General features: G+C 66.6%; 49 protein-coding genes and 3 tRNA genes. 28 read left to right on the top strand and 24 right to left on the bottom strand.

What is annotated here, in order from left to right:
• Positions 1-17 precede the first annotated feature (17 nt).
• Both C8K14_RS20345 and C8K14_RS20340 read left to right on the top strand, forming a co-directional pair.
• A tRNA-Met gene (locus tag C8K14_RS20345) sits at positions 18-94 on the top strand.
• A gap of 385 nt (positions 95-479) precedes the next feature.
• Positions 480-5,951, top strand: coding sequence for a hypothetical protein (locus C8K14_RS20340; protein WP_133726898.1), 5,472 nt, complete (start codon positions 480-482; stop codon positions 5,949-5,951).
• 10 nt (positions 5,952-5,961) lie between these two features.
• Here C8K14_RS20340 and gltX read toward each other — a convergent pair whose 3' ends face one another.
• From gltX to C8K14_RS20315, 5 genes are read right to left on the bottom strand one after another with little or no spacing between them, the layout of a single operon-like run.
• A complete protein-coding gene (gene gltX, locus C8K14_RS20335) occupies positions 5,962-7,284 on the bottom strand; it encodes a glutamate--tRNA ligase (RefSeq protein WP_107718755.1) in 1,323 nt (440 codons plus the stop codon).
• 44 nt (positions 7,285-7,328) lie between these two features.
• Positions 7,329-8,153 carry an arylamine N-acetyltransferase gene (locus tag C8K14_RS20330; RefSeq protein WP_199223787.1) on the bottom strand — a complete coding sequence of 275 codons (825 nt, stop codon included), beginning with the start codon at positions 8,151-8,153 and terminating at the stop codon, positions 7,329-7,331.
• A gap of 24 nt (positions 8,154-8,177) precedes the next feature.
• Positions 8,178-9,269, bottom strand: coding sequence for an alpha-hydroxy acid oxidase (locus C8K14_RS20325; protein WP_107718753.1), 1,092 nt, complete (start codon positions 9,267-9,269; stop codon positions 8,178-8,180).
• The gene (locus C8K14_RS20320) at positions 9,266-9,946 is read right to left on the bottom strand and encodes a Fe2+-dependent dioxygenase (protein ID WP_107718751.1); all 681 of its coding nucleotides are present in this window, start codon (positions 9,944-9,946) and stop codon (positions 9,266-9,268) included. The genes C8K14_RS20325 and C8K14_RS20320 overlap by 4 nt, the downstream gene beginning before the upstream one ends.
• Before the next feature lie 11 nt (positions 9,947-9,957).
• Positions 9,958-10,734: an energy transducer TonB gene (locus tag C8K14_RS20315; protein WP_107718749.1), complete on the bottom strand. Its 777-nt coding sequence runs from the start codon at positions 10,732-10,734 to the stop codon at positions 9,958-9,960.
• Between the two features lie 382 nt (positions 10,735-11,116).
• Here C8K14_RS20315 and C8K14_RS20310 point away from each other — a divergent pair, with 382 nt between their 5' ends.
• Positions 11,117-13,519: a TonB-dependent siderophore receptor gene (locus C8K14_RS20310; protein ID WP_233251164.1), complete on the top strand. Its 2,403-nt coding sequence runs from the start codon at positions 11,117-11,119 to the stop codon at positions 13,517-13,519.
• A gap of 85 nt (positions 13,520-13,604) precedes the next feature.
• Here the strand turns inward: C8K14_RS20310 and C8K14_RS20305 are convergent, their stop codons facing one another.
• The 4 genes from C8K14_RS20305 to C8K14_RS20290 are packed head-to-tail and all read right to left on the bottom strand — an operon-like array spanning position 13,605 to position 16,749.
• The gene (locus tag C8K14_RS20305) at positions 13,605-14,561 is read right to left on the bottom strand and encodes an FAD:protein FMN transferase (protein ID WP_369974071.1); all 957 of its coding nucleotides are present in this window, start codon (positions 14,559-14,561) and stop codon (positions 13,605-13,607) included.
• Positions 14,562-14,584: 23 nt separating this feature from the next.
• A complete protein-coding gene (locus C8K14_RS20300; protein WP_107718746.1) occupies positions 14,585-15,565 on the bottom strand; it encodes a DUF4198 domain-containing protein in 981 nt (326 codons plus the stop codon).
• 14 nt (positions 15,566-15,579) lie between these two features.
• Positions 15,580-16,086: a DUF2271 domain-containing protein gene (locus C8K14_RS20295; protein WP_107718744.1), complete on the bottom strand. Its 507-nt coding sequence runs from the start codon at positions 16,084-16,086 to the stop codon at positions 15,580-15,582.
• 21 nt (positions 16,087-16,107) lie between these two features.
• Positions 16,108-16,749: a PepSY-associated TM helix domain-containing protein gene (locus C8K14_RS20290; protein WP_107718765.1), complete on the bottom strand. Its 642-nt coding sequence runs from the start codon at positions 16,747-16,749 to the stop codon at positions 16,108-16,110.
• A gap of 270 nt (positions 16,750-17,019) precedes the next feature.
• Here C8K14_RS20290 and C8K14_RS20285 point away from each other — a divergent pair, with 270 nt between their 5' ends.
• Both C8K14_RS20285 and C8K14_RS20275 read left to right on the top strand, forming a co-directional pair.
• A complete protein-coding gene (locus C8K14_RS20285) occupies positions 17,020-18,822 on the top strand; it encodes a methyl-accepting chemotaxis protein (protein WP_107718742.1) in 1,803 nt (600 codons plus the stop codon).
• A 294-nt stretch (positions 18,823-19,116) separates the two neighbouring features.
• Positions 19,117-19,644 (top strand): hypothetical protein, encoded by a 528-nt coding sequence (locus C8K14_RS20275; protein WP_158272951.1) that lies wholly within the window; start codon positions 19,117-19,119, stop codon positions 19,642-19,644.
• 83 nt (positions 19,645-19,727) lie between these two features.
• Here C8K14_RS20275 and C8K14_RS20270 read toward each other — a convergent pair whose 3' ends face one another.
• Entirely contained in the window at positions 19,728-21,050 is a 1,323-nt protein-coding gene (locus tag C8K14_RS20270; RefSeq protein ID WP_107718738.1) for a homoserine dehydrogenase, read from the bottom strand.
• An 80-nt stretch (positions 21,051-21,130) separates the two neighbouring features.
• Positions 21,131-21,901: a hypothetical protein gene (locus tag C8K14_RS20265; RefSeq protein WP_107718762.1), complete on the bottom strand. Its 771-nt coding sequence runs from the start codon at positions 21,899-21,901 to the stop codon at positions 21,131-21,133.
• Positions 21,902-22,351: 450 nt separating this feature from the next.
• Between C8K14_RS20265 and C8K14_RS20260 the strand changes: the two genes are divergently transcribed.
• The 4 genes from C8K14_RS20260 (at position 22,352) to C8K14_RS20245 (ending at position 25,026) form a co-directional block, all read left to right on the top strand.
• Positions 22,352-23,014, top strand: coding sequence for an energy transducer TonB (locus C8K14_RS20260; protein WP_022675740.1), 663 nt, complete (start codon positions 22,352-22,354; stop codon positions 23,012-23,014).
• 84 nt (positions 23,015-23,098) lie between these two features.
• Positions 23,099-23,860, top strand: a complete 762-nt coding sequence (locus C8K14_RS20255; RefSeq protein WP_022675739.1) for a MotA/TolQ/ExbB proton channel family protein — start codon at positions 23,099-23,101, stop codon at positions 23,858-23,860.
• A 130-nt stretch (positions 23,861-23,990) separates the two neighbouring features.
• Entirely contained in the window at positions 23,991-24,521 is a 531-nt protein-coding gene (locus C8K14_RS20250; RefSeq protein ID WP_082209053.1) for a biopolymer transporter ExbD, read from the top strand.
• Positions 24,522-24,585: 64 nt separating this feature from the next.
• Positions 24,586-25,026, top strand: a complete 441-nt coding sequence (locus tag C8K14_RS20245) for a biopolymer transporter ExbD (RefSeq protein ID WP_028657722.1) — start codon at positions 24,586-24,588, stop codon at positions 25,024-25,026.
• A gap of 114 nt (positions 25,027-25,140) precedes the next feature.
• Here the strand turns inward: C8K14_RS20245 and arsC are convergent, their stop codons facing one another.
• Genes arsC through panC form a run of 4 tightly spaced genes read right to left on the bottom strand, consistent with a single transcriptional unit; the run spans position 25,141 to position 28,305 of the window.
• On the bottom strand, positions 25,141-25,482 hold the full coding sequence (arsC, locus tag C8K14_RS20240) for an arsenate reductase (glutaredoxin) (RefSeq protein WP_107718736.1): 342 nt from the start codon (positions 25,480-25,482) through the stop codon (positions 25,141-25,143).
• A 26-nt stretch (positions 25,483-25,508) separates the two neighbouring features.
• Positions 25,509-26,018, bottom strand: a complete 510-nt coding sequence (locus C8K14_RS20235) for a (2Fe-2S)-binding protein (protein WP_028657721.1) — start codon at positions 26,016-26,018, stop codon at positions 25,509-25,511.
• 32 nt (positions 26,019-26,050) lie between these two features.
• The gene (gene dacB, locus C8K14_RS20230; protein WP_107718734.1) at positions 26,051-27,451 is read right to left on the bottom strand and encodes a D-alanyl-D-alanine carboxypeptidase/D-alanyl-D-alanine-endopeptidase; all 1,401 of its coding nucleotides are present in this window, start codon (positions 27,449-27,451) and stop codon (positions 26,051-26,053) included.
• The gene (gene panC / locus C8K14_RS20225; protein ID WP_107718732.1) at positions 27,451-28,305 is read right to left on the bottom strand and encodes a pantoate--beta-alanine ligase; all 855 of its coding nucleotides are present in this window, start codon (positions 28,303-28,305) and stop codon (positions 27,451-27,453) included. The genes dacB and panC overlap by 1 nt, the downstream gene beginning before the upstream one ends.
• Positions 28,306-28,425: 120 nt before the next feature.
• Here panC and C8K14_RS20220 point away from each other — a divergent pair, with 120 nt between their 5' ends.
• The 6 genes from C8K14_RS20220 to C8K14_RS20195 all read left to right on the top strand — a co-directional run bounded on the left by C8K14_RS20220 (position 28,426) and on the right by C8K14_RS20195 (position 37,419).
• Positions 28,426-29,253 (top strand): division plane positioning ATPase MipZ, encoded by an 828-nt coding sequence (locus tag C8K14_RS20220; protein WP_062788184.1) that lies wholly within the window; start codon positions 28,426-28,428, stop codon positions 29,251-29,253.
• On the top strand, positions 29,250-29,534 hold the full coding sequence (locus tag C8K14_RS20215) for a molecular chaperone DnaJ (RefSeq protein WP_107718730.1): 285 nt from the start codon (positions 29,250-29,252) through the stop codon (positions 29,532-29,534). Before C8K14_RS20220 ends, C8K14_RS20215 begins: the two co-directional genes overlap by 4 nt.
• 42 nt (positions 29,535-29,576) lie before the next feature.
• Positions 29,577-30,980: a phosphoglucomutase/phosphomannomutase PgmG gene (gene pgmG / locus C8K14_RS20210; RefSeq protein WP_107718728.1), complete on the top strand. Its 1,404-nt coding sequence runs from the start codon at positions 29,577-29,579 to the stop codon at positions 30,978-30,980.
• Between the two features lie 133 nt (positions 30,981-31,113).
• Positions 31,114-32,820: an Hsp70 family protein gene (locus tag C8K14_RS20205; RefSeq protein WP_107718726.1), complete on the top strand. Its 1,707-nt coding sequence runs from the start codon at positions 31,114-31,116 to the stop codon at positions 32,818-32,820.
• A complete protein-coding gene (locus C8K14_RS20200; RefSeq protein WP_107718724.1) occupies positions 32,817-34,940 on the top strand; it encodes a hypothetical protein in 2,124 nt (707 codons plus the stop codon). Before C8K14_RS20205 ends, C8K14_RS20200 begins: the two co-directional genes overlap by 4 nt.
• 43 nt (positions 34,941-34,983) lie before the next feature.
• Positions 34,984-37,419 (top strand): ligase-associated DNA damage response DEXH box helicase, encoded by a 2,436-nt coding sequence (locus C8K14_RS20195; RefSeq protein WP_107718722.1) that lies wholly within the window; start codon positions 34,984-34,986, stop codon positions 37,417-37,419.
• A gap of 191 nt (positions 37,420-37,610) precedes the next feature.
• Here the strand turns inward: C8K14_RS20195 and sucD are convergent, their stop codons facing one another.
• Positions 37,611-38,495 (bottom strand): succinate--CoA ligase subunit alpha, encoded by an 885-nt coding sequence (gene sucD / locus C8K14_RS20190; RefSeq protein ID WP_054132605.1) that lies wholly within the window; start codon positions 38,493-38,495, stop codon positions 37,611-37,613.
• A gap of 3 nt (positions 38,496-38,498) precedes the next feature.
• Positions 38,499-39,698: an ADP-forming succinate--CoA ligase subunit beta gene (sucC, locus tag C8K14_RS20185; protein WP_022675717.1), complete on the bottom strand. Its 1,200-nt coding sequence runs from the start codon at positions 39,696-39,698 to the stop codon at positions 38,499-38,501.
• Between the two features lie 206 nt (positions 39,699-39,904).
• Between sucC and C8K14_RS20180 the strand changes: the two genes are divergently transcribed.
• Positions 39,905-40,687: an inositol monophosphatase family protein gene (locus C8K14_RS20180; protein ID WP_107718720.1), complete on the top strand. Its 783-nt coding sequence runs from the start codon at positions 39,905-39,907 to the stop codon at positions 40,685-40,687.
• Between the two features lie 7 nt (positions 40,688-40,694).
• On the opposite strand, the gene C8K14_RS20175 is transcribed toward C8K14_RS20180, so the two are convergent.
• Complete coding sequence (locus C8K14_RS20175; protein ID WP_107718718.1) at positions 40,695-41,705, bottom strand: aldo/keto reductase; 1,011 nt, start codon at positions 41,703-41,705, stop codon at positions 40,695-40,697.
• Between the two features lie 133 nt (positions 41,706-41,838).
• Positions 41,839-42,528, bottom strand: coding sequence for an OmpA family protein (locus C8K14_RS20170; protein ID WP_107718716.1), 690 nt, complete (start codon positions 42,526-42,528; stop codon positions 41,839-41,841).
• Positions 42,529-42,711: 183 nt separating this feature from the next.
• On the opposite strand from C8K14_RS20170, the gene C8K14_RS20165 reads away from it, so the two are divergent.
• Positions 42,712-44,037: a hemolysin family protein gene (locus C8K14_RS20165; protein WP_022675721.1), complete on the top strand. Its 1,326-nt coding sequence runs from the start codon at positions 42,712-42,714 to the stop codon at positions 44,035-44,037.
• Positions 44,038-44,228: 191 nt separating this feature from the next.
• Here the strand turns inward: C8K14_RS20165 and C8K14_RS20160 are convergent, their stop codons facing one another.
• Complete coding sequence (locus tag C8K14_RS20160; protein WP_107718714.1) at positions 44,229-44,867, bottom strand: HAD family phosphatase; 639 nt, start codon at positions 44,865-44,867, stop codon at positions 44,229-44,231.
• Between the two features lie 182 nt (positions 44,868-45,049).
• On the bottom strand, positions 45,050-45,175 hold the full coding sequence (gene ykgO, locus C8K14_RS20155; RefSeq protein WP_008069451.1) for a type B 50S ribosomal protein L36: 126 nt from the start codon (positions 45,173-45,175) through the stop codon (positions 45,050-45,052).
• Between the two features lie 222 nt (positions 45,176-45,397).
• On the opposite strand from ykgO, the gene C8K14_RS20150 reads away from it, so the two are divergent.
• The 4 genes from C8K14_RS20150 to C8K14_RS22735 all read left to right on the top strand — a co-directional run bounded on the left by C8K14_RS20150 (position 45,398) and on the right by C8K14_RS22735 (position 48,330).
• Positions 45,398-46,210, top strand: a complete 813-nt coding sequence (locus C8K14_RS20150) for a DUF4136 domain-containing protein (protein WP_199223786.1) — start codon at positions 45,398-45,400, stop codon at positions 46,208-46,210.
• Between the two features lie 109 nt (positions 46,211-46,319).
• Complete coding sequence (locus tag C8K14_RS20145; protein ID WP_022675724.1) at positions 46,320-46,910, top strand: DUF4136 domain-containing protein; 591 nt, start codon at positions 46,320-46,322, stop codon at positions 46,908-46,910.
• Entirely contained in the window at positions 46,907-48,067 is a 1,161-nt protein-coding gene (locus C8K14_RS20140; RefSeq protein ID WP_107718712.1) for a M14-type cytosolic carboxypeptidase, read from the top strand. Before C8K14_RS20145 ends, C8K14_RS20140 begins: the two co-directional genes overlap by 4 nt.
• A gap of 113 nt (positions 48,068-48,180) precedes the next feature.
• Positions 48,181-48,330, top strand: coding sequence for a hypothetical protein (locus C8K14_RS22735; RefSeq protein ID WP_158272950.1), 150 nt, complete (start codon positions 48,181-48,183; stop codon positions 48,328-48,330).
• Between the two features lie 49 nt (positions 48,331-48,379).
• Here the strand turns inward: C8K14_RS22735 and C8K14_RS20130 are convergent, their stop codons facing one another.
• Both C8K14_RS20130 and C8K14_RS20125 read right to left on the bottom strand, forming a co-directional pair.
• Positions 48,380-50,350, bottom strand: coding sequence for a bifunctional diguanylate cyclase/phosphodiesterase (locus C8K14_RS20130; protein WP_158271979.1), 1,971 nt, complete (start codon positions 50,348-50,350; stop codon positions 48,380-48,382).
• A gap of 217 nt (positions 50,351-50,567) precedes the next feature.
• A tRNA-Gln gene (locus C8K14_RS20125) sits at positions 50,568-50,641 on the bottom strand.
• 229 nt (positions 50,642-50,870) lie between these two features.
• Between C8K14_RS20125 and C8K14_RS20120 the strand changes: the two genes are divergently transcribed.
• The 7 genes from C8K14_RS20120 (at position 50,871) to C8K14_RS20090 (ending at position 55,712) form a co-directional block, all read left to right on the top strand.
• A complete protein-coding gene (locus C8K14_RS20120) occupies positions 50,871-52,340 on the top strand; it encodes a Ppx/GppA family phosphatase (RefSeq protein ID WP_369974070.1) in 1,470 nt (489 codons plus the stop codon).
• On the top strand, positions 52,337-53,047 hold the full coding sequence (locus C8K14_RS20115; protein WP_022676557.1) for an RlmE family RNA methyltransferase: 711 nt from the start codon (positions 52,337-52,339) through the stop codon (positions 53,045-53,047). Before C8K14_RS20120 ends, C8K14_RS20115 begins: the two co-directional genes overlap by 4 nt.
• A 125-nt stretch (positions 53,048-53,172) precedes the next feature.
• Positions 53,173-53,246: transfer RNA gene (locus C8K14_RS20110), tRNA-Cys, on the top strand.
• A 192-nt stretch (positions 53,247-53,438) separates the two neighbouring features.
• Entirely contained in the window at positions 53,439-54,122 is a 684-nt protein-coding gene (locus C8K14_RS20105) for a hypothetical protein (RefSeq protein ID WP_107718710.1), read from the top strand.
• The gene (locus C8K14_RS20100; RefSeq protein ID WP_107718708.1) at positions 54,119-54,514 is read left to right on the top strand and encodes a hypothetical protein; all 396 of its coding nucleotides are present in this window, start codon (positions 54,119-54,121) and stop codon (positions 54,512-54,514) included. The genes C8K14_RS20105 and C8K14_RS20100 overlap by 4 nt, the downstream gene beginning before the upstream one ends.
• A 165-nt stretch (positions 54,515-54,679) precedes the next feature.
• Entirely contained in the window at positions 54,680-55,363 is a 684-nt protein-coding gene (locus C8K14_RS20095) for a heavy metal-binding domain-containing protein (RefSeq protein ID WP_158271978.1), read from the top strand.
• Positions 55,364-55,484: 121 nt separating this feature from the next.
• On the top strand, positions 55,485-55,712 hold the full coding sequence (locus C8K14_RS20090) for a hypothetical protein (protein ID WP_107718704.1): 228 nt from the start codon (positions 55,485-55,487) through the stop codon (positions 55,710-55,712).
• Positions 55,713-55,823: 111 nt separating this feature from the next.
• On the opposite strand, the gene C8K14_RS20085 is transcribed toward C8K14_RS20090, so the two are convergent.
• The coding region (locus tag C8K14_RS20085) for a hypothetical protein (protein ID WP_208110666.1) at positions 55,824-56,364 on the bottom strand (541 nt) is incomplete at its 5' end.

The following is a 56,364-nucleotide window of genomic DNA, read 5'->3' as shown; positions in this document are numbered from 1 at the left end:
ACGGGGCCGCAGCGCATCGCGGGGTGGAGCAGCCCGGTAGCTCGTCAGGCTCATAACCTGAAGGTCGCAGGTTCAAATCCTGCCCCCGCAACCATCTCTCAACACAGCCCAACACACAACAGCCCCGGCCAAACATGGCACGGGGCTTTTCTGCGTTCAGGATCCCGCTAATCGGCGGCAAAACGCCACCAGGCGGCATCGCCCGTGCTGGCCAGCCTGGCTGAATCCGAGCGCGAGCCGCAAGCGCAGGTCCATTGCGGAACCTTTTTGCGCTGCAGCAAATATCAAAATGCTTTGGTCCTTTTCAAATTGCTTCATACACAAGGCCGGTGTCTATCCGTTTAGATACCGTGATTTAGGGGCAATCGTTGGACCATCATCAACCTGTTCGTCGCCCGTCGCGGGCGAACTTTCTGCGCGCGCAAGCCAGCCTGGCTGCCATGGCGGTCGTCTTGCCAGCCCATGCTTGGGCGCAATGCGTGGAAACGGCGGACACTGCGGTGACCTGTACCGGCACTTCCAGCGATGGTTATGTCATCACGCGTTCGGGTACGGCCCTGACGGTTGACGAGGGCGCCAGCCTGAACACCAACGGCCCGGCGGCGATCACGGTAGCGATGCCGGCCACGGCGTCGTTTCAGTCGCGCTATGCCACGATCACGGTCAATGGTGCTGTGTCGAATACGGGGACTGCGGGCATTGCCGTGCTATCCGGGCCAGCCGATTCCAGCGGCACCGATTTTGCCGGCTCCAGCGTCAATCTTAGCGTTGGCGAGAACGGCACGGTCGCGGGCGCGTACGGCATCACCTTGGCGGGAAGCCCTGGCAATCCCTATGGCAGCACCTGGCTGTCGATCGCCAATGCCGGCACCATTACCGGCACGAGCGGCGTGGCGATCTACGACACAAACCCCAATTTCAGCTTCAACACGATCTACAACAACGCCAGCGGGTTTATCGGCGCGATCCAGGCCAATGCCGCAATTCGCAACATCGGCACGATCGACGGCGGGGCGCTGAGCGCGATCGCGCCATCGCTGGGCAATAGCGCATATTATCGCACGGTATGGAACGAAGGCACGATCACGTCTGGCAGTGCCAGCCCCACCATCGTGCTCAGCTATGGCACGGTGACCAACAGCGGGACGATCAGCAGCACCGGCAGCGGGGCTGCGATCGGTGGTGCGTCATACCTGATGCTGACCAACCTTGCGGGCGGCACGATCAGCGCCAGTGGCGCCAGCGTGATCGACGGAACGCCGGTCCGGGCGGACATTACCAACAGCGGCGTGATCAGCAACACCGGCGATGGCACGATCATTGCCGCTGGCAGCGGCACGCTCAATGTCACCAACGCTGCCGGCGGCGTGATCTCGGTCAAGCCCGGCAATACCGCGTTGAGCACGCAAGGCAGCTTCAACCTGGTGAACCAGGGCACAATCGTCGGCAATGTCCTCACCGGGTCTGGCAACAGCGCGATCGATTCATCTCAAGGGTCGATCGCCGGCAATGTCGTGTTCGGATCGGGCGATGACGTGCTGGTGGGGACGCTCAACGGCGGGAACCTGGTAACCGGCATTTCCGGCGCAATCGATGGCGGCGCCGGGGTCAATACCTTGAAGCTGGTGACCAGCAGCGATGCGACACTGTCGGCAGCGCCGGTGCTGCCGACGCATTTCACCCAGCTCAGCCTGGCGCCCATCTTCGGCACGACGCTGACCGTGGCAAGCGACTATCCCACTGTATCGTCGCTCTACTTCGATGGTGCTGGAACGCTCTTGAACCAGGCCAGGATCAGCGGGACCGGAACGGTGGTGAGCAACACTTCGTTCTATCCAGCGGGCGGAACGTTCGTGAACGAGGGCACTATTACCAGCCAGACCGGCGGTGATGCTTATGCCGTCGACCTTGCCAATACCGTCATTGATAACAAGGCATCCATTTCCGCAAGCGGCAATGGCCTCAGGACAAACGGCGACAATTTCACCAATAGCGGCACGATCACCGCGGGCGGCACGGCTGCCTCGGTCTATACTGGCTCGGGCTTCAGCAACAGCGGCACGATCCGTTCGACCGGCGGAACTGCCCTGGAACTGACCTATACCTGTATCTGCACATCCGGCACCAACAGCGGCACGATTGCTGGAGCGACGACCGGGGTTCTGCTGGGTGACGGGATCCTGACCAATACCGGACAGATCAGCGCGTCTGGGACGGCCGTGGTGCTGGGAGCTTATGCCCAGATCGACAATCGCGCCGGGGGCATCATCACCGGCGGCAGTGCCGCCGTCGCGCCAAGCGAGTCCTGGGCATTTTACATCCGTGTCTATAACGCCGGCACGATCAATGGGGACGTCAAGATCGCCACTCGCACTGGCAACTCCTCCTATGGCGGGACGATGTACGTTGCGACCAGTGGTGGGATGCTCAACGGCAATCTGACCCTGGGGCGGGATGACGTGCTGATGACCACGCTGAGTGGGCCGGGAACCAGCGGCTTTGCCGGGATCAACGGCGTGGTTCAGGCGGATCATTCGGAATTGCGATATGACGTGACGGGCGACGCGAGCGCCACCCTGGCGCTGCCCAGTGGCTTTGCCCGCGTCGGCTATCAGGTTGCGAGCGGCACCACCCTGGCATTGCATGCCGATGGAACCTGGGGTTCCACGGTGAGCATCGCCGGCACCGGCAATGTCGTGCTGAGCGGTACGGTCGCCACGACCGACATGGTGGCCTTGGGCACGACGTCGGTGATTCCGACCCAGGCCACTGGATACAATGGCAGCGTCGCGAGCATACCTGCCACGATCACCAACAATGGCACGCTGTCAGCCACGCGCAGCGGTACGACCAATCCGGTGGGCACGGTCGTGCTGCCCACGGCATACTATTCCTATGAGACGGGCACGACGTTCATCAACAACGGGACTGTCCGCCTGACCGACAGCTCTTCGGGCGGCAATACTATTAACTATTATGGCGCCGTCACCGCGCAAGCCGTGGTGAATGCCGGCACGATCGTGGCCGATGGCAGTGTGGGCGTGACTGCCAGCACACTGACGAACACGGGCAGTATCACCGCGAGCCAAAGCGCGGTGCAAATGATCGGCACCACGGTGAACAACAGCGGCGCGCTTGTCAGCACGGGTGGCGCTGCGATCGCCATGTCGAGCTATGGCTATTACAGCGGGACAAACCAGGTGACCAACCTGGCTGGTGGCACGATCACCGGCGTTGGCGACGCGGTCGAGATGGGCGGCGGGTTGGTGCGCAACGCTGGCGTCATCAACGGGACGGTCGATCTGGGTTATTCCCAAGTCTATGACCGCGCTTACAACAGCGGCGTCTATATTGCCGATGGCGGCACGATCAACGGGAACCTGCTGTTCGGCGACAGCGATGATCAGCTGATCGAGACGGGAGCCGGTTTCGGCGTGACCGGCATGATCGATGGTGGAGCAGGCACCAACTCGGTGGGGCACCTGCGCAGCGGGACGGCAACCGTAACGCTGGGCGAGGCATTGCCCGCAGGTTTCACGCAGGAACTCACGATCGCCGACGGTGCCGACGCGCAGGTCACTCTCGCCGGCCCATCTGGTTATACCGGCAACATCTTGGTCGCTGGTACCGGCACAATCATCAACCAGCTGGCCACCACCGGCAGCGTAAGCACGCTCTCGGGCTATACCGTCCAACTGGTTCCTGGCGCGCAGGGCGACCTGGCGGGCTTCGTCAATCGCGCGGATATCGGCCGGGCTTGGGTGGCCACGGCGTTGTTCGACAACAGCGCCAGCATTGGTTCGCCGACCTTGACGGGATCTGCCGTTGCGGCGTGGAGCAGATCCAGCCTGACTTTCAACAACAGCGGCCGCATCGGGAACAATGGCGTGAGCCCGGCTGTCGACCTGGCGGCCAATACCTTCGCTGGCAGCAATGTGACCAACAGCGGCGTGATCAGTGGTGGCCTCAGCATCGTGGGCGGCGGTTACAGCTATCCACCGACAGCAGAAGCCGGCACCCTCACTATCGCCAACAGTGGCACGATCACGGGCTTCACGCCGCAGACCGATCCCGATTGGTACGGCTATGGGCAGCCCGTCGGCTATGCCGTTTCTGTCGCGGCTGACGCCAGCAACATGGTCTCGTTTGACAACAGTGGCCGTATCGTTGGGAACGTCTATCTGTTGAGCGGCAATGCCACGCTGATCAACAGCGGATCGATCACGGGCGACATCGTGACCCGCAGCGGTGACGACCGTCTGGTGATGAACGGCGCGTTTGCCGGATCGATCTATGCCGGCGGCGGCACCAATGTGCTGGAAATCAACGGTGGCAGCCAGGCTACGCCAGTGGCGCTGGACACGGTAATCGGGGTTTCGAGCCTGACCCAAAGCGGTGGATTTGCCACACTGGCAAACCAGGGCAGTTTTGGCAGCGTGGTGCTGACCGGTGGGCGGCTCGTCGGCCTGGCCGGCTCGGTGATGTACGCCGACAGCATTACCGTGGGGCGCGGCGCGGTGTTCGGTTCGGCAGGCACGGTCAACGGCAATCTTACCGTCAACGGCACGCTCAGCCCAGGTGCCTCGCCCGGGACGATGACGGTCAATGGCAACGTGCTGCTGGTCACCGGATCGACCACGGTGTTCGAAATCGCGCCCAACGCCCGTGACAAGCTGAACATCAACGGGACGCTGACGATCAATTCCGGGAGCACGTTGCAGATCGTGGCGACCACGCCGGTCAAGGTCGGTTCCACGCTGGACCTGATCAGTGCATCGGGCGGGGTGACCGGCCAGTTTGACACGGTAACGGGCCTGGCCGGTTCGCTGCGCACCCTGGCCAACGGTGACCTGGGCCTGCTGGTGCAGTTTGCCAATGCGCCCGGCTATGCGCCGCAGGTGCGCCGCGCGATCGGCTATATCAACACCGCCATGGCGGCGGCCAATGCCCCTGCGGCGCTGTTCCCCGCGCTCGACAGCTTGCAGGACAGCAACGGCGCACCGATCGTTGCAGCGTTCGCCCGCCTGACCCCAGAACCCTATGCCGACGCCTTGCAGATCGGCACGGAAACCGCGCTGGCCCTGGCCAGCACCAGCCGGACGATGGGCGAGGCCGAGGCGCGTGGCGACAGCCATGTCTTCGGGTTTGGTCAGATGGTGGGTGGCACGCGCCAGTTCAGTGCGAATGGGGCGCAAGGGGTGAGCGCGGCAACGCTCAATGGCTATGGCGGCCTGGTTGGTCTGGGTGTCGGCGGCGAAGGCTATGCCGTTGCTGCCTATGTCGGGTGGATGGACCGCCACCAGACGATTGCCAGCCTGGGCGCATCGACCAAGGCCAGCGGCGCGATCGGCGGCGTAACCGCTCGGTTTGGTGGAAAAACCCGCGTGACGCTGTCGGCCAGCTATGACGATGCCGATGCCTTTACCCGCCGCAGCGTGCCCGATGCCGGGGTGATCACGGCCAGCTATTCGCTGCCGAGCTGGTCTTTCGATGCCTCGCTCAGCCGCACGGTCCCGCTGGGATCGGGTTGGTTGTTGCGTCCGCAAGTGGGCACGACCTGGGTGCGGACCAGCCACGAGGCGATCCAGGAAGCGAGCGCCCATCCCTTTGCCCTCGATGTGGCGCGGGCGCGCCTGACCCAAGGCTTTGTCGACGCCGGGCTTGGCTTCGAGACCGCGCCGGATGCTGCCTCGCCGTGGCGTCGCTTTGTCACGCTGGGCATGCGCTATCGCGTGCAGGGGCGCCAGGCGCGGGCGTTTGCCAGCCTGGCGGGCTCGACCGACGAACTGGAGGCTGTGGGCGTGCGGCGCAACCGCTTGAGCGCCAGCCTGGCGGCCGGCGTTGAGTATCAGATGGCGCCGGGCGCCACGCTGTTCCTCACCGGTTCGGGCGAGCTGGGCGCGCCGAGCAATGGCGGCAGCGCCACGGCGGGGCTGCGCTTCCGGCTGTGATCCCCGGCGCTCAGGACAGGCGGCGAACCGCCTCGTCCTGGGCGATCAGGGGCAGCAGGGCGTTCATGTCCGGCCCGTGGTCCATGCCGGTCAGCGCCTGGCGCAGCGGCAGGAACAGGGCCTTGCCCTTGCGGCCGGTGCTGTCTTTCAGCGCGGCAGTAAGCGCGGGCCAGGGATTGGCCCAATCGAGCGCGGCGGCAACCTGCGCGGCTTGAGACAGGAAGGCGCGGGTCTCTTCATCGAACGCCGGCGAGGCGATCGGCCCCTGGATCACCTGCCACCAATCGGCCGCTTCGCCGATGTGGGCCAGGTTGGGGCGGATCGCTTCCCACGCCGCTGCGCCCATGCCGGCGGGCAGCAGGGCAGCGACGCGGTCATAGGGCAGGCGATGGACCACGGCGGCGTTGACGCGCTGTAGCTCGGCCTCGTCGAACCGGGCTGGGGCACGGCCGAAATGGGCGAGATTGAAACTGGCGGCGAGGTCTGCCGCGTCGAGCGCCGGATCGACCGGATCGGACGTGCCGAGGCGGGCGAGCAGGGCAACCAGGGCTTCGGGCTCGATTCCCGCCTCGCGCAAGTCGGCCACGCCGAGCGAGCCCAGGCGCTTGGACAGCTTGCCCTCGCTGCCGGTCAGCAGCGCTTCGTGGGCAAAGCGGGGGGGCTGGGCGTTGAGAGCCAGGAACATCTGCACTTGCGTGGCGGTGTTCGACACGTGGTCTTCGCCGCGCAGCACATCGGTTACGCCCATTTCAATATCGTCGATCGCGCTGGGCAGCATATAGAGCCACGAGCCATCGGCGCGGCGCACCACCGGATCGGACATCTGGCGCGGATCGAAATGCTGCGGCCCGCGAATGCCATCGTCCCAGGTGATCGGGGTGTCGTGATCCAGCATGAAGCGCCAGTGCGGCTTGTCACCGGCAGCGGCGCGGGCGGCGTGATCGGCCTCGGTCAGGGAAAGGGCCGCGCGGTCATAGATCGGCGGCAGTCCGCGCCCGAGCAGGATCTTGCGTTTCAGATCAAGTTCCTGCGCGGTCTCATAGCAGCGATAGAGCCGGCCTTGCGCGATCAGTCGCTCGAACGCGGCCTCGTAAATGGCAAAGCGCGCAGACTGGCGCTCTTCGCGCTCGGGATGGAGGCCAAGCCAGGCAAGATCGGCGCGGATCGCCGCGACATGCTCCTCGCGGCTGCGCGCCGCATCGGTATCGTCGATGCGCAGCAGGAAGCGCCCACCATGCTTTTGCGCCAGCAACCAGTTGTGCAGCGCGGTGCGGATGTTGCCGACATGCAGGCGGCCGGTGGGCGAGGGCGCAAAGCGGGTAACCACAGTCATGGCCCGCGCTATAGCGCGATTGGCGGCCAAGGCCAGCCGGGGACTTATCCGAACAGGCGCGGCGCCAGCTGGGCAACCTCGGCATCGGTCAGTTCGATGTGGAATACATCGGCGAGGGTGCGCTGCCAGGCGGCTGCATCGAGAAGTTCGCTGACGTCGCGCCCATGCGCGGTCTGCACTGTCATCTGGCGATCGAGCAGCGAGGCAAAGCCCTGCGGCTGCACGATCGAGACGATGCAGGCCTGGGTAAAGCGCGATTCCGGCCGGGTGGCAACCCAGTGGTTGGCCATGGCCAGGTCCAGCGCAGCCACTTCGGTGGTGTCGAAGCTGTATTGCGCCTCCCACGTGGCGCCGTCCTGGCTGCGTTCCACCTCCCATTCGCCGCGCAGCGAGCCGGGCGCGCGGGCGCGGCGCAGGCGGTGGCGATAGCCATCGGCAGCGAGCGCGCTGGCGCCGTCAGCCAGCGGCATGGGCGGCACATAGGACGAACCGAAACCGGCATCGGCCAGCCACTGTTCCCCCGCGAGCGTCACCAGGCTGAACGTGTGGGTGCGCGGTGGCACCACGCCGGGCAAGACGCGCAGCCACACCCGTGCCAGCAGCGGCCGCGTGGGCATGCCCATGGTGGCCAGCATCGCCCCGAACAGGCGATTGTGTTCAAAGCAATAGCCACCGCGCGGCCGATCGACCAGTTTGCCCCGGATATCGGCCGGTTCCAGGCCGATGCCCCTGCCCAGCATCACGTCGAGATTTTCAAAGCCGATTGCCTGGCGATGGGCGCGCTGCACCTGTTCCAGGCCATGGGGCGTGGCAGCGGGGGCGGTGGCAAGGCCGATGCGGGCGAGATAGCTGGGCAGATCGCAGATCATGCGCTGCCACTTAACGGCTATGGCCTACAAGGCAATCACCAGATCGCGGGTGATCTGGTCCACGCTGGTGCAGCCGCATTGCGCCATGGCCAGTTCGAACCCAGTGCGCAGGATATGCAGCATATGCGCCACGCCAGCCATGCCGCCCACTGCCAGGGCATGGTATTGCGGCGCGCCGACCAGCACCGCCCGCGCGCCCAGCGCCATGGCCTTGAGCACATCGGCGCCGCTGCGCACGCCACCGTCGAACAGCAGCGGATAGTCGGCGCCCAGCGCCGCATGCATCGCCGGCAGCAGCATGAGCGCGGGCGCCACGCCATCGAGCACGCGCCCGGCATGGTTGGAGACGATTACCCCGTCGGCCCCGGCATCGCGGGCGCGCAGCGCGTCATCGGGGTGAAGCAGGCCCTTGACCACCAAAGGCAACGTGGTTTCGCGGCGTAGCCAGGCCAGGGTGTCCCAGGTTGGAGCCTGCGCGGCGAGCGCGCTGCCGAATACCAGCTGGCCGCTGTGGGCATGGGTGTGATGACGCGGCGGCGCCTGCCCGGCAAGATTGGCTGCCTCCACGCCGGGCGGCAGCGTAAATTCGGCACGCTTGATGGCGGCATCCACCGTTACCACCAAGGCGCCATAGCCGGCTGCCTCGGCCCGGCGCACCAGGGCGAGCGTGTCTGCTGGATCGGGCTGGACATAGAGCTGGAACCAGGCCGGCGGCGGGGCGGGGCGCTGCAATTCCCTGGCCGCATCGTGCAGGGCCTGGATGATCGCTTTCAGCCCCACGCTCGACAAGGTGCTGGCCACCAGCGCGGTGTCGAGCGCGGCGGCGGCCTGGGCCGTGGCGATTTCTCCCTGGGCATGGGCCAGCCGCTGATAGGCCACCGGGGCGAGCAGGATCGGCGCAGCGTGGGCCTGGCCGAACAGCATGGTGCCGGTGCTGCCGCTGTCGAGCGGGCGCAGCATGCGCGGCACCAGGCCCCAGCGCGCCAGCGCTGCGCGGTTGGCGGCCGTGTTGCCCTGCTGGATATGTGCCCAGCTAGCCGGATCGATGAGTGCGGCGGCGTGCCGCTCATAATCATCGAGCGTGACGATATCGGCCGGCAGGGGCGCGCCGGTCATGGTTGCGACCAGCGGCGCAGCAGATTGTGATAGACGCCGGTGAGCGCCGCGATCGACGGGTGATCGGGCTGGTCGGCGGCAAGGGCCTGGATCGCCTGGTCCATCTCGAACAGGCTGCGGCGATCGGCTTCGGCCGGCACCAGGCTTTGCGTCCAGAAGAACGCGGCGAGGCGGGTGCCCCGCGTTACCGGGGTAACGTGGTGGTGGCTGGTGCCCGGATAGAGCACCATGTCACCCGCAGCGAGCTTTACCCGGTGCGCGCCATAGCTGTCTTCCACCACCAGTTCGCCGCCATCGTATTCGTGCGGATCGGACAGGAACAGCGTGCTGGAAATGTCGGTGCGCACATAGGTGTCGGTGCCGGGCAGGCGAAACAGGGCGTTGTCGATGTGGCTGCCATACGTGCCGCCGCCTTCATAGCGGTTGAAACGCGGCGGCAGCACGCGCAGCGGCAGCGCGGCGGCGATGAACAGCGGCGTCTGGCCGAGCCGTTCGAGAATGCGCTGGCCCAGCGCGGAGCCCACCGCGCTGTCGAGCGGCAATTGCAGGTTGGCCTTGGCGCGCGCGGCGAGATGGCCGGCGGTGGCGCGGCCGTCTTCCCATTCGGCCTGGGCCAGCGCGGCGCGGGCCTGCACCACGTCGTCCGGCGAAAGGACGCCGGGAATATGCAGCATCATGGCAGTGGCTTTCAGCCTTGCAGCACGAAGGGAATGGACACCAGGCCCTGGACCATCACGGTTTGCCCGTTCTGGCGGGTGGGTGTCCAGCGCCAATGGCGCACGGCGGCCAGCGCGGCACGATCAAGCCGGTCAAACCCGCTGGAGCGGGACAGGCCGATATCGGCGACACGGCCATCGAGCCCCACCGTGACATTGAGCACGACCGTGCCCTGCTCGCGCGCGCGGCGCGAATCGATCGGATAGCGCGGCGGGCTGGCATCTACCAGGTTGGCCGACAGATCGCGGCCCTTGGCAATCGCTGGCGCTGCCGGTGCGGCCGGGGCTGGCGCCGCCACCGGGGCTGGCGCAGCGGCCGGGGCGGGAGCGGGCACGACAACCGGCGCGGCGACGGGGGCGGTGGCGATCGTCGGCGCAGGCAAGGCCAGCGTAATCGGCGGCGGGGGCGCCACGATGGGCGAAGCAGGCTGCACCGGCGCGCGCGGTGGCTGCTGCGCGGCCTGGGGAGGCGGCGGCGGTGGTGGCGTGAGATCAGCCGAAAGGCGCACCGCCGTGAGCGTGTGATGGCGCGGCTTGGCCGCCACGATGCCCAGCGACAGGAAAGCCACGAGCAGTGCGCCAACGGCAGCGCCCGCCCCGATCATGGCCAGCCCGCGCGGTCGGCTCGGTTCATAGCGCGCAGGCTGCCAGGTGGCAGGCCGCAGCGGCACGACCTCTCCGCGCAGGCCGGACGATGCCGGGCGCGGCGCAAGGGTTGGCGTTGCGATCAAACTGGCCTGGCTGCTCACTATTCTGGCCCCCGTTGGCGGTTTGGCAGGTTATTGAGAGTCATTCGCATAGCCGCTTCTCCGGCGCGAGTCGAGAGAATAGATCGCAATAGCGCTCAGAGCGTTCGGCCAGATGGCTCTGACCGCGTGCATGGGGCCACATTGCGGACGTCTCACCGCCCGTGGCGATGGCGGATTTCTAGGTCGCTCGGTGTTTAGGAGCCTTGAGGTAGATCAAATTGGAGAATCATTATCAATAGCGTTGCGACTGATAGCAATTCGCATTAAAGCGCTCTGCGGCATCGGCGGGGCCGGATGCGCATGCCCGCCGGCACCAGGGATCGGCGCAAGCGCGCCGCAGCCTGCCGCAACGAATGATATGTTTCGCGCAAAGGATGAATGAGTGAGGGACAGTTTTGATCGTGCCGGTGCGGCGGGGGCTGCCGGTTTTCTCGCGCTGGGTTGCATCAGTCTGATCGCGGGTGCCGCACCCGCCCTGGCCCAGGATGCAACGGCCGCGCAAAACCCCGAGCCGCGCGTGCTGGGCGGCGTGACCGTCACCGATACCGCCATTACCGAGGGCAGCTACAAGACCGAACGGGCCGCATCGCCCAAGTACACCGCCCCGCTGCTCGATACGCCGCGCACGATCACGGTGATCCCCGCGCAGGTGCTGCAGGACAATGCCACGGCCAGCCTGGCCGATGCGCTGCGCTTCGTGCCGGGCATCACCCTGGGGGCCGGCGAAGGCGGCAATCCGCAGGGCGATCGGCCGTTCATTCGCGGTGCGGATGCGCAGAACAGCCTGTTCCTCGATGGCGTGCGCGATATCGGCGCGCAGTCTCGCGATGTTTTTGCCGTCGACCAGATCGAGGTGGTCAAGGGTTCGGATAGCACGATGAACGGGCGCGGCAGCGTGGGCGGGGCGATCAACCTCGTGTCCAAGCAGCCGACCGGCGAGCGCTTTGCCAATGTCTCGGCCGCCACCGGCACGGCGGAATATCGCCGGGTGACCGCCGATGTGAACCAGCCGATCGGCAATGTCGGCCTGCGCCTGGCCGCGATGTATCACGACCAGCACGTGGCCGGGCGCGATGCCGTGTGGCAGGATCGCTGGGGCGTGGCGCCCTCGGTCAAGTTCGGCCTGTCTGGCCCGACCAGCCTGACGCTGGATTACTATCACCTGGAAAGCCACGAACTGCCGGATTCGGGCATTCCCTATCTGCGCACCACTGCCAATGCGCCGGCCGGCTATAGCGAAACCACCGTGGCCGCGACGCCACGCACGGCGTTCTATGGCCTGGTTGATCGCGATTTCCGCCACACCCTGGTCAACACCGGCACGGCCCGCCTCGAACACCATTTCGCCAATGGGCTGACCTTGCGCAACACCACGCGCTATGGCGTGTCGAGCCAGGGCTATGTCCTGACCCAGCCCGACGATAGCCAGGGCAACGTGATCAACGGCAATGTCTGGCGCCGGGCCAACAGCCGCTACAGCCGCACCACCGGCTTCATCAACCAGACCGATTTCTACGGCACTTTCACGCTGGGCGGGATCAAGAACAGCTTTGCCCTGACCGGCGAGGTCAGCCGCGAAACCGCTGATGTCGGCAACTATGTGTCGAATGCGGCCACGGGAACGGCGATCGCCACCGGCATCAGCGCGGCGGGTGGCCGCTGCGGCGCCGCGTCGATTGCCGCCTTCAACTGCACCAGCCTGGCCAATCCCAATCCTTACGACCGCTGGGTCAGCTATACTGCCGATGGATCGGGCGTAACCGCGCCGATCACGCTTTCGGCCGAAAGGACCTGGACCAGGTCGCGCACCAATACCCAGGCGGTGTCGTTGTTCGATACGGTGAACTTTTCCGATGCGCTGCTGCTCAACCTGGGGCTGCGCTATGATCACTATGTCACGCGGGTGAGCCCTGGCCTGTTGCCGACCGCTGCGGATGAAAGCGGCCGCGCGTGGTACAGCCGGATCGACAACCTGTGGACCTGGCAGGCCGGTCTGACGTGGAAGCCCGCGCCCAACGGCAGCATCTATGCCTCCGCCTCCACCGCCGCCACGCCGCCGGGTTCCTATCTGGCCAATGGCAGCGACAGCAACGCGCTCAACACCACCAGCCAGGCGATCACCGATGCCCTCAAGGTGGAACGCACGCGCAGCTATGAAGTGGGCACCAAGTGGAACGTCTTCGGCGAAGGGCTGTCGCTAACCCTTGCCGCGTTCCAGACCGAAACCACCAATGCCCGCGCCACCGATGCCAACGGCACCGTGACCTTCATCGGCAACAAGCGGGTCAAGGGCATCGAGGTTTCGGCCAGCGGCAACATCACCGATCGCTGGAATGTCTTTGGTGGCTATACTTATATGGATTCCACCATCATCAATGGCGGCACCACCGCAGTTACCGCAGGGGGCGTCACCTATTACGTACCCTCGCCCAGCACCGGACAGCGCTTTCCCAACACGCCCGACCACAGCTTTACCGCCAACACCACCTACCGGGCGACCGACCGCCTCTCGCTGGGCGCCAACGCGCTCTACATGAGCAAGGTCTATGGCGGTTATGGCGCGGCGGTGAGCGGCGGTGTCGTCACCAAGACCCTGGCGCGCTATGTGCCCGGTTACTGGCGGTTCGACGCCAATGCCAGCTTCCAGGTTACGCCGCGCTTCTCGCTTCAGGCCAATATCAACAACCTGTTCGACAAGCGCTATTACGACAAGGCCTATAGCTCGCACTTTGCCAGCCAGGCTGCGGGCCGCACGGCGATCCTCACGGCCAATGTGAAGCTTTAACGGCTATCGCATTGCCAAGCAAAAGGCCGCCGGAGACCATCCGGCGGCCTTTCTTGTGGCTATCATGCTAGCAGTGTTAGCATGATTATTCCATCATCGCTGCCAATGCCGGGCTAAGCCACTCGCCACCCGACGGATCGACCAACCGCGTGGCGAGATTTTCGCGCACGGCCACAGCGTGGGCCTGGGCTGGCGCCATCACGATCAGCGCGCTGGCCCAGGCATCGGCCATTGCGCCATGGCGGTGCAGCACGGTTGCCGCCCCATGGCCCCGGCCAGGCTGGCCCGTGGCAGGGTCGATGGTGTGCAGGCCCAGATAGCTGCCCGAGGTCGCCGTGTTCAACTGGTGCAGCGCCACGCGCAGCGGCGCCAGGTTGGCGCCGGGCGGGCTTTCCACGTCTACCCACCACGGATCGCCATCGGGACGTAGCCCGCGCCCGGTGCATTCGCCGCCCACCTCGACCAGGGCGTGGCGCAGGCCCTGCGCGGCCAGCAGATCGGCCACGGCATCGGCCGCATATCCCTTGGCCACGCCCGACAGATCGAGCCACAGGCCGCCGGGCTGGCGCAACCAGGCGTGTTCCAAGATCAGGCGCTGCCAGCCTGAAGCCGTGCTGGCGGCGGCCAGTGTGGCGCTGTCGGGCGGGGCGGAGTGGCGGCGGGAGCCGAGGCTCCAGGCGTCGGTCAGGCGGCCGATGGCGGGATCGAACGCGCCATGGCTCGCCCGCGCCACGGCCAAAGCATGGTGCAGCACGCCGGCGAGGTCTTCATCCACATGCAGCCAGGTTCCCGGTGCCGCGCGGTTGAAGCGCATCAGCAGGCTGCCGGGCTGCCAGTGGCTGAGCGCCCGCTCCATCCGGTCGAGCCGCGCCTGGATGAGGGCATGCAACGCGGCGCGGTCCGCGCTGCCAGCCGGATGGGCCAGGCGCACCTGCCAGCGCGTGCCCATGGTCAGGCCCGACAGGATGACGATCGGCGCCGCCGGATCGAACCCGGCAAGGCTGTCCGGGTCGATCGCGGTGGGCACGGCAAGGCGCAACATCCGGTTTGCCTGGTCGGGCAGGGTCAGGGCGCCACGACTTCCAGCGTGGTGGTATAGCTGGTGCGGCGATGGGCGGCGCGCGGGTTGGCCGGGTGATCGTCCGTCAGGCTGGCGTTCAGCCAATAGAACCCGGGCACCGGCCATTTCACCGTGACCGTGCCATCGGCGGCAGTGGTCAGTTCCTGCGCGCCCTCGATATCGCGATAGCGTTTGGCGCCAGGGATCACCGTCACCTTGAGCTTGGCCGCCGGCTGCCCATCGATCAGGAAGCGGAACTTGCCCGGCTCGTCGCTCACCAGTTCATCGGGATGGGTGATGGGCACCATTTCCAGCCCCTTGCCGCTGGGGGCAAAGGCCTGCGTCGTGGGGGTGCCGGCGGTGACGAACACGAAGTTGCGGTTGAGCGTTTCGGTCAGGTTTACCTCGGTGGCATCGACGGGAATATCCGCCAGGCTGGCCACCATGTGATCGGGTGCGATCTGCGGGCGGGGGCCGCCTTCGCCACCACCCGGTCCGCCGGGGCCACCGGGACCAGCCGGGCCCCCCGGCATCATGCCGCGCGGCGGCGCACCCATTCCCGCTTGGCCGCCTGGGCCGCCCGTGCCGCCCGTGCCGCCGGGACCGCCTGGGCGGCGCATGCCCAGCCCCCACAGCTCGCCATTCACCTTGAACGTGCCAGAAAGATTGGCCATTTCCGTGCCGATCTTCCAGGTGCCGGGCTTGTCGATGGCCACGTCGAACACCGATCGCGTGCGCAGCCGCGCGGCGTTTTCGATCTTGCCCGGCGTGCCGTCGGGCGCCCAGACCTTCACCTGGTCAACCCCCAGCGGGAAGTGATCGGGATAGAACAGGTCGTTGGAAATGGCCGCATCGACAGTGACCGATTGGTTGGTATCGGCCAGCACGGTGATCGAGGGTAGCAGCCACATGCGATGCGCCTGGGCGGGCGCGCCAAGCGCCAGCGCCATGAGCGGCGCGGCGAGTGCCAGAGACTTGCGGTTCATCGGGGTCGGTCCTCTCAACGCAGGGAAACTGTCACTTGGCCCAGTTCGGCCCGGCCGCTGGCGCCAGCCGGAGCGGGCTTGGCTGGCACCGAGAACGGCACCTGCACCAGTTCGCGGCCGCCGGTTTCGCGCGCCGCTTCCACGAACAGGGTATAGGCCCCGGGCCGGAGCCCGGCGGGCAGCGGGATGCGATAGGCGCCCGGCGCGCGGGTCTGGCCGGAAAGGCCATCGGCTGGCAGGCCCAGCGAACGGCCGCCCTTGCGCCACCAGCTGCGCAGGTCACCCAGCCACTTGGTGCCCGGTTCGCGCCCCACCTTCTTGATATCGTACCACACCCACAGCGTGCGGGCCTGGCCGCCACCGGCCGGCTCGATCCATCCGGCCACATAGGGCCGGTGGTATTCGGCCACCGACAGGCGCGGGACGGTGACAGTGATCACGCCGGCGGGCGCGGCGGGGGCGGCCAGAGCCAAGTGCGGCGCGGCGAGCACGCCAGCAACAAGCGGAAGGGACTTGCGCATCGACAGGGGTTTCCCTTGCGGTCAGTGGATGAAGAACAGGGCGATACCCGCGGGGATCACCAGCCCCAGCGCCACCAGCGGCCAGGTGGCGGGGCGATGGCGGGCGTGCAGCTGCAACAGGATCAGCCCGGTCAGCGTGAAGACCACGCAGGCCAACGCGAAAACATCGATGAACCAGAACCACACCGTGCCAGTGTTGCGGCCCTTGTGCAGATCGTTGGCCCAGGAAATCCAGCCGCGATCGGTCTTTTCCGAAGTGATCGCGCCGCTGTGGCGGTTGACGCTGACCCAGCGGTCGGTGCCGGGGCCCGGCATGGCAACATAGACTTCATCGTCAGACCATTCGCCCGCGCGCCCCTGGGGATCGATGCCCACGGCGCGCGCCACCGCCTGGGCCACAGGCGCGGGCAGCGGCGCATCGCTGGCCGCTGGCGCGGCTGCGATCTGTGCCAGCAGCGGGGCGGGCAGGGCGGCGTTGCGATCGACCACCACCGGCTCGGCATTGATCTGCGCGGCATGGTTGAGCGTAATGCCGGTGATGGCGAACAGCATCATGCCAACCAGCGCCACCGCCGCGCTGATCCAGTGCCAGGTGTGCAGTTGCTTGAGCCAGAACTGCCTGGCCTTGCGCGCTTTCTTCGCCTGGTTGCGGTCTGGCGCCAGGGCCGCATCAGGGCGCGGCGCCGCGTGGGGCGGGGCAGCAGGCGGGCGCGGGCGGTCGATCTGGTCAAGCGTGGTCAAGGCGGGTCCGTCGCTGGCGGGCTGGAGTTGGTACTGCTCTTAACCTAATGCGAGTCATTTGCAAGTTTGTGGTTGTATCACGGCTGTTACGGGTTTGCCCTGCTCCGCAATTCCCCGGAACCCGTCTACCGCGCGGGATTAATCATCGCCACGCTAGGAAAAGCGCGAAATCCGCCCATGGAGTGTTCTTCGATGCTGAGCGTGCGCACGCGGCAAGCAACGCGGCTGGTCATCGGCCTGATCGTGGTCGCCATCACCCTGGCGGCGTTCGTGGTCGCGCAGATCCGCTTTGGCGGCCCGATGCATCACGAAAGCCTGCTGCAGGACGAACTCCTGGCCGATATCCTGCCGCCACCGTGCTTTGTGGTGGAACCCTATCTGCATACCACGCTGATGCTCGACGATCCCGCCCGCGCCAATGCCGAGATGAAGGCCCTGGCCGAGGAGGAAGCCCAGTTCAAGGAGCGCCAGGCCTATTGGCAGGCCGCGCCCGTGCCCGATGCAATGCGCGCGCCGGTGCAGGCCGTGCTCGATGCCGAAGTGGCGTTCTGGAAGACCGTGGACGAGCAGTTCCTGCCCGCGGCACGGCGGGGCGATCTGGCGGCGATGCGGGCAATCCACGCCGGGCCGCTGCGCCAGGCCTACGCCTTGCAGCACCAGCGCGTCGATGCGCTGGTCACGCTGTCCAACACCAACCGCGCCCGTCTGCTCGAAAGCGGCTATCGCCAGGTCACGGTCTCGCTGGTCGGCACCGGCCTGCTTGCCGCGCTGGTGCTGGTATTGGTCGTATATGTGGGGCACCTGCTGCGCCAGCGGGTGATCGCTCCGCTGGTCGATACCGCCGATGGCATTGTAGATATGGCGCAGGGCGCGCTGGATCGCCCGCTGGCAGGCGCCGAGCGGGTGGACGAGATCGGGCAGATCGTGCGGGCGATGGACGTGTTCCGCGCCGCGGCCCAAACGCGCGAGGCCGATCGGGCGGCGCAGGGCCGAGTGGTCGATGCCCTGGCCCATGGGCTGGACGTGATTGCCGGCAAGGATCTGGAGCAGCGGATCGATGTAACGTTCCCGCCCGGCTTCGAGGCGCTGCGCACCAACTATAACACTGCAATCGCCGCCATGGCCGAGGCGCTGCGCGGCGTGCGCGTGGGGGCCAACCGCGTGGCCCGCGCCATCGCCGAAATCCGCGCCGCATCCGAAGACCTGGCCCAGCGCAACGAGGAACAGGCGGCCAGCCTGGCCACGACGGCAGGCTCGCTCGACAGCGTGACCCGCAGCGTTGGCGAAACCGCGCAGCGCGCCGCCAGCGTGCAGAGCGCGATCGGCGCTGCCCAGGACGAGGCGGCTGCCGGTGGCGACGTAGTCACCCGCGCGGTGGCGGCGATGGCGGCGATCGAGGCATCGTCGGCGCGGATCGGCCAGATCATCAGCGTGATCGACGGCATCGCCTTTCAGACCAACCTGCTCGCGCTCAACGCGGGGGTGGAGGCAGCCCGCGCCGGAGACGCTGGCAAGGGCTTTGCCGTGGTTGCCTCCGAAGTGCGCGCGCTGGCGCAGCGCTCTGCCGATGCAGCCCGCGATATCAAGGCCCTGATCAGCGAAAGCACCGAGCAGGTGAGCCACGGCGTGACGCTGGTGGGCGAGACCGGCGCGCGGCTGGGCGGCATCGTCACGCGGGTGGAAGAGATCGGCGGCCTGGTTTCGGGCATTGCGCAAGCCGCGATCGACCAGGCCGACAAGCTGCGCGACGTAAACTGCGCGGTCAGCGACATGGACCGCATGACCCAGCAGAACGCGGCCATGGTCGAACAGTCATCGGCCGCCACCCGCAGCCTGGCCGAAGAGGCCGAAGCGCTGGCCCGGCTGGTATCCACCTTCCGCACCCGCGACGTGGCCAATCGCCCGGCTCATGTGGCCAGGCCCCAAGACCTGCGCCGCGCCTCGATGCGCGAGGATGCCCAGCCGGGTCCGCGCCTGGCACTGGCCGCGGGGTAGCCTGCATCCGCCGATGCCTTGGGAGTGCTCTGTATAAAGTTCGTTGAAGGCCGGGCACATGGCCTCTACAGCTATAGCGCCGGCAATGTTTTTGTCGCTGCGGCCGGTCAGGCGTAACGCACCGATCGCCGCAGCAGCGGTGACACGCGTCATCGCGCGCACGAGGACACGGCAGACACCAGCATTCGCGTGCTGGCTATGTCCGGCACATGTTTCGGGGCCGCCCCTGGACGGGAGAAAGCCGTGTTGTCGAGAGTGCCCTTTCCGGTCCGTTTTCACATTCCCGCCCCGATCATGGCCTTGGCTCTGGCCTGCGGCCTGGCCCTGGCGCCGGCCCCGGCCCTGGCCCAGGCAGAGCCCCAGACTCAGGATAGCCAGGCCCAGACCAGTCAGGCCACGCCGTCGGCCGATGCCACTGCCGCTCCCACGGTGGCCGTGCCGCAGGTTGCCGGGCCGGGGCTACCAACCTTGAGCAATGCCGATGGCAATCTTGCTCAGCGGCTGATCACCGGCAGCCAGGCCACCCGTTGCCGGCCCGGCCGCAGCGCCGATGGCGCGATCGTGGTCTGCGGCGGCGCCGAAGCGCGGGAGAAGGAGCGCCTGCCGCTGCGCGACCAGACCGATACCGCGCAATCGACCAACGATGGCCTGCCTCGCGCGCCCAATGTATTTGGCATGGCGCCGTGCAAGGGCAATGGCGCCTGCGTCGGCTTTGGCAGCGTGCCGCCGCCGATGTATTACTTCGATATCACCGCGCTGCCGCCGCCGCCGCCCGGATCGGATGCCGATCGCATCGCCAAGGGCGAGATCCGCGCACCCTGAGCAAGGCTGGTCGCTGGATATGAAAAGGGCCTGGAAAGCGATGCTTTCCGGGCCCTTTTCAGTTTGTCGGCGGCTTGCGGGCCCTACTCGTCGAGGATCGGCAGGACCACCGGCGGTTCGGTCAGGCAGGGGGAATCGCACAGCAGGGCCATGGCCCGGCCGATCGCGCTTTCCGGGCCATCGTGCGTCACCATATGCACCAGCACGGTATCGGCATCGCCGGCAGCGAGGCCTGGGGTGCCCTTCTGGATCAGGCTTTCGATCGAAACCCCGGCGTCACGCATCGCGGCGGTAATCTCGGCCAGGGCGCCGGGACGGTCTGCCACGTTGAAGCGGATATAGGCGCTGCCGATGCGATCGCCGGTTTCGGCCGGCGGGGCCTCGCCCAGTTCGGCCACGGGGATGGAGAACGGCGTGCCGATATCGCCACGCGCAATGTCGATCAGGTCGGCAACCACGGCGCTGGCGGTCGGGCCGTCGCCGGCCCCGGCACCCTGGAACAGCAGGCGACCGACAAAGTTGCCTTCGGCCACCACGGCGTTGGTGGCGCCATCGACATGGGCCAGCGGGTGGTCACGGTGCACCAGATGCGGCTGCACGCGCTGCACCAGACGGCGCTGGCCGCTGGCGTCCACTTCGGTATCGGCCATGCCGATCAGGCGGATGTAATAGCCCAGCACATCGGCCTGGGCGATATCGGCGGCAAGCAGGCGGCGGATGCCGCGCGTCGTCACGCTCTTGAAATCCATCCGCGTGCCGAACGCCACGCTCGACAGGATCGCCAGCTTGTGCGCGGCATCGATGCCGTCGATGTCGAACGTGGGATCGGCTTCGGCATAGCCCTTGGCCTGCGCTTCGGCGAGCACGTCGGCAAAGTCGCGGCCGGTATCCTCCATGGTGGAGAGGATATAGTTGCAGGTGCCGTTGAGGATGCCATAGACGCGCTTGATCTCGTTGGCGGCCATGCCTTCCTTGAGGCTCTTGATCACCGGGATGCCGCCGGCCACGGCCGCCTCGAACTTGAGCGCGGCATCTGCCTTTTCGGCCAGCGCGGCCAGTTCCAGGCCATGGTGGGCGATCATTGCCTTGTTGGCGGTGACCAGATCCTTGCCGGCGGCCAGGGTATTGCGCGCCAGGGTCAGCGCCGGGCCGTCAGACCCGCCGACGAGTTCGACCACCACGTCCACGTCGGGCCGGGCGGCCATCGCGGTCATGTCGTCTTCCCAGGCATAGCGGGACAGGTCCACGCCGCGGTCCTTGCTGCGATCGCGGGCGGCCACGGCCACGATCTCGATCCGCCGCTCGGCCCGGCGGGCGATGAGGTCGGCATTGGTTTCGATCAGCCGGATCACGCCACCGCCAACGGTGCCCAGGCCGGCGAGCGCGATGCGCAAGGGTTCGCTCATGGTCTTCCCACTCTCGTCTTGTTCTCTGGCCGGTGCCCTAGTTCAGCACCGGCCAAAAGGCCAGCATCAGTGCGCAGTTCTCAGTGCGGCGGGCGATTGCGCGTGCAGGGGCCCAGCTCGCGGATCACCTGGGCATAGTCCTCGCTGGCGATCTGGCGATCGTCGGCCGTGCCGCTGATCACGCTGCGGGGCGGCAGCTCGGGCGGCAGGGCGCAGGCCAGGCGATACCATGCCAGGGTTTCGGGCTGGGGCGGCTTGGCCGATTGGTCGACAATCTCGGAGAAGCTCACGCCCCAGGTGGTTCGTTCGCCGGGGCGGCGCAGGATCGAGAGCGAGGCAGGCTTGCCATCGGGGGTGGAGAGGAACACCTGTGTTTCGCCCTCGCCGGTCAGGTTGCCGGGCACGTGCATGGTCTCGCGCACCCCGGTGATCACCGGCGGCTGGCCGTGGTTGACCAGTTCGGTCAGGATCGGGCGCAGCCGCGCTTCCAACTCGGGCGTCCAGGGCAGCATCGCATCGGGCGACACCAGCTTGAGCTCGCCCGGACGGCCGTTGACCGGATCGGCTAGCAGCAGCACCGGCATCTTGCGCAGCTTGGGCACCTTGCCCCGCGCATCGAGCGGCACGTCGGCCAGGAAGCTGAGCGTATCGGCAATGTCGGGGCCGACCAGCAGGGCGGTGGTGCGCGCCTCTATATAGAGGCGCACCTTGCCCGGCGCGACATCGGCAGACAGCGCCGGATTGATCTTGGAAACCGCGGTGATTTCTGCCTTGGCCACGATGTGCGCGGGCAGGGCAAGGTCGACAAGATCGGCGTAGGTCAGCGCCGGAGCGTCAAGAGTGCGAATCATGGGCGGCGCCGATTGTGCGTGCAGGGGCGCCGAAATGCTTGCAAACACCAGCATGCCAGCGACAAAATTTCGCATCGGATGCGCGGATTTGGGCATATTCCTCCTTCCGTGCGGCGCAGCGCCGCAAAATTGCTAAGATTTCCTTGCGATTGCGGGACGCATCGCTGAATCATGGCTTAACCGATAAAGCATTTGCGCCCTTATAGGTTCGGCGTTAAAGCTCCCGATCGTTCGGGCAAACAAAAAACCAAGTCCGAACCATGCCGCCGCCGGGCCCTCTGCGTCCGATGTCGGCGGTCCGGGTTGTTCGGCAGGGTGGAATGAAATCGCTGGATTGTCTCGTCGGCCGGAACGGTGATTCCGGGCGTCGGTCCTTTTCGGGCGCGATTGGCGTTGTCCTGTGGGCGATGTGTCGGGCTTGGCTAGGACGTTCAGGAGTAATGGAGCTGAATGGCATACGCTGACCAACAGATGAGCGGTAACAAGATCACCGCGCTCATCATCGTTGCTGTTCTTCATGTCGTCGTGGGGTATGCGCTGGTCACCGGCCTTGCCTACTCGGCGTTCAAGAAGATCAAGGACGTGACCACCGCGGTCAAGATCGAAGAGGAAAAGCCGAAGGAGCCGCCACCGCCGCCCCCGAAGCAGCCTGATCAACCGCCGCCACCGATCGTTGCGCCGCCGCCGCCGATCAACCTGAATCTGGCTCCTCCGCCGATTCAGGCTGTGACGACGCCGCCGCCGGTCGCACCGCCGCCGACTCCGGTCGTGCTGCCTCCGGCTCCGCCGGCTCCCCCGGCCCCGCCGCCGCCGCCGCCGCCGGTTCCCGGCACGCCGCGTGGCAACCCGGGTGACTGGGTGACGTCGAACGACTACCCCTCGCGCGCACTGCGTGAAGGCGCCGAAGGGACGACCGGCTTCCGTCTGGAATATGACGCCAGCGGCCGGCCAACCAACTGCTCGGTTACGCGCTCTTCGGGCAACCAAGAGTTGGACGCTGCAACGTGCCAGAACCTGATGCGCCGTGCGCGCTTCAAGCCCGGCACCCAGAACGGCCAGCCGGTCGGCAGCACGTACAGCAGTTCGGTGCGTTGGCAGATTCCGAAGGATTGATGATCTCCATCACCCCTTCGGATATGCCATCGTCCATGCGCAGCCTTTTGCACTTGCTATCGAATTCTTGAGAGGAAGACCCGAATGTTTATCCAGACGCTTGCCGCTGCTGCGGCCAATGCCGCGCCGCAGAACAAGTTCGGCTTCGTTGAAGCCCTGCAGGCTGGCGGTTTCATTTCGTACGCCACGGTGACCATCCTGGGCATCATGTCGTTCGGCTCGTTCTTCATCCTGTTCACCAAGTACTTCGAACAGGCGAAGATCCTTGGCCAGTACAAGGCGCTCGCCAACTTCTGGCGCGCCCCCACCCTGCGCGAAGGCGCTGCCAAGCTGGACAAGAACAGCGCATGGCGCCAGCTCGTCGACGACGGCATCGCCGCTGAAGACCAGCACGCCAAGATGACCGACTCCCTGGAAGCCCATGACTGGCTGCACGGTTCGCTCGCTCGCTCGGAAGCTTCGATCAACGCTCGCCTCGCTGGCGGCCTGCCCTTCCTCGCCACCGTGGGCGCCACCGCGCCGTTCATCGGTCTGTTCGGTACCGTGGTCGGCATCTACCGCGCTCTGATCGCCATCGGCCTCGCCGGTTCGGCCTCGATCGACAAGGTCGCGGGTCCGGTCGGTGAAGCTCTGATCATGACCGCGCTGGGTCTGCTCGTCGCCGTGCCGGCCGTGCTTGCCTACAACTGGCTGCAGTCGCGCAACAAGAAGATCGCCGAGCTGCTCCAGGGCTTCTCGACCGACGTTCTTGCCAACATCACCTCGAAGGGCGCCGTGAAGCCCGCCGTTGGTCCGGCTCCGGCCGCCAAGCCGGCTGCCCCGGTTGCTGCTCCGGTCAAGAAGTAAGCTGTCACCCCAAGGCCGGCAGCAATCCTGTCGCCGGCCTTGTCCGCAGAACGCGGGTCATGGCCAGGGCGGCCCTTTCAAGCCCACACCCTGGCCCCTCCCGCGGCTTCAATCGGATAGGATGTAACCAATGGCAATGTCTGTAGGCGGCGCTGGCGGAGAAGAACGCCCGATGTCGGACATCAACACCACGCCGCTCGTGGACGTGATGCTGGTGCTGCTGATCATCTTCCTCATCGCGGTGCCGGTCGCGATCCAGACCATCGAAAAGCTCAAGGTTCCCGTCCTTGCCTCGGAAGAAACCCAGGACAAGGTGGAAAACCTGCTTCTCGCTGTTGTGGCGACCGACGCGAATGGCCGTAGCCCGCGCGAACCGGGCTATCAGGGCTCTTCTCGCAACGGCGAATGCCGCGTCTATTTCAACAACGTGACTCCGGTGGACAACACCGAGCTGTACAAGCAGGCTTTCGATCGTCTCGACGCGATCGTGAAGCGTGAAGGCGGCGCGGCCAACATGGACCCGGAAAAGATCCCCGAAGTGCACATCCGTGGCGACGTCAATGTTCCGTGGAAGTGTGTCGCCGGTGCGATCTACAACGTGCAGGCTGCGGGCTATCCCAAGGTCGGCTTCATCTCCACCCCGGTCGATCCCAACGGCTAACGCCTGACGGACACCGTCCGGGGCGTGTCCTTCGGGGCACGCACGGCGAACAGGAGTAAAACCCATGGCAATGAGCGGCGGCAAGGACGATGGCGCGCCGATGATGGAAATGAACACGACGCCGTTGATCGACGTCATGCTCGTGCTCCTCATCATGTTCATCATTACCATCCCCGTGGCCACGCACTCGGTCAACGTGAACCTGCCGCAGGCGACCCCGCCTACGAACATGCCTCACGTTGACCCGGTGAAGAACAAGCTGATCCTGACTCAGACCGGTCAGATCCTCTGGAATGGCTCGACCATTACCGAAGGCAACCTGATCTCGCTGCTGCAGGCGACCAAGGCGATGAATCCGGAACCGGAACTGCAGTTCCAGCCGGAAGCCTATGCCAGCTATGAAACGGCCAACCGGCTGCTGAAGGACATCACCGAATCTAAGGTGACCAAGTTCGGCTTCGTCGGGAACGAAAACTACGCCACCTTCGGCAAGGCGGCGCAGTAAGCCCTAACCGGCCCGTTTCCTCCGGCTGCCACGCCGGAAACCCGATCAAGGGGCGGAGTGATCCGCCCCTTTTTCTTTGCCTGCGCCCCAGGCACGGCGACCTTGTTTCGCCGGTCAGAGGATTTCGAACACTTTCTCCTTGGGCCGGCACAGGCGCACGCCCTTGTCGGTTTCCACCAGCGGGCGCTCGATCAGCTTGGGCTCTGCCACCATGGCGGCCAGCACGGTGGCGTCATCGGCCTGCGGCAGGCCGCGCTCGGCCGCATCGGTGCCCTTGAGGCGCAGGCCCTGTTGCGGGGTGACGCCGGCATCGCGATAGAGCTGCGTCAGCTTGTCCGCGCTCGGCGGGGTCTTGAGATATTCGATCACCGTCACCTGCGCGCCAGCCTCGTGAAGCAGGGCCAGCGTATTGCGGGAAGTGCCGCAGGCGGGATTGTGCCAGATCGTGGCACGCATGGTCGTTCTCCTTGAAACGGGAAGGGTCAGTAGCCGCCGGTGGTCGCCGTGCGCGGCGCCGGCAGGCGGATCGGGGGTTCCTGACCGCGCAGGATGCGCCCGGCGCGCTGCACCGCGCGGACCAGGCGGGGCTGTACGCCGCAGCGGCAGACATGGGGCAGCGCGGCGGCAATGTCGGCCTCGGCCGGATCGGCATTGTGCGCCAGCAGGGCGGCGGCGGCCATGACCAGGCCGGGTGTGCAGAAACCGCACTGGATCGCCTGTTCGGCGGCAAAGGCCTGCTGCACCGGGTGATTGCGATCGGGTGAGAGCCCTTCGATCGTGGTCACGCTGCGGCCCTCGGCCTCGCCCAGCGACAATGTGCAACTGGGCATTGCCTGACCATCGACCATGACCGTGCAGGCGCCACATTCCCCGGTGCCACAGCCGTATTTCGTGCCGGTGAGATTGGCGGCATCACGCAGCGCCCACAACAGCGGCGTGTCGTCGGGCAGGCGAATGTCGAGTGGCTGGGCATTGATAGTAAGGCTGGCCATGGCACCCGGTTATAGTGCCGGCGCGGCCAGGCTCAATGCTGCGCGGCAAGGGCCAGCAGCAAGGCATCGACCACCGGTGTCGCGCTGGTTCCATCGGGCAGATCGTTGACCAGCACGGCAAAGGTCAGTGTGTGGCCAGCGGCGGTCGGCAGGAAGCCGGCGAGGGCCTGCGTGCCCAGCAAGGTGCCGGTCTTGGCGCGTAGCTTGCCCTCCAGCGGAGTGCCCTTGAGCCGTGCCTTGAGCGTGCCGGTCTGCCCGGCGACGGGAAAGCCCGCGATCCAGTCTGAACCCCACGGCTGCGCCTGCCCCCAGCGCAGCAGCAGCGCCAGTGCGCGCGGGGTAACGCGGTTGTAGGTCGACATGCCCGAGCCATCATAGAGGCTGACACTGCCCGGCGGCAGGCCGGCCGCTTGCAGCGCCGCCATGCGCGCGGTGATGCCATCGGCCACCGTGCCAGGGGCGGCAAGGCGCCGCAGCAGCAGTTCGGCATGGAGGTTCTGGCTTTGCCGCAAAGTCAGCGCCACATCCTCGCGCAAGGGCGGGGGCACCAGCCGCGCCAGCACAGGCGGCTCGGCCGGCACGGGGCCATCGCGATGGCGGGCCAGGGTGCTGCCGCGCACCGTCACGCCGCGTGCCACCAGCATCCCGCGCAGCACCCATGCTGCCCGCGCCGCCGGATCGGCCAGGGCCAGGGGTATGCGCCAGGTCTTGCCGGCGGGAACCACGCCATCAATGCGCCAAGCGTCTGACCCCGGCAGGGTGCGGCGGGTGAGGGCAGGCTGATCGCCGGTGCCGATGCGCACGGTGCCGCTGATGGTGAGGCCCGCTGGCGGGGTTATCCGGGCGGGGCTGTCGGCTGTGCCAGCGGCTGCCGCGTCGATCGCGGCTACCGCGATATTGTCATCCAGCGCGAGCGCGGAAATCGCCGTGCCCGAGGGCGTGGCCATGTTGTCCCAGCTCATGCCCGAGGGCCAGCGTTCGTCCGCCAGGGCGCGATCATCGCCGATCACCGCGCCGACCTGATGGGTGTGCGCGGCCACGGCATCGGCCAGGGTGGCCAGGCAATCGACCGCGCAATCAGGAGCAGAAGACAGGCGCGCATCGCCATGCCCGCGCAGGACCACATCGGGCCGGTCGGCGCGGCCCTCCAGCGAGACGCTGGCACCGCCGGTGGTATCGGGCTGATCGGTGGCGGGCAGCAGCGCCAGGACCGCCGCGGTGGTAAACAGCTTGGTGGTAGAGGCTGGCACCATGCGGGCATCGACGTTGCGCGCGGCGACCACCGCCCCGGTTTCATCGATCGCGATCAGGCCGATGCGCGCCCCTGCGGGCAGCCCGGCCAGGATCGGCTCCAGGTCATCGCCGGCCTGGCCATGGGCCACCGGCGCCAAGCCCAGCAGCACCACGGCCAGGGCAGGGCGCCAGCCGCGCATCAGTTGGCCGGCCAGTTGTCGATCAGGCGAGCCTTGCCCAGGTGTGCAGCCACCAGCACGCGGGCCGGGCGGCTGCCCAGCGCATCGAGCAGGTCGAGCGTTTCAGCGTCGCGCAGTTCGGCATAGTCGACACGGGCAAACCCGCTGCGCAGCAGCGTGGTGCGCAGGGTTTCCAGGGCGGCATCGGCATCGCCCCCGGCACGGAGGCTGGTGATCGCAGTCTCGATCGCGCGGGGCAGGGCGGCGGCCTCGCTGCGTTCGGCGGGCGTGAGGTACTGGTTGCGGCTGCTCAGCGCCAGGCCATCGGCCTCGCGCACGGTGGGCACGCCGATGATCGCGTCGGCACGCGGCAAGGCCAGGTCAAGATCGCGCGCCATGCGGCGGATGATCGCCAGCTGCTGCCAGTCCTTTTCCCCGAACAGCGCGAAATCGGGCTGCACCTGGTTGAACAGCTTGCACACCACCGTGGCCACGCCATCGAAATGGCCGGGCCGCGCCGCGCCACACAGCGGCTCGTCAAGGCCGGCCACCGAAACGGTCGTGGCAAAGCCCTGGGGATAGACTTCGGTGGGCGTGGGGGCCCAGAGGATATCCACCCCTTCGGCCTCCAGCAGCGCGGCATCGGTTTCCAGCCGGCGGGGATAGGCATCGAAATCTTCGCCGGGGGCGAATTGGCGCGGATTGACGAAGATTGACACCGCCACGGCATCGGCCAGATCGCGCGCCCGGCGCACCAGCGTGAGGTGCCCTTCGTGCAGCGCGCCCATGGTTGGCACCAGGGCCAGGGTTTTTTCCCCTGTTTTGGATGCAGCGACGGCCGCGCGCAGGTCGTCCAGGCGATAGATGGTTTGCACGCCGGGTGCCTCTCCTTTAAGCCGGGGCAACAACCGGCCGCGCGGCGGGGTTTCCCCTAGCCGTGGTGGACCGGGTGTTCAAGCGTTCGGTTAACCGCCCCAGATCGAGAGAGAGCCCGCGTGTCGACAGGTCCCCATCGCATCGTTTTCGCCAACGAAAAGGGCGGCACCGGCAAATCGACCACCGCCGTCCACGTGGCCGTGGCCCTGGCCTATCAAGGGGCGCGGGTTGCCGCGATCGACCTCGACAATCGCCAGGCAACGCTCCACCGCTATCTGCAGAACCGCGACGAGACCGCGCGCCGCCGTCAGATCCCGCTGCCCAACGCCACCCACGTGGTGTTCAACGATACCACGCCCGAGGCGCTGGACGCGGTGGTGGCCGATCTTTCGCAGGATCATGATTTCCTGATCTTCGACACGCCGGGCCGCGATGACCCGCTGGCCCGCCACGTGGCCACCAGCGCCGATACCCTGGTGACCCCGCTCAACGACAGCTTCGTCGACTTTGACCTGATCGGCCAGGTCGACGCCGAAACCTTTCGCGTGCGGCGCCTGTCGTTCTATGCCGAGCTGATCTGGGAAGCGCGCAAGAAGCGCGCCATGGCCACGATCCGCGATGCCCGGCGCGAGATGGACTGGGTGGTGGTGCGCAACCGCACCCAGCATGTGGAAGCGCGCAACCAGAAGCGCATCGACCAGGCACTCAACGAGCTGTCCAAGCGCGTGGGCTTCCGCATTTCCAATGGCCTGTCGGAACGTGTGATCTATCGCGAGCTGTTTCCCAGCGGCCTCACGCTGCTCGACAAGGGGCACCTGGGCGAACTGGGCACCAGCCACCTCGTAGCGCGCCAGGAATTGCGCACCCTGGTGGCCGGGCTCAACCTGCCGCCGGCCAATCACCGCACCGCTTCTGGCCAGGCGACCCCGATGGTGGACGTCGCGTGACCAAGCTGCTGTTGCTGGCGGCGCTGGTCTGCGTGGCGGTCAAGGCGCTGACCCAGCGCTGGCCATGGGAACTGGGCCAGCGCGACACGCGTTCGATCGCTGAAACCCGGGCGCGCAATCTCCTGGGCGTGGGGAACGATGCGAGGCGCGAACAGATCATCGAGGCGCATCGCCGCCTTCTGGCCATGGTCCACCCCGATCGCGGCGGCAGCAACGAAGCGGTGCACGAAGCCAACGCCGCGCGCGACCTGCTGCTGGCCCGGCTGGTCGATCGGCGCTGAGCCGGCGCACGGCAGCGCTGCAACACGGCCGGAGGGCAGGCCATGAATCACAGCTTTGATCCCACGATCCTGCGCGAATACGATGTGCGCGGCGTATTCGGCGAAAGCCTGGGCGCCGACGATGCCCGTGCCATCGGGCGCTGCTTTGGCACGCAGGTGGTGCGCGCGGGCGGCGGCGCAGTGGTGGTGGGCATGGATGGCCGCGTCAGTTCGCCGATCCTGGAGCATGCCCTGGTCGAAGGCCTGAGCGCGAGCGGCGCCGATGTGGTGCGGATCGGCCTTGGCCCCACGCCGATGCTCTATTTCGCGGCGCTGACGCTGCCCGGTGTGGCTGCGGGCATCCAGATCACCGGCAGTCACAACCCCGCCCATCACAACGGTTTCAAGCTGGTGCGCGATGGCCAGCCTTTTTTCGGGGAGGCGATCCAGGATCTGGGTCGCCAGGCGCAGGTCGGTGATTGGGACAGCGGCACCGGCACGGTGCGCAGCGTCACCGTGCTCGATGCCTATGTCGATCGCCTGCTCAAGGGGCTGGATGGGATCGACCGCGCCAGTCTGGCCGGGCTGAGCATGGCGTGGGACGCGGGCAATGGCGCCGCTGGGCCAGTGCTGGAACGCCTGGTCGCCCGCCTGCCGGGGCAGCACCGGCTGCTGTTTACGGAGGTGGATGGCACCTTTCCCAACCATCATCCCGATCCCACGGTGGAGGAAAACCTCGCCGATCTGCGCCAGGCAGTTGTGCGGGACGGCTGCGATTTCGGCGTGGCGTTCGATGGCGACGCCGATCGCATCGGCGCGGTCGATGGGCTGGGCCGGGTGATCTGGGCCGACCAGATCGTGATGATCCTGGCGCAAGACCTGCTCGCCCGCCGTCCCGGCGCGCTGGTGCTGGGTGATATCAAGACCGGGCGGGCCCTGTTCGACCGGGTACGGGCGCTGGGCGGGCAGTCGCAGATGTGGAAATCGGGCCACTCGCACATGAAGACCCGCCTGCGCGAAAGCGGTGCCTTGCTGGCAGGCGAAATGAGCGGCCATGTGTTCTTGGCCGATGACTGGTATGGCTTTGACGATGGCATCTATGCCGCGATCCGCCTGATCGCGGCTGCGGCGCGGTTGGGCCAGTCGATCAACGACCTGCGCGGCGCGATGCCCGATACCATCGCCACGCCCGAATTGCGCTTTGCCGTGGATGAAGCGCGCAAGTTTACCGCGGTGGACGAGGTGAAAGCACGGCTTGACGCGCAAGGCGCCGATATGGTGGCGATCGATGGCGTGCGCGTGACCACGCCCGATGGCTGGTGGCTGCTGCGCGCCTCGCATACCCAGGCCGTTCTGGTGGCGCGGGCGGAAAGCGAGAGCGAGGCAGGGCTGGCTCGCCTGATGCAGCAGATCGACACGCAACTGGCGCTGTCGGGCCTGGCCCGTACCGCGCAAGTGCCGCATTGAAACGGACCCGTTCCGTTTATTGAAGCATCGCAGGTGCAAGCCAGATTGATCTGCACGTGATTGGAGCGGGTATCGTCTTGCCATCGTCGCCCTCGCCCGGCCATGATCGTCCGATGGCAACGGGTACGCGCGCATGATCATCGGGATTGACCTTGGCACCACCAATTCGGCCGTGGCGCTGTGGGATGGAGAGGCGGCGCAACTGGTGCCCAATGCGCTGGGGCAGATGCTGACGCCGTCGGCGGTGTCCGTCCTGCCCGATGGCACCACGCTGGTCGGCCAGGCCGCGCTGGAGCGGATGGCCGCCAAGGATGGCGTCACCCAGGTCAGCTTCAAGCGCTACATGGGCACCGACCACAAGCTCAAGCTGGGACGCAACACCTTCAGCGCCGAAGAGCTTTCGGCCCTGGTCCTCGCCAGCCTGCGCGATGATGTGGCCGCGCAGACCGGCACCGTGCCGACTGAGGCGGTGATCACTGTGCCGGCCTATTTCAACGACAAGCAGCGCAAGGCGACGCGCCGCGCCGGTGAGCTGGCCGGCCTATCGGTGCGCCGCCTGATCAACGAGCCGACGGCTGCGGCCTTGGCGTTTGGCCTTGCCAGCCGGGGCGAGCATGAGCCGTTCCTGGTGTTCGACCTGGGCGGGGGCACGTTCGACGTCTCGATCGTGGAGATGTTTGCCGGCATTGTGGAGGTGCGCGCCTCTGCCGGGGACAACCGCCTGGGGGGAGACGATTTCAACGCGGCGCTGGCCGGCGCAGTGCGGGCGCGGCTCGATCCCGATGGCCTGCTCGACCGGCTCAATCCCGAACACGCCCGCGCCCTGCTGCTCCAGGCAGCCGAACGCACGCGCCGCGCGTTGTCTGACACGGGCGAGGCGGAACTGGCGCTGACCGTGGCCGAGCAACGCTTGGCGACCCGCGTAAGCGCGGCCGATCTGGAAGCGGCGGCCGAACCCTTGCTGCGCCGGCTGCGCGATCCGGTGGTGCGCGCCCTGCGCGACAGCCAGATCGACACGGCCAGCCTTTCAGAAGTGGTGCTGGTGGGCGGGGCCACGCGCATGCCAGTGGTGCGCAAGGCGATCACCCGGCTGTTCGGGCGCTTTCCCAATTCCACCGTGCATCCCGATCATGCCGTGGCGCTGGGCGCGGCGATCCAGGGCGGGTTGATCGCGCGTGATGGCGGGCTGGACGAGGTGCGGATCACCGATGTCTGTCCGTTCACCCTGGGCGTGGACCGCAGCGAGCGCGATGGCCGTGGCGGCATTGTCAGCGGCCTTTTCACCCCGATCATCGAGCGCAATACCCCCGTGCCGGTCAGCCGGGTGCACTATTTCCAGACCATGGGCGACAACCAGCGGCGGGTGGAATTCGGCATCTACCAGGGCGAGGCGCGCGAGGTTTCGGGCAATGTGCGGCTGGGCGCGGTGGATATTGCCGTGCCGCCGCGTCCGGCGGGCGATGTGCAGGTGGACGTGCGCTTCAGCTATGACAGTTCGGGCCTGCTGGAGGTGGACGTGTCCATCCCGCTGACCGGGGAAAGCCGCAACGTGGTGTTCGTGGACGAGGAGGACCGCAAGGACGATGCGGAACTCGATCGCCGCCGCCGTGCCCTGGCCGCGCTGAAAGTTCACCCGCGCGAGGACGCCGGCAACCAGGCCCTGCTCGCCCGGGCAGAGCGCATGTGGGAGGATCACCTGGGCGATGTGCGCACGGTGATCGGCCAGTGGATCATCGCGTTCCAGTCTGCGCTGGAAAGCCAGGACCATCGCGCCATTGCCCAGGCCCATGCCGACCTTGCCGCCCGGCTCGACAGCCTGGACGCGGAGATGCCACTGTGATTGACGGCGCCTGGGGCCGCCTGGGCATCGCGCCAACACCCGATCAGGGCGCGATCCGCCGCGCCTATGCCGATGCGCTGCGGGCGATGGAGGTGGACGCCGATGTTGCCGGCTTTGCCGCGCTACGCCAGGCGCGCGATACGGCTTTGGCCTGGGCGCGCAGCCAGGCGGCGCAGGCCAGTGCGCCCGATGCGCCGGGCGATCCCGCCGCGCTGCCCGTGGCGGTGGAAGACGAGCGCGCAACAGCGGCAGAGGCGGCTGACGATACCCCGCCGGGCACCTGGCCCCACGCCGCGCCCCGGCTGGACGGGCATGCCGACACAGGCACCGTACGTGCCGGGCACGACCATGGCCACGATGCGCTGGTGCCGGCTTTGCCGTTTGCGCCGGCGCGCGGTCCGGCCGATGATCAGTTCGTGGTGCAGCGACCCACCTTGGCACCGATCGTTCTGGCCGGGGCAGCCGATGCGCCGGGGGTAAGCCTTGGGCGCCAACAACCCCAAACGCGCGCCGACCATGCCTTGCACGATCTGCTGCTCGCCGGGCCGGGCACCGAGTTTGGCCTGACCGCAGACGATCGCGCGGCCGCCCTGGCCCTGCTCGATCGGCTGATCGCCCAGGCCGATGCCGGCGGCGTGGACCTGTGGTCCCGCACCGAGGAATGGCTCGCCGAAACCCTGGCGCGCAGCTGGCCGCGCGCGGCGCCGCTGCTCGACCGCGCCGCGCAGACGTTCGGCTGGGCCGATCGGCCGGCAACCACCGGGGATTCGCCGGCTGTGGCGTTCCTGATCTCGCGCCTGGGCAGCCAGCCGCTGGTGCGCACGGCCTACCCGCCGCAAGATGCGTTGTTCGTCGCGCTGATGCCCGAGGATGGCGCCGAGGCGCCGCTCTACGGTGTGGAGGAAGCGGCGGCGCTTGCGCATCTGCAAACCCTGCTGGGCGAGGCGCACATGGCCCAGGTGGAACGATCGGAAGAGATCGAAACCTGGCTGGCTGATCTGCTCGCGCAATCTTGGCCGCGTTCTGCCCCGCTGCTGGAACCGGCGGCGCAGGCTCTTGGCTGGGAACGGGAACGCGGCACGCTGAACGAGCGGCCGGTGATCGCCTTCCTCAACGCGCGGCTGCGCGGCCTGCGCTTTGCCCGCAAGGTGCAGGACAAGGCCCACCCGCTGCACAGGGCCTGGGCCGAACTGACCCGGACGGGCACGCGCAAGGGCCTGTTCGTGTCGCGGCGCCAGGTGCGCCAGCTGATCGATGGCGTGCGCAGCAATTTTCCCGAGCTGGAACAGCACTTCAATCCTGTCCTCGTCGCCGCGTGGGAGCCGCAGGCCAGTGGCAGCGGCGGTATCGGCAGGAACTTTGGCTGGATCGCGATCGTGCTGATCGGGCTGGTGCGCATGGTCATTGCTATTGCCGATTACGGGCAGGACCACCCGGCGTCAGCGCCTCCGGCTGCCTACGAAGCCAGTGCTCCTGCCGCGCCGGGACAGGCGCCCAATGCCTCCTTTGATCCGGCGGCCGACACGCTGCTGGCCGATGTGGTCCACCAACTGTTCGGGCCAGACATGTCTTATGCCGATCTGCGCAAGGCCAATCCCAACTTCGCCGGCACGATCAATGCCAATCGGCATCTCACCGCCGACCCCGGCGAACTCGCACACCAGGGCCAGGTGGTGCTGACCCAGCGGTTGCTCTATGCGCGCGCCCACGCCGGGCCGGCACGGCTCGATGCCTTGGCGCGCTGGCGCCTCGACATGCTGATGGCGGCGAAAGCCGATGGAGCAGAGACCTGCCTCAAGGTCTACCACTGGGAGGATCTGCCCAAGGGTTCGGCCTTGACCGGAGCCGCGCTGGAACGGCAGCAGAAGTTGGCGCGGACACTGCTGGCATCGGGCGAAATCGATGCGCCCCAGCCCGATGGCTACACCCGTAGCTATAACATTCCGGGGCCGATCATCGCCCAGATCATCCAGACGACCGGTCTTCCCGAAGGCGCGGTGCGGCGCGCATTCAACGGGGAGGGATTGCCCGCTACGGTCTGTACGGTGCAGATCGCGTTGCTCAAGGCCGCGCTGAACTGGAAAGGCACCGAGCGCCAGCCGATTTTGCGCTTGCTGTGAAGGCGCTCTGCCTCTCGCAGCGGCGGGGCAGCCTACCTATCTTATGACGATGGCCATGATCCCGCCCGAAATCGAAAACTGGTTTGCCGGGCGTGGCTGGCGGGTGCGGCGGCACCAGGCCGACATGCTCGCCGCGGCTGACGCGGGGCAGCATGCGTTGCTGGTCGCTGATACCGGCGCGGGCAAGACGCTGGCTGGGTTCATGCCGACGCTGGCGGCGTTCTGCCCCTCGCGCCTGGGCGATGCGCCACCCCCTGACGGCCTGCACACGCTCTATATCTCGCCGCTGAAAGCGCTGGCGCACGATGTGCAGCGCAACCTGTTGACGCCGATCGCCGAAATGGGCCTCAACCTGCGGGTGGAAACGCGCAGTGGCGATACCCCGTCCGATCGCAAGGCGCGGCAGCGGGCCAAGCCACCGCAGGTCTTGCTGACCACGCCCGAATCGCTGTCACTGCTGCTCAGCTATCCCGAGGCGTCTGAAATCTTCGGCGGGCTGAAACGCGTGGTGATCGACGAGATCCATGCCTTTGCCACGGGCAAGCGCGGCGATCTGCTGGCCCTGGCGCTGGGGCGGTTGCAGGCGATCAGCCCCGATCTGCAACGCGCGGCGCTGTCGGCCACCGTGGCCGAGCCCGAAGGCTTTCGCGGCTGGCTGGCCCCGTGGGGCGAGATCGATACCGTTGCCCTGGTCGAGGGCGAAACCGGCGCGCCGCCCGAGGTTGAAATCCTGCTGCCGCAGGAAGAGCGCGTGCCGTGGGGCGGCCATGCCGCCGCCTGGGCGGTGCCGCAGCTGATCGAGATGATCCGCGCCAACCGCGTCACGCTGGTGTTCACCAATACGCGCTTTCTGGCCGAATATATCTTTCAGCTGTTGTGGGATGCCAACGAGGGCAACCTGCCGATCGGCATCCACCACGGCTCGCTGTCGGCCGAGGCGCGGCGCAAAGTGGAAGGGGCAATGGCGCGCGGCGAGCTGCGCGCGCTGGTCTGCACTGCCAGCCTCGATCTGGGGGTGGACTGGGGCGATATCGACCTGGTCGTGCAGATGGGCGCGCCCAAGGGTTCCTCGCGCCTGTTGCAGCGCATCGGCCGCGCCAACCACCGGCTGGACCAGCCGAGCCGCGCGGTGCTGGTGCCGGGCAACCGCTTTGAATACCTGGAAGCGATGGCCGCGCGCGATGCCGTGCACGAGGGCCAGCGCGACGGCGAGGATTTCCGCCCCGGCGGGCTCGACGTTCTGGCCCAGCATGTGATGGGCTGCGCCTGTGCCGGCCCGTTCGAAGAGGCGGCGCTGTTGCAGGAAGTGCGCGCCTGCCTGCCCTATGCCTGGGTGGACGAGGCCGTGTTTGCCCGCGTGCTCGATTTCGTGGCGACCGGCGGCTATTCGCTGCGCGCCTATGACCGCTTTGCCCGCATCGTGCGCGACAAGAGCGGCACCTGGCGGCTGACGCACCCGGAACAGGCGGCGCGGCATCGCCTCAATGCCGGGATCATCGTCGATTCCGAAATGCTCGAGGTGCGCTTTCGCAACGGGCGCTCGCTGGGCAAGGTGGAAGAGCATTTCGGCGCGCAGCTGAGCCCGGGCGATACGTTCCGCTTTGCCGGGCTCGACCTGGAAGTGGAAGGCGTGCGCGATCTGGAACTGGTGGTGCGCGCGGCGAAAAAGGCCGGGCAGATCCCCAGCTATGGCGGCGCGCGCATGCCGCTGACCACGCACCTGTCCACCCGCGTGCAGGCGATGCTGGCCAATCGCGGCACCTGGGCGCGGTTTCCCGACGATGTGCGCGAATGGCTGGAAATGCAGGACTGGCGCAGCCGCCTGCCCGCGCCGGGCGAACTGCTGGTGGAAAGCTTTCCCTATCGTGGCCGCGCCTATAGCGTGTTCTATACGTTCGAGGGGTGGAACGCGAACCAGTCGCTGGGCATGCTGATCACCCGGCGCATGGAAGAGCTGGGCCTGGCGCCGCTGGGCTTTGTCGCCAACGACTATGCGTTGGCGGTGTGGAGCCTGCGCCCGATCACCGATCCGGCGCCGCTGCTGTCGCCCGACATCCTCACCGACGAATTCGTCGACTGGGTGCAGAACTCGCACCTCTTGCGCCGGGCGTTCCGCGAAGTGGCGGTGATTTCCGGCCTGGTGGAGCGGCAGCATCCGGGCAAGCGCAAGAGCGGCAAGCAGGTAACCTTCTCCACCGACCTGATCTATGACGTGCTGCGCAAGTATGAGCCCGACCACGTGCTGATCGAGGCCGCCTGGGCCGATGCCCGCGCGCGCATGACCGACGTGGGTCGCCTCGCCGACCTGCTCGACCGTTCTGCGGCAGAACTGGTGCATGTGGAGCTGGACCGGGTGACGCCGCTGGCCGTGCCGGTGCTGGTGATGATCGGGCGCGAAAGCGTGGCCCAGGGCGAGGCTGATGACGAACTGGTGATGGAGGCGGAAAGCCTGGGCGGGCTGGCGATGCGGGCGGATTAGCGTTTTTTACCCCTCCACCACCGGCTACGCCGGCGGTCCCCCTCCCCGTCGCTGCGCGACAGGGAGGATCTGATCCTCCCCATCGTGATGGGGAGGGGGACCGCCCGCGCAGCGGGTGGTGGAGGGGGTAACCCAACAAAAAAGGCCGGAAGGTTTCCCTTCCGGCCCTTTTTTGTCAGCGGTTTGGCTGATCAGCCCTTGAGCACTTCGGCCAGGGTTTCGCCCAGCAGGCTCGGCGAGGGGGAGACGCGGATGCCCGCGGCTTCCATCGCGGCGATCTTGCTTTCCGCATCGCCCTTGCCGCCCGAGACGATGGCCCCGGCGTGGCCCATGCGGCGGCCCGGAGGAGCCGAGCGACCGGCGATGAAGCCGGCCATCGGCTTCTTGCGGCCACGCTTGGCTTCGTCGATCAGGAACTGCGCGGCCTGTTCTTCCGCGTCGCCACCGATTTCACCGATCATGATGATCGACTTGGTTTCATCGTCGGCCAGGAACAGTTCCAGCACGTCGATGAAGTTGGTGCCGTTGACCGGGTCACCGCCGATGCCGACGGCCGTGGTCTGACCCAGGCCGATGTTCGAGGTCTGGAACACGGCTTCATAGGTGAGCGTGCCCGAGCGCGAGACCACGCCGACCGAGCCCTTCTTGAAGATCGAACCGGGCATGATGCCGATCTTGCATTCGTTGGGCGTGAGCACGCCGGGGCAGTTCGGGCCGATCAGGCGCGACTTGCTGCCGGCCAGCGCGCGCTTGACGCGGACCATGTCGAGCACCGGGATGCCTTCGGTGATCGCCACGATCAGTTCCATTTCCGCGTCGATCGCTTCCAGGATCGAATCGGCGGCGAATGGCGGCGGCACGTAGATGCACGATGCGGTCGCGCCGGTGGCGTGCTTGGCTTCGGCCACGGTGTTGAAGTTGGGCAGCCCGATGTGGGTGGTGCCGCCCTTGCCCGGCGTCACGCCGCCGACCATCTGCGTGCCATAGGCCAGGGCCTGTTCCGTGTGGAACGTGCCGGTGGCACCGGTCATGCCCTGGGTGATGACCTTGGTGTTCTTGTTGACCAGAATGCTCATGGATCAGGCGACCTTCTGCACTTCGGCGACGATCTTCTTGGCAGCATCACCAAGGTCGTTGGCCGGAACGATGGGGAGACCGGAGTTGGCGAGGATGTCCTTGCCCGCTTGCACGTTGGTGCCTTCGAGGCGCACGACGAGGGGAACCTGCAGGTTCACTTCCTTGGCCGCGGCAACGATGCCTTCGGCAATGATGTCGCACTTCATGATGCCGCCGAAGATGTTGACGAGAATGCCCTTCACCGCCGGGTCCGAAAGGATCAGCTTGAACGCAGCCGTCACCTTTTCCTTGTTGGCGCCACCGCCCACGTCGAGGAAGTTGGCCGGGAACATGCCGTTGAGCTTGATGATGTCCATCGTCGCCATGGCCAGGCCCGCGCCGTTGACCATGCAGCCGATGTCGCCATCGAGCTTGATGTAGGCCAGGTCATACTTGCTGGCTTCGATTTCGGCCGGGTCTTCCTCGGTCTCGTCCCGCAGCGCAACAACGTCGGGGTGACGATAGAGCGCGTTCGAGTCGAAGCTCATCTTGGTGTCGAGCACCAGGAGCTTTCCGTCCTTGGTTTCCACCAAGGGATTGATTTCGAGCATGTCGCAATCCAGCGCGACGAACGCGGTGTAGAGCTGCTGCGCGATCTTGGCGGCCTGCTTGTTGAGGTCACCCGACAGGTTCAGCGCAAAGCCAACGGCGCGGCCGTGGTGGGGCATGAAGCCCTGGGCCGGATCGATGGTGATCGTGGTGATCTTTTCCGGAGTCGCGTGGGCGACTTCTTCGATGTCCATCCCGCCTTCGGTCGAGACGATCAGGGCAACGCGGCCAGTGGCACGGTCAACCACCAGCGAAAGGTAGTATTCCTTAGCGATATCAACGCCATCGGTCACATAGAGGCGGTTGACCTGCTTGCCCGCTTCACCGGTCTGCACGGTGACGAGGGTGTTGCCGAGCATTTCCTGAGCGAAGCTTTCGACTTCCTCGATGCTCTTGGCGAGGCGCACGCCGCCCTTGGCGTCGGCCGGCAGTTCCTTGAACTTGCCCTTGCCGCGGCCGCCGGCGTGGATCTGCGCCTTGACGACATAGAGCGGCCCGGGCAGCTGCTTGGCCGCAGCCACCGCTTCTTCGACCGTGAGGGCGGCGATGCCGGCAGGAATGCCGACGCCGAACTTGGCGAGCAGTTCCTTGGCCTGATATTCGTGGACGTTCATGCAGGATCCCCGCTTACGTATGAGTGAAGGGAGGGCGTAGCGCCGTGTTTTCCGCGCTGCCATAAGCACAGGTTTTCGCAGTTGCAAAGACCTTCATTGCGCGATTAATCTGCGCACTGTCGGAATCGCTAGCTGGCAGTGGCGCCGGGCAGCGCTCTTGCCCCCTCTTGCCAATCGGGAATCGTGCGCCCAAGGCTGGGCCAGGCATGATTGATCCCGTCACCCTTGCAACCATCGTCGAGGAAGCCGCCGCCAAGGCGCTGGCCCTTTGGCCGGGCCACGGCCATGCCCCCAGGATATGGGACAAGGGGCACAACGATCCGGTGTGCGAGGCCGATCTGGCGGTCGATTCCTTTCTGCACGAGCAGCTTGGCGCCCTGCTGCCCGAGGCGGGATGGCTGTCGGAAGAATCTGCCGATGATCCTGCCCGGCTGGAGCGGGGGCTGTGCTGGGTGGTCGATCCGGTGGATGGCACCCGCGATTTCGTGCGCGGCCGGCCGGGCTGGGCAGTCTCTGTCGCGCTGGTTGCGGCGGGGCGTCCGATCGCGGCCATCCTCGCCGCGCCGGCGCGTGACGAGGTGTGGCTGGCGATGGCCGGGCAGGGCGCCACGCGCAATGGCGTGCCGCTGGTTGCCAGCCAGCGCATGGCGCTGAGCGGCGCGCGCATGCCGATGGACCTGCGGCCGCCGACCGAGGTGGACCTGGTCATGGTCGACAAGCCCAACTCGATCGCGCTGCGCATGGCCATGGTCGCGGCGGCCGAGGCGGATCTGCTGGCAACCTGGCGCTGGGGCTATGAGTGGGACATTGCCGCTGCCGCGCTGATCGCGCAGGAAGCCGGCGCCCTGGTGACCGACGCGCATGGCGCGGACCTCTTGTTCAACAAGCCCGATCCCCGCGCGTTCGGCGTGCTGGTCAGCGCACCGGCGATCCACGAAGCCGCCCGCGCGCTGGTTTCTCCCGCCACGTCCAAGGCCCTGCGCGGCTAGGCCGGGATCAGGCCTCGGCAAAATCCTCGGTGTCGATCGTGGCGCGGATCGTTTGGGCATAGCGGTGGCCGGCGACGGTCTGCTGGTTGATCAGCGCGTCGATCTCTGCCGTGACGGCGGCGGGGATCTGCCAGTCCCAGCGCGCGATGTTTTCCTCGAGGTGGGCGATCTTGCCGGTGCCGGGAATCGCCACGATGTGATCGCCCTTGCCCAGCACCCAGGCCAGCGAGAGCTGCGCCGGGGTGACGCCCTCACGCGCGGCGATGGCGTTGAAGGCATCGACCAGCGCCAGGTTATGCACCCAGTTCTCGCCGACAAAGCGCGGCATGGCCTTGCGGATGTCGCCGTCTTCCAGGGCCTGCGGATCGCGCACGCCATTGGCCAGCACGCCGCGCGCAACCGGGGAAAACGCCACGAACGTGGTGCCCACCTCGCGGCAGGCGTCGAGCACGGCAATTTCGGCCTGACGCGTCCACGGCGAATATTCGGTCTGCATCGCGGCAATGGGATGGACGGCGGCCGCGCGGCGCAGCGTATCGGCCGACATTTCCGAAAGGCCGATCGCGCCGATCTTCCCTTCCTTGATCAGGTCGGCCATCGCGCCCACCGAATCCTCGATCGGCACGGTGAAATCGCGGCGGTGCATGTAATAGAGATCGATGTGATCGGTCTGCAGCAGGGTCAGCGACTTTTCCAGCTCGGCGCGGATCGTGTTTGGGTGGCAATCGACCCCGCGCTTTTCGCCGCTGGCGAAGATGCCCATCTTGCTGGCAAGGAACACCTTGTCGCGCTTGCCCTTGAGCGCTTGGCCCACCAGCGTTTCGTTGTGCCCCTGCCCATAGAGGCGCGCGGTATCGAAGTGATCATAGCCCACGTCGATCGCGCGGTGCAGCAAGGCAATACCGTCGGCGTCGGTCGGCCGCTCGCCATAGGCCCAGCTCAGCGACATGCAGCCCAGCCCGATCGGGTTCATGGCTTTGCCGGCCAGCGTGCGGAAGCGGTGCGAAGCGGTGGACATTGCGGTATCTCCTTGTTGGCGCGGGGAATGCCAGCCGATGGTGCGCTGCGTCAACCGGCATGAGGGGCAAACGAAAAGGGGCGCCATCCGGTCTGGATGGCGCCCCCTTTACAAGGGCCAAGGCCGTTGCGGCTTACTGGCCGCGGGCGCGGGCCACGTCGTCCTGCGTCACCGGCACAATCTTGATTTCCACGCGGCGGTTGGCGGCGCGGCCTTCCTCGGTGGCGTTGGAGGCGACCGGGCGGGTCTTGCCAAAGCCCTGTGCGCGGATACGGGCCGGGGCCACGCCACGCGACGACAGGTAATCAGCCACGGCCTGCGCACGGTTCTGCGACAGGGTCATGTTGTAGGCATCCGACCCGGTCGAATCGGTGTGGCCATAGACGTCGATCAGCGAGTTGGGATACTGCACCAGCGACTGGGCGACGCGGTCGAGCGTGTCGCGGAACGCGGGCTTGATCATCGTGCTGTCGGTGTCGAACGTCACGCCGTTGGGGAGGTTGACGAGGATCGCCTGGCCATTGTCGGTCGGCGTCACGTCGACGCCCGAGCCGGCGGTCTGTTCGCGCAGCTGCTTGATCTGCTTGTCCATGGTGTAACCCACGGCCGCGCCGGCGATGCCGCCGATGCCCGCGCCAACGATGCGGCCGGTGCCACCACCGATCAGGCCGCCGAGCAGCAGGCCACCCAGGGCGCCGGCGCCAGCACCGATCGCGGTGCGCGACACCTTCTGCTGGCCGGTGTTGGGATCGGTGACGCAGGCCGACAGGCTGATCAGCGACACGGCGCACATGCTGGAGACAAGCACCCGACTGAATTTCATGACAAATACCCCTTCTTTCATCCTCGGCCCGGCAATTGTGCCCGCCAGGCCTCCCGACATGATCGGTAATTCGGACAAGCCCAATACACCAGCGCCGCCTGAATGGTTCCCGAATGCTGGCGGCAACCGCAGCCACACCGGAGGGACTTCGCGGCGCGGCGCAAATCTGCTAGGGGCCGTCTCGTGACCTCTTTTCCGTGGCCAGACGCCCTCGTGATCCTGGGCCTTGTCGTGCTCAACGGCCTGTTTTCCATGTCGGAACTGGCCATTGTCTCGGCACGGCCAGCCCGCCTCAAGGTTCTGGCCGAAGGCGGCAGTGGCGGCGCGAAAGTGGCGTTGGAATTGGCTGCCGATCCCGGAAAATTTTTGTCGACCGTGCAGATCGGGATCACCCTGGTGGGCATTGTCGCCGGTGCCTATTCCGGATCGAGCCTGGGCGGCCCGGTGGGAGAGCGGCTGGCCGCGCTGGGCGTGCCGGCGGCCTATGCCGCCGAGGCCGGCTTTGCCCTGGTCATTGCGGTGACCACCTACCTCAGCCTGGTGGTGGGCGAACTGGTGCCCAAGCAGCTGGCACTGAACGCGGCAGAGCCGATCGCCGTAGTCGCGGCCCGGCCGATGGTGGTGATGTCGCGCGTGACGGCGCCCTTCGTCTGGACGCTCAACCGCTCATCGGGCCTGATCCTGCGCCTGTTGGGCCTGGCCAAGGGCGGCGAACAGGAAGTGACGGCCGAGGAACTCCAGATGATCTTCGCCGAAGCCACCCGCTCTGGCGTGATCGAGGAGGAGGAGCGCGCGCTGATGGCCAGCGTGATGCGCCTGGCCGACCGCCCGGTGCGCGAGGTGATGACGCCGCGCATCGAACTGCACTGGATCGAGCAGGACGCGCAGCCGGCCAACCTGGACGAGGCCATCGAAGACAGCCCGCATTCGCTGCTGCTGGTGGCCGATGGTTCGGTCGATCGCATTGTCGGCGTGGTCAAGGTGCGCGATATCCTGGCCGCGCGCCTGCGCGGGGTGGAGCCGGCGCTGGCCAGCCTGATGAAAAAGCCAGCGATCGTGCCCGATCGGCTCGATACCATGGACGCGCTGCGGGTGATCCAGCAGGCCGAAGTGGCCATGGCCCTGGTCCATGATGAATATGGCCATCTCGAAGGGATCGTCACCCCGGCCGATCTGCTTGCCGCGATTGCCGGCAATTTCGTAGCCCATGGCGATGAAGGCGATGCGCCGATGATCGTGGAGCGCGAGGATGGCTCGCTGCTGATCGCCGGCGCCTTGCCGGCCGATGCCATGGCCGATCGGCTGGGCATCGATCTGCCCGAAGACCGCGACTATGCCACGGCAGCAGGATTTGCCCTGTCGGTGCTACGCAAGCTGCCCACCGAGGGCGAGCATTTTGCCGAGCAAGGCTGGCGCTTCGAAGTGGTCGACATGGATGGCCGCAAGATCGACAAGCTGCTGATCCAGCGCGCCAAGGCGGCCACCCCGCCGGTGGAACTCGACGGGTAAGGGCGAGGCATTGGCTGGCCAAACCGCCGCGTGGCAGGTTTGGGTCGTTTCGCCTTTCCAGCGTCACCCCGGCCTTGGAGCCGGGGTCCCGCTCTTTACCTTAACCGTATGTGTTTGGCGCAAAGAAAGCGGGACCCCGGATTATGTCCGGGGTGACGAAGGTCTATACGGCAAGGATTTGCAGGTACGTCCTAGAGCAGGCCGTGGGCCAGCAGATCGGCTTCCAGGGCAGTGGCACCTTGCGCAAAGTGGTGCGTGTGCCAGCCTAGCGCGCGGGCCGTGGCGATGTTGGCGGCATTGTCGTCGATGAACAGCATGGTTTCGGGGGCCTGGCCGAATCGGCGTGCGGCCAGCTCGAAAATTGCCGGATCGGGCTTGATCAGCCGTTCCGCCCCCGACACCACGATATCGCGGCAGTGATCGAGGATGGGGAAAGTCGGGCGGAACTGCGCCCAGGCGTCCACGCCGAAATTGGTGATCGCATATTGCGGCACGCCGCGCGCGGCCAGGCGGCGCATCAGATCGTGCGTGCCGGCCACCGGGCCGGGGATGCTTTCCAGCCAATGGCTGGCATAGCGGGCGATCAGCGCGGCATGCTGGGGAAATTCGGCACTGCGCGCCGCGACCATGGTGGACCAGGGCACGCCGGCATCGTGCTGCCCGTGCCATTCCTCGCTCACCACCTCGGCCACGAATCGGGCGCGTTCGGCCGGATCGGGAATGGCATCGCGATAGAGCAGCGCCAGATCCCATTCCACCAGCACGCGGCCCACGTCCCATACCACGATGGTCGGCCGGCTGATGACAGACTGATTCGGGGCATGCGGCATCGCGCGGTTATCCGTGGGGAGGGGGCAGACAGACAGGGGTACAGGCGGGCGGCAGGCACAAACGAAACCAGCCCGCTTCCCGGACCGGGGCCGCAATCATGCGGTTACCGGGCCGGGAAGCGGGCTGGCATCAGCGTTCCGTCGTGCCGGCGAGCGGCACAACGTTCACGCACGCCGGGCGATTAGCCCTGGCGCGCCTTGAAACGACGCTGGGTCTTGTTGATCACGTAGGTCCGGCCACGGCGGCGAATCACGCGGTTGTCCCGGTGACGGTCCTTGAGCGACTTCAGGCTGTTGCGAATCTTCATGGCTATTCCCTTTGCCCGAATCCGACCCGGGCGCGAAACTGAAGGTGCGCCGTTAGTGGCCCCCCTGTGGAAAGTCAACCGTGGCATGGCAGATCGCGGTTGTGGGGATAAACCGGTCCGGGCATGGAGGGTTTCGCGCGCCGATGCGTTAAATCATATGGTTCAGCCGCGCGACAGCCGTTTTCCGGCACAGCTGCGGCCCTGTCGATGGGATTTCCTGCCATGCTCCGCCTTTCGCGCGCGCTCTTGCCGTTGTCTGCCACCGCCACGCTGGCGCCGATCCTGCTCGCCGTGGCGCCGGCCACTGCGCAGGCGCAAGGCTGGGGCGGCTGGGGTGGTGGCTATGGCCCCGGTTGGGGCGGGTATGGCGGCTTCGACGGCCCGCGCCGTGGGCCCACGGCGGCCGAACCGTCGAGCCGCATCGACGTGACATCCTATCGCAGTGCCGATGCGCTGGCGCTGCTGGGCAAGGGCAGGATCGTGGTGGCTGGCGTCGATGCCCCGGCTGACGCGCTGGAACAGGGCGCCGATGAGCCGACGCCCGACAAGCTGCCGGTTTACGAGGCCGCCGTGGTCGATTCGCTGGTGGGCCATGGCTATGACACCCAGACGGTGAGCGATGCCGGGCAGATTGCGCAAGTGGCGGTCAGCCACCAGGTGGTGGTGCCCGAAGAGCAGAAGCATTCCCCGGTCAGCGGCGCGATGAGCACGACGGTGAGCAACTACGGCTCCGCCGTGTCGCTGGGCGTGGCTCTCGACTTTACCAAGCCGGCCAAGGCGATCGTGGCCACGCGCATGGACGTGCGCATCCGCGACAAGGCCAGCGGCCGCGTGCTGTGGGAGGGCCATGCCGAAGGGATGGCGCGCGAAGGCGAGGGCGGGCTGGACGACGGCAAGATGGCCACACGCCTGGCCAAGGCGCTGTTTGCCCGCTTCCCCGAAGGCCAGGTGGTGGTGGCCGATGCCGCCGCGCCCGGTAATGGCTCGGCGGGCCTGGCGCCGGCTGGCGCTGCCCCGGCCCAAGGCACCCCCTGAACTGCGCCATGATCTGCCCTGGCCGCCCTTGAGCAGGCCCGGTGCCATGCCTATCTCTCAAGCGGAACGATCCGCACCGAGCGGGCGCCTGAGGAAGGATGCAAAGGGTATGCGCAGGCTGGCTTTTGTGATGCTGATGGCCGCGCCGCTGCCTGCCCTGGCAGCGCCTGTGCAGGTCACGCGCTTTACCACGCCCGAGATTACCGCCCGCCAAGGCCATGATGCCGTGACCGTGGTATCGGTTGGCGGTGGGCCGACGGCCGATCCGCAAAGCCTCGCTGACCAGCCTTGGCTGATGGCCGTGCAACGCGAAGTGGCGGGCCTGGGCTTTGGTGCGGCGACGCCCGGCGCTGCCGATATCGTGGCCGAAGTGCAGGTTTCGCGCGAGGCGCAGGTGCGTGGCGGCGGCAATGGCCCGGTCAGCCTGGGGCTGGGTGGCTCTACCGGCGGATGGCACAGCGGGGTTGGCCTGGGGCTGGGGTTCAACATCGGCGGCGGCCCGCGCCGCGTCGATGCCACGTTCCTGCGCGTGGTGCTGCGCGATCGCGTCAGTGGCCAGCCGTTATGGGAAGGGCGCGCCGAAAACGCCGAAAAGACCGGCTCTGCCGCTGCATCGGCCGATGTTTTGGCGCCGCGCATGGCCCATGCGCTGTTTGCGGGCTTTCCCGGCAAGTCGGGTGACACTATCTCGGTCAAATGACGCAAGAAAATTCAGCCCCCGCCCCGATTCTAGTCAACGCCGCGTTCGATGCCGGCAATATCGAGGTGCTGGCCGTCGATGGCGCCCGCGCCACACTGGCCATCCGCCGCGACAACCAGTCCGAATTTGCTCAGTGGTTCCATTTTCGCGTCAGCGGCGTGGCCGGGCGCGAGCTGGACCTGGCGATTACCGGGCTCAACACCTCGGCCTATCCCGATGGTTGGCCCGGCTATTCCGCCTGCGTTTCCGAAGACCGCCAGGAATGGACGCGCGCGGCATCCGATTTCGACCGTGGCCGCGATGGCGGCACCCTGCATATCCGCCATCGCCCGGTGGGCGACCAGGTGTGGTTCGCCTATTTCGCGCCCTATTCGCTCGAGCGCCACAACGATCTGGTGAGCGAGGCTGCCGCCAGCCCGGGCGTGTCGCACCAGGTGCTGGGCCTGTCGCTCGACGGGCGGGCGATCGATTGCCTGACGCTGGGCACCGGCCCACGTCAGGTGTGGCTCTATGCCCGGCAGCATCCGGGCGAAACCATGGCGGAATGGTGGATGGAAGGGGCGCTGGACATGCTCACCGATCCGGCCGACCCGCATGGCCGCGCGCTGCGCCAGGCCTGCACGTTCCACATCGTGCCCAATTGCAACCCCGATGGCAGCGCGCGCGGACACCTGCGCACCAATGCCATCGGCGTAAACCTCAACCGCGAATGGCACGAGCCAAGCGCCGAGCGCGCGCCGGAAGTCCTGGCGATTCGCAACGCGATGGACGCCACCGGGGTGGACTTTGCCATGGACGTGCATGGTGACGAGGCGATCCCGGCGGTGTTCCTGGCCGGTTTTGAAGGCATTCCTGGCCTCACGCCCGCGCAGCTCGACGGATACCGGCGCTATCGCGCGATTCTCGATCGGCGCAGTCCCGATTTCCAGGTGCGCCGTGGCTATCCCGAAGCCCGGCCGGGGCAGGGCAACCTGGCGATGTCCACCAACCAGGTGGCGCAGCGCTTTGGCTGCGTGGCGATGACGCTGGAAATGCCGTTCAAGGACAATGCCGATCTGCCCGATCCGGTCTATGGCTGGAGCGCGGAACGCAGCAAGCTGCTGGCGCGCGAATGCCTGGCAGCGCTGTGGGAATGGCTGCAACCGCAAGAGGGTTAAGCGCGGATAGGTGCCTTCGGTTGGAGGGCGGGGAAGCCTGCCCTCTTTACGGCGCGTTAATTCCTTTGGCGCCATGACAGGGCATGGACCGCATCCTGCCCCTTTCCGCCCCCATGCGCCACGTTGGGCCCCTGGCCAGCCGCATGCTGCACGGCCGGGGAATCGCCGCGCTGCCGGGCCGCGCCGGGCACGTGCTGGCCAGCGTGCCGGTTCTTGCCTGCGCCGCCGCGCTGATCTGCGCCGGCCGCGCGCTGCCGTTCTGAAGCAGACTTCCCCGCATTATTGCTGAGCAACCGGCGACGGTGCTGCCGCTCAGGCTGCGCCGCGCTGGCGTTGGCGTGCGCCCCAGGGGCGCTGCCGTTCCCATTCCGTGCAAAGCGCAAGCAGCGCATCGAGCGTCAGCGGCTTGCTGAACAGATAGCCCTGCGCGTGCTTGCAGCCGGCCTCCTGCAGCATGCGCCACTGGCTGGGCGTTTCCACGCCCTCGGCCACGCAACTCAGCCCAATGGTGTGGCAGAAGGTGATCACGGCGCGCGCGATGGTATCGCCATCGGTCCCGTCGAGCCCGGCGACGAAGCTGCGATCGATCTTGACCTTGTCGAGCGGCAGGCGCTGGACATAGCCGAGGCTGGAATAGCCGGTGCCGAAATCATCGAGTGCCACGTGGACGCCGATGTCGCGAAAGGCCTGCAAGGCCTGGGCCGCGGTTTCGGCATTGGCCATGACCGCGGTTTCGGTCACTTCCAGCCAGATGCGGCCCGGATCGATCCCGGTCCGCTCGATCTCGCGGCGGATGAAGGCGAGCGTGGTGGCCGAGGTCAGGTCGCAGGCGGAGATATTGAACGATACCGCGACATCGTCGGGCAGGTGCAGCGCGGCCTTGAGGCCCTTGCGGATCACTGCGCGGGTAATGCTGTGGATCGCGGTGGAGCGTTCCGCCACGGCAATGAAATCGGCGGCGGAAACCTCGCCCAGCACGGGGCTGGTCCAGCGCACCAGAACTTCCACCGCGCTCAGCCGGCCGCTTGCCAGTTCGATGATCGGCTGGAACACGATCGTCAGTTCGTCTTCCAGCGTGCTGCCCTGCAGCGCCACTTCGATCGCGCGATCGGCCCGCACGGCGGTTTCCAGCGCGGCGCTGAACACGCAGACGCCACCACCTTCGACATGCTTGGCATGATATAGCGCATAGTCGGCGCGATCGAACAGGTCGTCTGCCCCGGTGCCGGCCTGCGGGCAGTGCGCCACGCCGAGCGATGCGCCGACATGGAGCACGATTTCCCCCACCTGCAATGGCGCGCGAATCTGCTGCAGCAAGCGCTCGCAGGTGCGCGTAAAGCCGGATACGTCCGGGTCGATCAGCCCGAATTCGTCACCACCCAGGCGATAGACCTGGGCCGATGGGCCGGCGGCATGGCGCAGGCGCGCGCCGATTTCTGCCAGCAGCCGATCGCCCACGTGATGGCCATAGGTATCGTTGATCGGCTTGAAGCGATCGAGATCGAGCACACCCACGGCAAACGGCATGCCGGCGTGGGTGGTGGTCCAGGCTTCGAGATCGGCATGGAAGCGGCGGCGGTTGGCTAGGCCGGTGAGTGCGTCGGTAAGGGCGAGGCGGCGGTTTTCCTCGTTCAGCCGCTGCAGTTCGGCGTGCTGTGCCGTCAGCAGCGTGCCGGCGCGGACCTGGCCTTCGAAATGGGCAAAGCTGTTGAACAGCACGCGCAGCAGCACGGCCAGGACCAGCGCCACGTTGATCCCGATCGTCACGAAGATCAGCTGCTGGCGCGCCAGGCACATGATGATGAACGCCGGCAGCACGGTGAGCGCCACCAGCAGCGCGGCCTGGGGCAGCACGATCAGGCAGAAGATGCAGCCGATCACCGTGGTGGAGATATAGAGCCCCACGTGCGCCTGCTCGAACGGGCCGCCATAGGGCGCCAGCGCCAGGGACCAGCCGACATAGGCAAGCGCCACCGGGCCAGATACGGCGGTGATCGCGCGCAACTGCCGCCGCGCCTGTTCCGCAGTGGGCACGCCCTTGCGGGCCTGGCGCAGCCAGTGGATCATGCGGAAGAAGGTGATGGCAAACAGCACGGCGGGCACGCTGATCGTCAGGACCGCCGGTGCCTGGTGGCGGTGGGTGATCGCCACGGCCAGCGAATTGATCAGCAGCAGGCCATAGAGCAGCGGCACCTGGCGTTGCAGGTTCACCGCCTGCGACACGGCCAGCGCGGGATCATCCCCGATTTCGGCGAACCAGCGAAATGGACGCGACGCGCGCAACAGCATTCTCCCCCAGTCGGTCGAATTCCTTCGCAAACCAGGATTATGCCTGCAAAAACATGAAAAGAATCATACCGCCCGGACGGTGATCCCCGCGCGGCACGTGGGCGCCTGCCGCCGCCGCAGCGGGCGTGGCGCAGGCCAATGGCGCGCAGACGCACCAAGGCAGCCGGCAATCATGCCAAGCCGAAAAGAATATTCTGCGATTTCAGAAAATTGGATGCCCCGCGAGGATTCGAACCTCGATTGACGGAGTCAGAGTCCGTAGTCTTACCTTTAGACGACGGGGCATCGGGAGGCGCCCCTCTAGTCGGGCCGTTTCAGAGCGTCAACCCGTTTTTTCGCCTCTGCATCAGGGTGCGATCGCGCCGGTTGATCGCGCCGGCGCCAGGGCTGGCGTGGCCTCGCCGGGGCGCTTGCCGGGGGCGAACCTTGCCGCGCGGGCGCCATGACGCTACGGTGACAGGCAAGTACCCGACCGGCACCGATGCCGGCGGGAAAACATAAGCGAATTTGTATCATGGCGGAATCCACTCCGCCGGCCAGGGGACGAGGGCCGCGATCCGGCGGAAGGAACAGGCAGCGAGGGCCGCGCAAGGCCGCACCCGTGCCCGATGCCGCCGGACAGCCGCCCGCCGCCACGCCGGCCGGCCATAGCGCAGCGCAAGGCGCCGCACCGACAAAGGGCAAGGCCAAGGCCAAGGGCAACGGCCGCGCGAGAAGCCGGGGCCGCACCGGCGCGCGCCGGGGCAGGCCGGCGCCGGCCGCCGTTGCCACGCCCCTTGCCGTATCCCCCGCTCCCGGCGCTGCAGCAGCGCCGCAATCCGGCATGGCACAGCCAGATCCTGTGGCGGCGCCATCGGCTGTCCCCGCCGGGCGAGAGGTGCTGCCCGAAGCGCTGTTTGCCGCTGACGAGGCCGTGGCCCAGGGCGCGGCGCGCGCCTGGCACAAGCCGGTGCCGTTTCATCGCCAGGCCTATGCCGCGATCGATCTTGGCACCAACAATTGCCGCCTGCTGATCGCACGGCCGGCCGGTGGGCATTTCGTGGTGATCGATGCCTTCAGCCGGGTGGTGCGTCTGGGCGAAGGACTGGCCCAGTCTGGCCGCCTGTCCGACGCGGCGATGGACCGCGCGCTGGCCGCGTTGCATGTCTGCGCGGAAAAGCTGCGCAAGCGCAATGTCCACCTGGCCCGCTCGGTCGCCACCGAAGCCTGCCGCCGCGCCAGCAACGGCGCCGAATTCATCGAGCGGGTGCACCGCGAAACCGGTATCCGCCTTAACATCATCACCGCCCAGGAAGAGGCGCGGCTGGCCGTGCTTGGCTGCCATATCCTGCTCGAACATGGCGATGGGCCGGCCATGATCTTTGACATCGGCGGCGGATCGACCGAGATGGTGCTGGTCGATCCGGCCGATCCGGTGCCGCGCATCCTCGATTGGCAAAGCGTGCCGTGGGGCGTAGTCTCGCTCACCGAAGGTGTGGGGCCGATCGCCGACAGCCCGGCCGCGCGCGCCGCCGCCTATGCCGACATGCGCGCGCGCGTCGCCGAAGGCTTTGCCCCGTTCATCGAGCGCATCGCGCCCACCCGCGCGCGCGCCTTGGCCGAAGGGGCGATTCGCCTGCTCGGCACCAGCGGTACGGTGACCACGCTGGCCAGCCTCCACCTGGGTCTGCCGCAATATGATCGGCGCGCGGTCGATGGGCTGATCGTGCCGACCGCGGCGATGCGCGGCATCAGCCAGCGCCTGGCGCATCTCTCGCCGGCCGAGCGGATCGCCGTGCCGTGCATCGGGCGCGAGCGGTCTGACCTGGTGGTGGCGGGCTGCGCCATCCTGGAAACCATTTTCGATATCTGGCCGGCCGATCGGCTGGGCATTGCCGATCGCGGCATCCGCGAAGGCATCCTGCGCTCCCTCATGGCCACTGGCGGCGATGCCGTGCGCAGCCGCGAGGCGCTGCGCCAACTCAATAGTGGAGCAACCCCATGAGCCGTTCCGGCAAGGATCCGCACGAACGCCTGAAAACCGCCAAGAAGCGCACGGCGTCTTCGGCGCGCTGGCTCTCGCGCCAGATCAACGATCCCTACGTCAAACAGGCCCGCGCCGAAGGCTGGCGCAGCCGCGCCGCGTTCAAGCTGATCGAGCTGGACGAACGCTTTGCCCTGCTCAAGGGGCGGCAGCGCGTGGTCGACCTCGGCATTGCACCGGGCGGCTGGAGCCAGGTGGTGCGCAAGAAGGCACCGGCCGCGCGCGTGGTCGGGATCGACCTGCTGCCGACCGAGCCGATCGATGGCGTGACCATCTTCGAGATGGACTTCATGGCCGATGAAGCCCCTGCTGCGCTGGAAGGCGCGCTCGACGGCCCGCCCGATCTCGTGCTGTCGGACATGGCCGCCAACACCGTGGGCCACAAGCAGACCGACCACCTGCGCACCATGGGCCTGGTGGAAACGGCAGTGGATTTCGCCATCAACACCCTGGCCCCGGGCGGCGCCTTCGTCGCCAAGGTCTTTGCCGGCGGCACCGACGGCGACCTGCTCACCATCCTCAAGCGCAATTTCACCACGGTGAAGCACGCCAAACCGCCGGCCAGCCGCAAGGACTCCTCGGAATGGTACGTGATCGCCCAGGGCTTCAAGGGCCGCGCCGTCACGAGCAACCCTGCGGATGATCCGTCGGGCGAACAGGACGCCTGATCCTGATGCGCGTGCATGGCCGGGGATAATCCCCGGTCGTGCAAAGAATCCCGTTGCGATGCGCGCCACTCTCGGCTAACCGCCCGTCTCCCACCCGCGGCCCCACCCGGCGCCGCGCGACGAGAGGCCCGATGGCGGAGTGGTGACGCACCGGACTGCAAATCCGTTTACGCCGGTTCGATTCCGGCTCGGGCCTCCATCGTCCTTCGATATTATGCAGTAATATCAGTTGCTTCGGTCGTGGCTGCCGCGACTGGTCCCCACACAAGTCCCCTCAACTGGGTTTGGTCGACGTTGTCCAAGGCTGGACGTGGCGCCGGCCTTTGGCATTTTGCCCGGGCTGCGAATTTCCAGTAGGGAAGTGAAAGCATCTCTGGTTATACCGAGAGCTATGAACGCTTCCAACTACGGCATTGGGATCTACACCGCCCCCGAGGCGGCGCGCATGGTGGGCATGAATGCCAGCACCTTGAAGCGCTGGCTGATGGGCTATGATCACGATGGGAAGTCAGAGGCGGAGTTGTGGAAGCCGCAATATGCCGTGGGCGATGACGGCTTGCTTCTAGGCTTCCGCGATTTGGTCGAAGCTCGCATTGTGAATGCGCTGCGCCGCCAAGGCATAGGGCTGCCCACCATTCGGACCTGCATTCAGCGAGCCCGGGGAATTGTTGGGGATGACCGGCCATTCTCTACCCGCCAGTTCAAAACCGACGGAAAATCGATCTTCCTCGAGATCACGAAGGAACTGGCCGAGCCGGAGCTGATCGATCTGAAAAAGAGCCAGGGCGTGTTCAGGCACGTGGTGGAGCCGAGCCTTCAAGGGCTGGACTTCGGCGATAGCGGCGCTGAGCGGTGGTGGCTGCTCCCCGGAAAGAAAACGGTTGTTGCCGATCCTCAACGGGCATTCGGCCAGCCCATTATTGCTCAGACCGGCATGACGACTGCGCGGGCGATGCAGATTGTCAAAGCCGAAGGATCGGTTGAGCGAGCCGCCAAGGTCTATGAGCTACCTGTGCGGTTGCTGCGGGACGCGTTGGCTTACCAGCAAAGCCTCGGCACGCGAAAGGCAGCGTGAAACTCCTGGTCGACAACAACCTGTCACCTAAGCTCGCTCGGGGCTTGGCCGCCCTGTTCGACAGCGAACATGACGTCATCCATATCCGCGACAAATTCGGCACTGGAAGCCTGCCGGATGAGGAGTGGATCGAACATCTCGGGCGTGAAGGCGGCTGGTGTGTGCTGTCGGGCGACAGGCGTATCGCGACACGGAAGCCATCACGGGATTTGTTCCTGCGCTCAAACTTGATCGGGTTCTTCCTGTTGCCCGCCGTTCTCGATTTGCCCGTTCACAGGCAGGCGGCTCGTCTGCTCACCCTCTGGTCAGTTTTTGAAGCCGTTTCAAAGACTACAAGCCGGGCTTGTTACGATGTGGGCATCAAAGGCGACAGGCTTCGCCAGACATCCTGAAACATTTAATCGCGTTCGGGCTGGCATCGCTAAGGCTGTCTATTGCGCCACCGGCATGTCCAACACTTGACGCTGGGGCGAACGCGAATGCGCAGGCTCGCACCATTGGTATGGTCGCGATCGGCGCCCCCTGCCAAAGTCTGGCTGTCGAATCAGGGGGGCAATATGTCTGAAGCATGCGCGCAGTGCGGGTCGAAAATCAGTCAGGCTGGAATTTTCTCGAACGCTAACCTTCGCGTCAGCGCCGAAGACCTCCGCATGGTCAATTTCGTCAACGGCTCGGACTATGCCGAACTGTGCGACCACTGCGGCGGCGAGTTCAGACAGGAAGCGCATGCCCGACTCAACGGAGAACGGGAACAGCTCAAGACCGACATCGAAGCGCGACTGTCGTTTTTCCCAACGCTCACAGTCGGCGTCCTGCCCCATGGCAATGCCTACCAGGCCATCGGCTTAGTCACGGCCAACGTGACGGTAGGCACTGGCCTGTTCAACGAGTTCAGCCAAGGCGTTTCCGATATGTTCGGCGCGGTCAACCAGAACACCGGCATGGCATTCAAGGCGAACAAGGGCGAGGCAATCGCCAAAGCGATCCTGGTGCGCAAAGCGCTCGATCTGGGCGCCAATTGCGTCATCGGCACTGACATCGATTATGGTGTGACCACCAACAACGCGGCCACGGTCAATATGCAGGGTACCGCCGTGCTGGTCCCCGATCTAGCGGCCATTCTCGGCGGCCGCGCGCATGAAATGACCGCATGGATCTTGTGGGCTTGCTCCCGGGTCCAATCTCTCAGCCGCTGGCTGCGTGGCGACATCCAGCCGGGCGACACGCTCTCCACCGAATGAACGGCTTCGTAGGTTTTGCCCGCTCAAGGCTGCGATATGGACCGTCTATCCCCATTTCTGGGAATAGGCGGCGCTGCCGCAATCCATCATGGTCGCCTTCCCGTAACGGTAGGGAAAGACGATGGACCACGACGCTGCAATCGCGATCGGCACTGCTCTCGCGGCCCTGGGCGGGCTGCTGGAACGAAAAGGGATCTGCACTAAAATGGAACTGGCCGAGGTGCTGGGCGAATGTGCTGTGGCAGCGGAGGACGCTGGGCCCGAACGTGTGCGCGGGGCCGGCTACCTGGGCGCGTGGGCCTATATGGTCAAGCTCGCTGCCGATGGCGTCGGGTTTGATGATGACTAGGCGGCCGGCTGGGCGACGGAGATTGGCGGCAGGCAGGCATGTCCAAAGCTCATCGATCTATCGCACCAGTGAACCCTAAACCGCCGCAGGGCGAGAGCTAAACGATTTTTCCTAAACCGAGCCGTTCAGCTTAATCGCCATCTTCGGTCGTGCTATGTTCTGGATGTAGTGAAAGCCCCTCAATTTGATAGAGCCATTGAGGTATTGGACCTCCATGCAAAGATAATTCAGGTTTTGCGCTACCTCTGCAAAGAAGCGCGCTTGGTCCTCGATGATATCCATGTCCAGTCTATAGAGCGATATGTTGCCCATGCTTACCGCATCGCTTCGCTCGGCGAGCTCTTCGATGTCAACGTAGCAAAGTCGGTCCCCTGCGGCGCGGACCCAGTTCGTGTGCGCATATTGATTGCGGATTTTTAGACAAGTTCGCAGTCGCGCGACCGTGTCCTCGTAAACTTGCTTGGCCTTCGGATCGATCCGATTGCGGATCAACGCGTCGGCCAGATTGACGCGCTGGGTCTCCCCACGCGAGCGATAGAGCGTCTTGACCGCCAAGTTGTCAACGGCGGAGCAAAAACCGGCCACTGTGGCGGAGTAAAAGTAGGCCACTGACGTTGCGGCAGATTCAAAGCACAGGGGCCCCGATCGGGGC

Origin of the sequence: Novosphingobium sp. GV079 (assembly GCF_003058045.1) — a bacterium.
In the GTDB taxonomy this organism is placed as follows: domain Bacteria; phylum Pseudomonadota; class Alphaproteobacteria; order Sphingomonadales; family Sphingomonadaceae; genus Novosphingobium; species Novosphingobium capsulatum.
The sequence above is the reverse complement of the archived record's forward strand: the minus strand, read 5'-3'. Positions and strand labels throughout refer to the sequence as shown.

Bases quoted from the DNA above. Each gene is read 5' to 3' on its own strand.
- gltX (WP_107718755.1), bottom strand. From the start codon at position 7,284: ATGACTGTGGTTACCCGCTTTGCGCCCTCGCCCACCGGCCGCCTGCAT.
- C8K14_RS20330 (WP_199223787.1), bottom strand. From the start codon at position 8,153: ATGATCTGCGATCTGCCCAGCTATCTCGCCCGCATCGGCCTTGCCACC.
- C8K14_RS20325 (WP_107718753.1), bottom strand. From the start codon at position 9,269: ATGACCGGCGCGCCCCTGCCGGCCGATATCGTCACGCTCGATGATTAT.
- C8K14_RS20320 (WP_107718751.1), bottom strand. From the start codon at position 9,946: ATGATGCTGCATATTCCCGGCGTCCTTTCGCCGGACGACGTGGTGCAG.
- C8K14_RS20305 (WP_369974071.1), bottom strand. From the start codon at position 14,561: ATGTTGCGCCTTGCCGTGCCCACCGCGATCGACCCGGACAGCCTTGCC.
- C8K14_RS20300 (WP_107718746.1), bottom strand. From the start codon at position 15,565: ATGAACCGCAAGTCTCTGGCACTCGCCGCGCCGCTCATGGCGCTGGCG.
- C8K14_RS20295 (WP_107718744.1), bottom strand. From the start codon at position 16,086: ATGCGCAAGTCCCTTCCGCTTGTTGCTGGCGTGCTCGCCGCGCCGCAC.
- C8K14_RS20285 (WP_107718742.1), top strand. From the start codon at position 17,020: ATGCTGAGCGTGCGCACGCGGCAAGCAACGCGGCTGGTCATCGGCCTG.
- C8K14_RS20275 (WP_158272951.1), top strand. From the start codon at position 19,117: ATGGCCTTGGCTCTGGCCTGCGGCCTGGCCCTGGCGCCGGCCCCGGCC.
- C8K14_RS20270 (WP_107718738.1), bottom strand. From the start codon at position 21,050: ATGAGCGAACCCTTGCGCATCGCGCTCGCCGGCCTGGGCACCGTTGGC.
- C8K14_RS20265 (WP_107718762.1), bottom strand. From the start codon at position 21,901: ATGATTCGCACTCTTGACGCTCCGGCGCTGACCTACGCCGATCTTGTC.
- C8K14_RS20260 (WP_022675740.1), top strand. From the start codon at position 22,352: ATGGCATACGCTGACCAACAGATGAGCGGTAACAAGATCACCGCGCTC.
- C8K14_RS20255 (WP_022675739.1), top strand. From the start codon at position 23,099: ATGTTTATCCAGACGCTTGCCGCTGCTGCGGCCAATGCCGCGCCGCAG.
- C8K14_RS20250 (WP_082209053.1), top strand. From the start codon at position 23,991: ATGGCAATGTCTGTAGGCGGCGCTGGCGGAGAAGAACGCCCGATGTCG.
- C8K14_RS20245 (WP_028657722.1), top strand. From the start codon at position 24,586: ATGGCAATGAGCGGCGGCAAGGACGATGGCGCGCCGATGATGGAAATG.
- arsC (WP_107718736.1), bottom strand. From the start codon at position 25,482: ATGCGTGCCACGATCTGGCACAATCCCGCCTGCGGCACTTCCCGCAAT.
- C8K14_RS20235 (WP_028657721.1), bottom strand. From the start codon at position 26,018: ATGGCCAGCCTTACTATCAATGCCCAGCCACTCGACATTCGCCTGCCC.
- dacB (WP_107718734.1), bottom strand. From the start codon at position 27,451: ATGCGCGGCTGGCGCCCTGCCCTGGCCGTGGTGCTGCTGGGCTTGGCG.
- pgmG (WP_107718728.1), top strand. From the start codon at position 29,577: ATGAATCACAGCTTTGATCCCACGATCCTGCGCGAATACGATGTGCGC.
- C8K14_RS20205 (WP_107718726.1), top strand. From the start codon at position 31,114: ATGATCATCGGGATTGACCTTGGCACCACCAATTCGGCCGTGGCGCTG.
- C8K14_RS20195 (WP_107718722.1), top strand. From the start codon at position 34,984: ATGACGATGGCCATGATCCCGCCCGAAATCGAAAACTGGTTTGCCGGG.
- sucD (WP_054132605.1), bottom strand. From the start codon at position 38,495: ATGAGCATTCTGGTCAACAAGAACACCAAGGTCATCACCCAGGGCATG.
- sucC (WP_022675717.1), bottom strand. From the start codon at position 39,698: ATGAACGTCCACGAATATCAGGCCAAGGAACTGCTCGCCAAGTTCGGC.
- C8K14_RS20180 (WP_107718720.1), top strand. From the start codon at position 39,905: ATGATTGATCCCGTCACCCTTGCAACCATCGTCGAGGAAGCCGCCGCC.
- C8K14_RS20175 (WP_107718718.1), bottom strand. From the start codon at position 41,705: ATGTCCACCGCTTCGCACCGCTTCCGCACGCTGGCCGGCAAAGCCATG.
- C8K14_RS20170 (WP_107718716.1), bottom strand. From the start codon at position 42,528: ATGAAATTCAGTCGGGTGCTTGTCTCCAGCATGTGCGCCGTGTCGCTG.
- C8K14_RS20160 (WP_107718714.1), bottom strand. From the start codon at position 44,867: ATGCCGCATGCCCCGAATCAGTCTGTCATCAGCCGGCCGACCATCGTG.
- ykgO (WP_008069451.1), bottom strand. From the start codon at position 45,175: ATGAAGATTCGCAACAGCCTGAAGTCGCTCAAGGACCGTCACCGGGAC.
- C8K14_RS20150 (WP_199223786.1), top strand. From the start codon at position 45,398: ATGCTCCGCCTTTCGCGCGCGCTCTTGCCGTTGTCTGCCACCGCCACG.
- C8K14_RS20145 (WP_022675724.1), top strand. From the start codon at position 46,320: ATGCGCAGGCTGGCTTTTGTGATGCTGATGGCCGCGCCGCTGCCTGCC.
- C8K14_RS20140 (WP_107718712.1), top strand. From the start codon at position 46,907: ATGACGCAAGAAAATTCAGCCCCCGCCCCGATTCTAGTCAACGCCGCG.
- C8K14_RS22735 (WP_158272950.1), top strand. From the start codon at position 48,181: ATGCGCCACGTTGGGCCCCTGGCCAGCCGCATGCTGCACGGCCGGGGA.
- C8K14_RS20120 (WP_369974070.1), top strand. From the start codon at position 50,871: ATGGCGGAATCCACTCCGCCGGCCAGGGGACGAGGGCCGCGATCCGGC.
- C8K14_RS20115 (WP_022676557.1), top strand. From the start codon at position 52,337: ATGAGCCGTTCCGGCAAGGATCCGCACGAACGCCTGAAAACCGCCAAG.
- C8K14_RS20105 (WP_107718710.1), top strand. From the start codon at position 53,439: ATGAACGCTTCCAACTACGGCATTGGGATCTACACCGCCCCCGAGGCG.
- C8K14_RS20095 (WP_158271978.1), top strand. From the start codon at position 54,680: ATGTCTGAAGCATGCGCGCAGTGCGGGTCGAAAATCAGTCAGGCTGGA.
- C8K14_RS20090 (WP_107718704.1), top strand. From the start codon at position 55,485: ATGGACCACGACGCTGCAATCGCGATCGGCACTGCTCTCGCGGCCCTG.